The 57,671-nt window shown below is 38.9% G+C and carries 54 protein-coding genes and 1 pseudogene (2 of these 55 running past the window's edge); 44 read left to right on the plus strand and 11 right to left on the minus strand.

The genetic code is table 11. From position 1 onward, the window contains the following. Positions 1-946, minus strand: partial view of an ATP-binding cassette domain-containing protein gene (locus tag F885_RS16135; RefSeq protein WP_005313560.1) — the 5' portion only. 629 nt of this gene lie to the left of the window's left edge; 946 of the gene's 1,575 nt are visible here — the first part of the coding sequence; the start codon lies at positions 944-946; its stop codon lies beyond the left edge, outside the window. Positions 947-1,563: 617 nt separating this feature from the next. On the opposite strand from F885_RS16135, the gene F885_RS16130 reads away from it, so the two are divergent. Then, positions 1,564-2,601, plus strand: coding sequence for a 3-deoxy-7-phosphoheptulonate synthase (locus F885_RS16130; RefSeq protein WP_005313562.1), 1,038 nt, complete (start codon positions 1,564-1,566; stop codon positions 2,599-2,601). 219 nt (positions 2,602-2,820) lie between these two features. Continuing rightward, positions 2,821-3,636, plus strand: a complete 816-nt coding sequence (locus F885_RS16125) for a hypothetical protein (protein ID WP_005313564.1) — start codon at positions 2,821-2,823, stop codon at positions 3,634-3,636. A 198-nt stretch (positions 3,637-3,834) separates the two neighbouring features. On the opposite strand, the gene F885_RS16120 is transcribed toward F885_RS16125, so the two are convergent. Both F885_RS16120 and F885_RS16115 read right to left on the minus strand, forming a co-directional pair. Continuing rightward, positions 3,835-4,740 carry an alpha/beta fold hydrolase gene (locus F885_RS16120; RefSeq protein ID WP_005313566.1) on the minus strand — a complete coding sequence of 302 codons (906 nt, stop codon included), beginning with the start codon at positions 4,738-4,740 and terminating at the stop codon, positions 3,835-3,837. Next, complete coding sequence (locus F885_RS16115; protein ID WP_005313568.1) at positions 4,740-5,300, minus strand: PadR family transcriptional regulator; 561 nt, start codon at positions 5,298-5,300, stop codon at positions 4,740-4,742. Before F885_RS16115 ends, F885_RS16120 begins: the two co-directional genes overlap by 1 nt. Before the next feature lie 124 nt (positions 5,301-5,424). On the opposite strand from F885_RS16115, the gene F885_RS16110 reads away from it, so the two are divergent. From F885_RS16110 to F885_RS16095, 4 genes are all read left to right on the plus strand, one after another. Further along, complete coding sequence (locus F885_RS16110) at positions 5,425-7,449, plus strand: NADPH-dependent 2,4-dienoyl-CoA reductase (protein WP_005313571.1); 2,025 nt, start codon at positions 5,425-5,427, stop codon at positions 7,447-7,449. A gap of 71 nt (positions 7,450-7,520) precedes the next feature. After that, positions 7,521-7,928, plus strand: coding sequence for a nuclear transport factor 2 family protein (locus tag F885_RS16105; RefSeq protein ID WP_004653729.1), 408 nt, complete (start codon positions 7,521-7,523; stop codon positions 7,926-7,928). A 39-nt stretch (positions 7,929-7,967) separates the two neighbouring features. Continuing rightward, positions 7,968-8,687: an SGNH/GDSL hydrolase family protein gene (locus F885_RS16100; protein WP_005313572.1), complete on the plus strand. Its 720-nt coding sequence runs from the start codon at positions 7,968-7,970 to the stop codon at positions 8,685-8,687. A gap of 19 nt (positions 8,688-8,706) precedes the next feature. Next, complete coding sequence (locus F885_RS16095; protein ID WP_005313574.1) at positions 8,707-9,792, plus strand: YheT family hydrolase; 1,086 nt, start codon at positions 8,707-8,709, stop codon at positions 9,790-9,792. Between the two features lie 58 nt (positions 9,793-9,850). On the opposite strand, the gene F885_RS16090 is transcribed toward F885_RS16095, so the two are convergent. Further along, entirely contained in the window at positions 9,851-10,318 is a 468-nt protein-coding gene (locus F885_RS16090) for a hypothetical protein (protein ID WP_005313576.1), read from the minus strand. A gap of 370 nt (positions 10,319-10,688) precedes the next feature. On the opposite strand from F885_RS16090, the gene F885_RS16085 reads away from it, so the two are divergent. From F885_RS16085 to F885_RS16030, 12 genes are all read left to right on the plus strand, one after another. After that, positions 10,689-12,320 carry a CTP synthase gene (locus F885_RS16085; protein WP_005313578.1) on the plus strand — a complete coding sequence of 544 codons (1,632 nt, stop codon included), beginning with the start codon at positions 10,689-10,691 and terminating at the stop codon, positions 12,318-12,320. Between the two features lie 33 nt (positions 12,321-12,353). Next, positions 12,354-13,211: a 3-deoxy-8-phosphooctulonate synthase gene (gene kdsA, locus F885_RS16080; RefSeq protein WP_005153309.1), complete on the plus strand. Its 858-nt coding sequence runs from the start codon at positions 12,354-12,356 to the stop codon at positions 13,209-13,211. Positions 13,212-13,256: 45 nt separating this feature from the next. Continuing rightward, on the plus strand, positions 13,257-14,546 hold the full coding sequence (eno, locus tag F885_RS16075) for a phosphopyruvate hydratase (protein ID WP_004806818.1): 1,290 nt from the start codon (positions 13,257-13,259) through the stop codon (positions 14,544-14,546). 126 nt (positions 14,547-14,672) lie between these two features. After that, positions 14,673-15,044 carry a cell division protein FtsB gene (ftsB, locus tag F885_RS16070; RefSeq protein WP_005313581.1) on the plus strand — a complete coding sequence of 124 codons (372 nt, stop codon included), beginning with the start codon at positions 14,673-14,675 and terminating at the stop codon, positions 15,042-15,044. Then, complete coding sequence (ispD, locus tag F885_RS16065) at positions 15,028-15,732, plus strand: 2-C-methyl-D-erythritol 4-phosphate cytidylyltransferase (protein WP_005188215.1); 705 nt, start codon at positions 15,028-15,030, stop codon at positions 15,730-15,732. Before ftsB ends, ispD begins: the two co-directional genes overlap by 17 nt. Before the next feature lie 147 nt (positions 15,733-15,879). Continuing rightward, a complete protein-coding gene (locus F885_RS16060) occupies positions 15,880-16,356 on the plus strand; it encodes a DUF6438 domain-containing protein (RefSeq protein WP_005204016.1) in 477 nt (158 codons plus the stop codon). Positions 16,357-16,434: 78 nt separating this feature from the next. Continuing rightward, complete coding sequence (locus F885_RS16055; RefSeq protein WP_005204015.1) at positions 16,435-16,689, plus strand: hypothetical protein; 255 nt, start codon at positions 16,435-16,437, stop codon at positions 16,687-16,689. A 4-nt stretch (positions 16,690-16,693) separates the two neighbouring features. After that, entirely contained in the window at positions 16,694-17,446 is a 753-nt protein-coding gene (locus F885_RS16050) for an ATPase (RefSeq protein ID WP_005313584.1), read from the plus strand. Positions 17,447-17,652: 206 nt separating this feature from the next. Beyond that, the gene (locus F885_RS16045) at positions 17,653-18,069 is read left to right on the plus strand and encodes a YeeE/YedE family protein (RefSeq protein WP_005313585.1); all 417 of its coding nucleotides are present in this window, start codon (positions 17,653-17,655) and stop codon (positions 18,067-18,069) included. After that, positions 18,069-18,479 carry a DUF6691 family protein gene (locus F885_RS16040; RefSeq protein WP_005313588.1) on the plus strand — a complete coding sequence of 137 codons (411 nt, stop codon included), beginning with the start codon at positions 18,069-18,071 and terminating at the stop codon, positions 18,477-18,479. Before F885_RS16045 ends, F885_RS16040 begins: the two co-directional genes overlap by 1 nt. Before the next feature lie 10 nt (positions 18,480-18,489). Then, positions 18,490-19,365 (plus strand): MBL fold metallo-hydrolase, encoded by an 876-nt coding sequence (locus F885_RS16035; protein ID WP_005313591.1) that lies wholly within the window; start codon positions 18,490-18,492, stop codon positions 19,363-19,365. Positions 19,366-19,498: 133 nt separating this feature from the next. Beyond that, a complete protein-coding gene (locus F885_RS16030) occupies positions 19,499-21,829 on the plus strand; it encodes a TonB-dependent receptor (RefSeq protein ID WP_005313594.1) in 2,331 nt (776 codons plus the stop codon). A 77-nt stretch (positions 21,830-21,906) separates the two neighbouring features. Here F885_RS16030 and F885_RS16025 read toward each other — a convergent pair whose 3' ends face one another. Beyond that, the gene (locus F885_RS16025) at positions 21,907-22,395 is read right to left on the minus strand and encodes a DUF2867 domain-containing protein (protein WP_005313597.1); all 489 of its coding nucleotides are present in this window, start codon (positions 22,393-22,395) and stop codon (positions 21,907-21,909) included. 317 nt (positions 22,396-22,712) lie between these two features. On the opposite strand from F885_RS16025, the gene F885_RS16020 reads away from it, so the two are divergent. The 6 genes from F885_RS16020 to F885_RS15995 all read left to right on the plus strand — a co-directional run bounded on the left by F885_RS16020 (position 22,713) and on the right by F885_RS15995 (position 27,581). Continuing rightward, positions 22,713-23,810 carry an LLM class flavin-dependent oxidoreductase gene (locus F885_RS16020; protein ID WP_005313599.1) on the plus strand — a complete coding sequence of 366 codons (1,098 nt, stop codon included), beginning with the start codon at positions 22,713-22,715 and terminating at the stop codon, positions 23,808-23,810. Positions 23,811-23,983: 173 nt separating this feature from the next. Beyond that, positions 23,984-24,244 carry a hypothetical protein gene (locus tag F885_RS16015; RefSeq protein WP_005313602.1) on the plus strand — a complete coding sequence of 87 codons (261 nt, stop codon included), beginning with the start codon at positions 23,984-23,986 and terminating at the stop codon, positions 24,242-24,244. 78 nt (positions 24,245-24,322) lie between these two features. Beyond that, positions 24,323-25,114 (plus strand): class I SAM-dependent methyltransferase, encoded by a 792-nt coding sequence (locus F885_RS16010; protein WP_005313605.1) that lies wholly within the window; start codon positions 24,323-24,325, stop codon positions 25,112-25,114. 733 nt (positions 25,115-25,847) lie between these two features. Then, positions 25,848-26,297: a hypothetical protein gene (locus tag F885_RS16005; protein ID WP_005313607.1), complete on the plus strand. Its 450-nt coding sequence runs from the start codon at positions 25,848-25,850 to the stop codon at positions 26,295-26,297. Positions 26,298-26,346: 49 nt separating this feature from the next. Next, on the plus strand, positions 26,347-26,937 hold the full coding sequence (locus F885_RS16000) for a uracil-DNA glycosylase family protein (RefSeq protein ID WP_005313610.1): 591 nt from the start codon (positions 26,347-26,349) through the stop codon (positions 26,935-26,937). A gap of 20 nt (positions 26,938-26,957) precedes the next feature. Continuing rightward, positions 26,958-27,581, plus strand: a complete 624-nt coding sequence (locus F885_RS15995; protein ID WP_005313613.1) for a class I SAM-dependent methyltransferase — start codon at positions 26,958-26,960, stop codon at positions 27,579-27,581. On the opposite strand, the pseudogene F885_RS20530 reads toward F885_RS15995, so the two are convergent. Together F885_RS20530 and F885_RS15990 are read right to left on the minus strand one after the other, a co-directional pair. Beyond that, positions 27,578-28,067, minus strand: a pseudogene (locus tag F885_RS20530) (pyridoxamine 5'-phosphate oxidase family protein). The gene F885_RS15995 and the pseudogene F885_RS20530 sit on opposite strands and share 4 nt — an antisense overlap. 119 nt (positions 28,068-28,186) lie before the next feature. Beyond that, positions 28,187-29,695 (minus strand): phospholipase D family protein, encoded by a 1,509-nt coding sequence (locus F885_RS15990; RefSeq protein ID WP_005313616.1) that lies wholly within the window; start codon positions 29,693-29,695, stop codon positions 28,187-28,189. Between the two features lie 296 nt (positions 29,696-29,991). Here F885_RS15990 and F885_RS15985 point away from each other — a divergent pair, with 296 nt between their 5' ends. The 12 genes from F885_RS15985 to F885_RS15930 all read left to right on the plus strand — a co-directional run bounded on the left by F885_RS15985 (position 29,992) and on the right by F885_RS15930 (position 43,971). Next, positions 29,992-30,267, plus strand: coding sequence for a metal/formaldehyde-sensitive transcriptional repressor (locus F885_RS15985; protein WP_005313619.1), 276 nt, complete (start codon positions 29,992-29,994; stop codon positions 30,265-30,267). 20 nt (positions 30,268-30,287) lie between these two features. Next, on the plus strand, positions 30,288-31,397 hold the full coding sequence (locus tag F885_RS15980) for an S-(hydroxymethyl)glutathione dehydrogenase/class III alcohol dehydrogenase (RefSeq protein ID WP_032859012.1): 1,110 nt from the start codon (positions 30,288-30,290) through the stop codon (positions 31,395-31,397). Positions 31,398-31,456: 59 nt separating this feature from the next. Next, entirely contained in the window at positions 31,457-31,813 is a 357-nt protein-coding gene (locus F885_RS15975; protein WP_005313621.1) for a winged helix-turn-helix domain-containing protein, read from the plus strand. Between the two features lie 249 nt (positions 31,814-32,062). After that, positions 32,063-33,892, plus strand: a complete 1,830-nt coding sequence (gene atzF, locus F885_RS15970) for an allophanate hydrolase (protein ID WP_005313623.1) — start codon at positions 32,063-32,065, stop codon at positions 33,890-33,892. Positions 33,893-33,911: 19 nt separating this feature from the next. Further along, positions 33,912-37,517: an urea carboxylase gene (gene uca / locus F885_RS15965; RefSeq protein ID WP_005313627.1), complete on the plus strand. Its 3,606-nt coding sequence runs from the start codon at positions 33,912-33,914 to the stop codon at positions 37,515-37,517. Positions 37,518-37,523: 6 nt separating this feature from the next. After that, a complete protein-coding gene (locus F885_RS15960) occupies positions 37,524-38,228 on the plus strand; it encodes a GntR family transcriptional regulator (RefSeq protein WP_005313629.1) in 705 nt (234 codons plus the stop codon). A gap of 146 nt (positions 38,229-38,374) precedes the next feature. Further along, positions 38,375-38,836 carry an SMI1/KNR4 family protein gene (locus F885_RS15955; protein ID WP_005313631.1) on the plus strand — a complete coding sequence of 154 codons (462 nt, stop codon included), beginning with the start codon at positions 38,375-38,377 and terminating at the stop codon, positions 38,834-38,836. A gap of 185 nt (positions 38,837-39,021) precedes the next feature. Then, positions 39,022-39,900, plus strand: a complete 879-nt coding sequence (locus F885_RS15950; protein ID WP_005313633.1) for an AraC family transcriptional regulator — start codon at positions 39,022-39,024, stop codon at positions 39,898-39,900. Between the two features lie 4 nt (positions 39,901-39,904). Next, positions 39,905-40,918, plus strand: coding sequence for an NAD(P)H-quinone oxidoreductase (locus F885_RS15945; RefSeq protein ID WP_005313635.1), 1,014 nt, complete (start codon positions 39,905-39,907; stop codon positions 40,916-40,918). 99 nt (positions 40,919-41,017) lie between these two features. Further along, positions 41,018-41,893 carry a glyoxalase III HchA gene (gene hchA, locus F885_RS15940; RefSeq protein WP_005313637.1) on the plus strand — a complete coding sequence of 292 codons (876 nt, stop codon included), beginning with the start codon at positions 41,018-41,020 and terminating at the stop codon, positions 41,891-41,893. A gap of 243 nt (positions 41,894-42,136) precedes the next feature. Further along, complete coding sequence (locus F885_RS15935) at positions 42,137-42,832, plus strand: winged helix-turn-helix domain-containing protein (RefSeq protein WP_032859015.1); 696 nt, start codon at positions 42,137-42,139, stop codon at positions 42,830-42,832. Between the two features lie 119 nt (positions 42,833-42,951). Continuing rightward, positions 42,952-43,971: a 2-dehydropantoate 2-reductase gene (locus F885_RS15930; protein WP_005313643.1), complete on the plus strand. Its 1,020-nt coding sequence runs from the start codon at positions 42,952-42,954 to the stop codon at positions 43,969-43,971. A gap of 50 nt (positions 43,972-44,021) precedes the next feature. On the opposite strand, the gene F885_RS15925 is transcribed toward F885_RS15930, so the two are convergent. Further along, positions 44,022-44,894, minus strand: coding sequence for a bile acid:sodium symporter family protein (locus F885_RS15925; RefSeq protein WP_005313645.1), 873 nt, complete (start codon positions 44,892-44,894; stop codon positions 44,022-44,024). Between the two features lie 742 nt (positions 44,895-45,636). Between F885_RS15925 and F885_RS15920 the strand changes: the two genes are divergently transcribed. From F885_RS15920 to F885_RS15895, 6 genes are all read left to right on the plus strand, one after another. Further along, positions 45,637-46,698, plus strand: coding sequence for an HlyD family secretion protein (locus F885_RS15920; RefSeq protein ID WP_005313649.1), 1,062 nt, complete (start codon positions 45,637-45,639; stop codon positions 46,696-46,698). Positions 46,699-46,723: 25 nt separating this feature from the next. Next, positions 46,724-48,271 carry a DHA2 family efflux MFS transporter permease subunit gene (locus tag F885_RS15915; RefSeq protein WP_005313652.1) on the plus strand — a complete coding sequence of 516 codons (1,548 nt, stop codon included), beginning with the start codon at positions 46,724-46,726 and terminating at the stop codon, positions 48,269-48,271. Between the two features lie 156 nt (positions 48,272-48,427). Further along, positions 48,428-49,249 (plus strand): hypothetical protein, encoded by an 822-nt coding sequence (locus F885_RS15910; RefSeq protein ID WP_005313655.1) that lies wholly within the window; start codon positions 48,428-48,430, stop codon positions 49,247-49,249. Then, the gene (locus F885_RS15905; protein ID WP_005313658.1) at positions 49,246-50,832 is read left to right on the plus strand and encodes a GH3 family acyl-acid amido synthetase; all 1,587 of its coding nucleotides are present in this window, start codon (positions 49,246-49,248) and stop codon (positions 50,830-50,832) included. The genes F885_RS15910 and F885_RS15905 overlap by 4 nt, the downstream gene beginning before the upstream one ends. Then, positions 50,829-52,160 (plus strand): TolC family protein, encoded by a 1,332-nt coding sequence (locus F885_RS15900; RefSeq protein WP_005203796.1) that lies wholly within the window; start codon positions 50,829-50,831, stop codon positions 52,158-52,160. The genes F885_RS15905 and F885_RS15900 overlap by 4 nt, the downstream gene beginning before the upstream one ends. Next, positions 52,160-53,326, plus strand: coding sequence for a hypothetical protein (locus F885_RS15895; protein WP_005203790.1), 1,167 nt, complete (start codon positions 52,160-52,162; stop codon positions 53,324-53,326). The genes F885_RS15900 and F885_RS15895 overlap by 1 nt, the downstream gene beginning before the upstream one ends. Before the next feature lie 72 nt (positions 53,327-53,398). Here F885_RS15895 and F885_RS15890 read toward each other — a convergent pair whose 3' ends face one another. The 3 genes from F885_RS15890 to F885_RS15880 all read right to left on the minus strand — a co-directional run bounded on the left by F885_RS15890 (position 53,399) and on the right by F885_RS15880 (position 55,192). Then, positions 53,399-53,869, minus strand: a complete 471-nt coding sequence (locus F885_RS15890) for an SRPBCC family protein (RefSeq protein WP_005188300.1) — start codon at positions 53,867-53,869, stop codon at positions 53,399-53,401. Continuing rightward, the gene (locus F885_RS15885; protein ID WP_004653570.1) at positions 53,847-54,206 is read right to left on the minus strand and encodes an ArsR/SmtB family transcription factor; all 360 of its coding nucleotides are present in this window, start codon (positions 54,204-54,206) and stop codon (positions 53,847-53,849) included. Before F885_RS15885 ends, F885_RS15890 begins: the two co-directional genes overlap by 23 nt. Positions 54,207-54,292: 86 nt before the next feature. Further along, positions 54,293-55,192: a DMT family transporter gene (locus tag F885_RS15880; protein ID WP_005313671.1), complete on the minus strand. Its 900-nt coding sequence runs from the start codon at positions 55,190-55,192 to the stop codon at positions 54,293-54,295. A gap of 89 nt (positions 55,193-55,281) precedes the next feature. On the opposite strand from F885_RS15880, the gene F885_RS15875 reads away from it, so the two are divergent. Both F885_RS15875 and F885_RS15870 read left to right on the plus strand, forming a co-directional pair. Beyond that, positions 55,282-56,154, plus strand: a complete 873-nt coding sequence (locus F885_RS15875) for a LysR family transcriptional regulator (protein ID WP_032859019.1) — start codon at positions 55,282-55,284, stop codon at positions 56,152-56,154. 247 nt (positions 56,155-56,401) lie between these two features. Next, positions 56,402-57,671: the 5' portion of an OsmC domain/YcaO domain-containing protein gene (locus F885_RS15870; protein WP_005313677.1), read on the plus strand. The gene runs 935 nt beyond the window's last position; 1,270 of the gene's 2,205 nt are visible here — the first part of the coding sequence; its start codon is at positions 56,402-56,404; its stop codon lies off the right edge, out of view.

Raw genomic sequence — 57,671 nt, forward strand, 5'->3', positions numbered from 1 at the left:
TCTGTTGTAATTCATCTTTTGCATCTGCAAGCTGTTTGCTCTGTTGTTTACGAAGATGCGAGAGAGATTGTTCCGACTGTTCCTTCTTGGCATCGAGTAAAATGGGAGCTTGTGAAGCAGAAGCCCTTAACTTTTCACCTGCTTTTTGACGTTTCTGAGCTTTCATTTGACTTTGATGTTGCTGCTCTTTCAGCTGTTTTAACTCACGTTTTTCTTGCTGCACTGCTTGTATAAGTGATTCGACTTGTTGCTGATATTGCTGCTGATAAAGCGCATAATTGCCACCATAATAATGTAGTCCGAGTTGATTTAAGGAGAAAATCCCCTGTACGTGAGACAGTAGTTGCCGATCGTGGCTAATGATGAGCCCACCTGTAGGATGTTGAGATATTTGCTGGATCAACCATTCTCGTCCCCGTGTATCTAAGTGATTACTCGGTTCATCCAATAATAGATAATGATCTTTGAGTAGAAATAGACGACACAGTGCGAGTTTGGTTTTTTGGCCTTCACTCAAATATTGAATAGGTGTGTCAAGATCTATCGGTAAATCCGCACTTTGCAAAAGCTGTTGCCATTCTGTTGGTAAATGCCACAGATGTTCAACTTGGTCATAATCGGCAAAAGCTGCAGTACCGTGCTGGATGCGTTTGAAGCATTGGTATAAATCCTCAATATGCAAGGCTTGTGCGATTGTATCTGCTTGTACACGCTGAAGTTGAGCCAGATATTGATGCGGACACCGCCATGAGATTTGGCCTGAATAGGGGAGCTTGAATTTTGTCTGTTCATGCAGAAGAGACATCAATAGCGATTTCCCTTGGCCATTGCATCCAATCAATCCTGTGAATTGATGTAATGGAAGTTGAAAGCAAAGTGAGTCAAAGTGTATGAGCTGTGCGAATTCAAGGGATAAATTGGAAACAATACATGCCTGTTGAGTCATATGAAACCTCATAAACAGGATATGCAAAATAGAGAGATCGAGATAAGTTTTAGAATAAAGCAGCGCTAAACGATAGCTAAGTCTATTTTGCACATCAAAAAGAAAAATGAACTTTGATGATGGAAATAGAACTTACTTCATTGGCGTGATCTCAAATTGGTTTATTTTTACACTATTCTATGGAGGAAGTGGTGAAAGGTCAAATTCTAAGATTTTGAAGAGATGATTAAAAAAACATAAAAAGTGCTTGTCAAATGCTGAAATAGTGCGTAATTTAATAGTTAGACACCGTTTTTTAGATATTTGAAATAAATATGTTAAAGCATACTGTAAACACCAACGCATATTTTTACTTTTGGCAATATTGATCGTTGCCTGATGCGTTTCGGGCAGCAAAAAGGTTGCCCAACCAGTTAATACCTGATCGGCAACACCGATCAGGTTTTTTTATGCTTTAACAATCATGATTTTAGGAGAAATACCATGTATACATTTAATTATTCATATTTTAGCAAGATTTCTTGGTTTTACTTTGCAAAAAAATCAACATCGCTTAGATCACACTTGCTCAAATAAATGATAGGACTGCGAAGAAGGTCAGTCCAAAGGAATTGAAAATGAATGCTTTAAATACTGCTTTGACACAACCACAAACACATACAAAAGAATCAATGCTTAGCTTGCCATCACAACTCAAAGCGCAGTATCCCTTGTCTGCCACTTTAGCGCAGCAAGTTTCAAAACATCGTCAAACGATTCAGAATATTTTATCTGGACATGATCATCGCTTAATGGTGATTACTGGTCCTTGCTCGATTCATGATCCTATTGCAGTACTCGAATATGCTGATCGCCTACAACAACTACAAGAACAGGTTAAAGATCAAATATTCTTGGTGATGCGTGCATATATTGAAAAACCACGTACTACCGTGGGATGGAAAGGCTTCTTATATGATCCAAATTTAGATGGATCATCAGACTTACAACTCGGTTTAGAAAAATCTCGTCAGCTTTACTTGCAGCTAATCGAGAAAGGTTTGCCAATCGCAAGCGAAATTTTAAGCCCTATGGCGACAGGTTATTTTGATGACTTATTGGCTTGGGGCGCAATTGGTGCGCGTACTAGTGAGTCGCAAATTCATCGTGAAATTGCCAGCCATATGCCATACAGCATTGGTTTCAAAAACGGTACTGATGGTTCGATTCAAATTGCGTTGGATGCGATTCAATCAGCACTGCATGGTCATCAATTCTTGGGGATGACTCAGCAAGGTTTGCCTGCGATTTTACATAGTGAAGGTAATCCATTACCGCATTTAATTTTACGTGGTTCAAATCATGGGACTAATTATGACTTGGCTTCGATTCAAGCGATGCATTTCAAGCATAAGCAATTACCGGCATTGGTGATTGATTGTAGTCATGGTAATAGCGGTAAAGATCCATTATTACAACCTCAGGTTTTACAGCAAATTATTGCAGAGCGTGCTGAATCGAAAGTGCGTGGCGTAATGATTGAAAGCCATCTGGTTGATGGTAATCAAAAAATTTCTTGTGATATGACCTATGGTCAGTCAGTTACCGATGGCTGTCTAGGTTGGGATAAAACAGCGCAAGTCTTATTGGATGTTGCTGAACAGATGAGAAATTGATTACACGCTAAGACAATAAAAAACCCATGATTTACATGGGTTTTTTATTAGAGCTATTTGATTTTTCTCTGTATTAACATATAATTTTTGCCAAAAATAACCAATTATTAAAAGTCAATATGAAGAAATGAAGCCATATTGAAAATTTGTTGCTGTAATATGAGATATAGCATTAGTTCGCGTAATCATTGATAAAGTTTTTATAAAAATGGGGGAAAAATGAAAAAGGATGCAGTTGGTTTGGTTGGGGGTGCATTAGTTCATACTGAGCGAGGTTTGGTTCAGATACAGAACATTCAGATAGGAGATCTAGTACTCAGTGCTGACCCTGTGACAGGACAGCAGAGCTATCAAGCTGTAACGGAAGTAATAAAAAAAGAAAATCAGTCTGTGATTTTTATGGAGTTTGATTACTGGATTGATCCAGACCTTTCATTATTTGAAAAAATAAAGTTGGATAAAGAAGTCAGAAAAAAATTTAATATTAGTGGTATTGCATTGCCATCATTACAATTTATTGTTACTCCTAAACATCCATTTTGGGTAGAAGGGAAAGGATGGGTTGCTGCTCATCAGATTACTAATCAGGATGTGGTTGTAGATAAAAATGGAAATAAATATAGTCTAAATTTTGATGGTTATGATACAAAACCACATGCTGAAATTTATACAGCTTCTGATAAAAATATAGGCATGGTACCGAATTACGGTTCAGAATCTAGTTTTTATGGATTTGCTGTTGATTTATTTACGGGTAATATCATTTCTTGGAATGATGTGATTAAAGATAATCCGAATTTAAGGAAATTATATAATAAAAATACACACTGGAAAGAAGACTTACTTGAGCAGCTTCCAAAAGAAGACCGAGCCAATGCCCATTTTCATGGTTTTAGTCAGGGCGATTGGGTTAATCCGGAAACCATTCAGTGGGATGAGGGCGAGGGTTATGTAACTACGACGGTTTATAATCTGAAAATTGAGAATACCCATACTTATTTTGTCGGTGAATATGGTATCTGGGCACAAGGCTAAAGATTTTATCAGGTCTGCACTTAGCTTAAACAAGCTGAGTAAATCGCTACATTAAAAAGTTCAGCGTCTAAGTATAAAGAAATAGAAATTTATGGAAAAATTTAGAATAAGTATAGATTGAAATAATTTGGATGGAATAATCCAAATTGAATTATTATAAGGGCAAATATAATTTGCCCTAAAATAGCCTAAGAAACATTAAACTTCTTGTAAAAACTTACCAATTTCCTGACTAAACTTTCTTGGTTCAGTAATCAGTGGTGTATGTCCAGAACGTTCAAAATAAATCGCTGTAGCATTTCTTAGACTTTCAGCAATCAATGTTTGGCCAGTTTCTGGGTAAAGGGTAGATTCACGACCAATAAAGAAAGTGGTTGGGCAATTCAGTTGACTGATGGCTTCACGATAGTCTTCATTATGATTAAGATAATTTTCGACATACCACAGTAAATAGTCTAAACGCTGAATTGGCAGTAAGTATTTTTGCAGGAATGGGCGGTTTAGAGCGAGCTTGAAAATTTTAGGGCTATAGTTGTTGCTGCCTTGCAGTTCAATGAAATCACCCCACAAGCTGACCAGCTTGTAGCGGATATCATCGGGTAAGTCCTCTAGTTTCTGAGCATGTTTATAGTCGAGTAATAGCGTTTGAATCTCAAGCAATAAACTTTTAAATTGAGGATGCTTTGGACCAAACAATCCGTATTGCCAAGAATCATCAACTGCAATTTTAGGGGTTTGATCAATATGCAGATAGGCTTTGAGTTTCTCAGCTAAGCCACCATGCTTCATACCATGCATAGCTGTAGTTGCACCCATGGAATAACCCATCAGGATGAATTGATCGAGCTTTAATTGTTGGATCAGCGAGTCTACATCATTCCAATGACTTGAGATCGCATCGAGCTCTGGAATTGCACAATTTTTTGAACCGCCGAAACCACGCCAATCGGGAATGATAAATTCATATTGTTTACGATTGGCAAATAAGAAAGGGAGCCATTGCCAGCTTTGCATGCCCAGTCCGGATAAGACGAGCACAGGTTCGCCTTCGCCAACGCGTCGCACAAATAATTTTTCTTGATCGGGCATGCTATAGAACGGCATTATTTTTCTCCACTATTGTTGGCTTCTTCAAACTTTTTCAGTTGAGGAATCATTTGTTCCAACCATTTTATCCATTCATTTTCTTTAATGATACCGAGTTCTAGAATCATCTTATGGATAAACAAAACGCGATTGGTTGGTTGGTTATCTTTAAAATCTTTATCATGAATAGCTTGATAAAGGCTTAATTTTTCCTTATGCAATACTAAGTGACGCTCTAATTCGGGCAAAATATTATTGCCACCGAGTTGAGCTTCAGCTCTTAATCTAACCATGAGATCATCACGGAGTTGAGCAGGTTCACTTTGTTGTTCAATCCATGATGCCAGTTGTATCCTTCCAAGTTGTTCAACTTGATAAGTTTTTTTACGGCTGTTGGCAGCTTGTTCTTCTAATGTAGAAATCCATCCTTTTTTCAGCATCCCGTTGAGTTCACGATAAATCTGCTGATGAGTCGCATTCCAAAAGAAGCCCATTGAACGGTCAAAGCGACGAGCCAAGTCAAAACCTGTACTTGGTTTTTCCAATAAGCTGGTCAGTAAAACATGGGCGAGTGACATGATGTTCCATAATAAAAAATGACTCATCAGAATTATGCAATATGTTGCATAAAAATCAAATCTTGTTTATAACTTTATGCAACAAGTTGCATTAGCTAGCAGAGTGCGAGCCAAAGGAGAAACCATGTCAGCTTATCCACATTTATTAAAGCCACTTGATTTAGGCTTTACCACCTTAAAAAACCGTGTCTTGATGGGGTCTATGCATGTTGGCTTAGAAGAGGCGCATCAAGGTTATGAACGTATGGCTGCATTCTATGCAGAACGTGCCAAAGGTGATGTTGGATTAATCGTCACAGGTGGTATTGCTCCAAACGATGCAGGTCTTACCTTTGCACATGCATCTAAGCTAGATAGCATCGCAGAAGCAGAAAAACATAAAGTGATCACCCAAGCGGTACATGATGCGGGTGGTAAAATCGCGATGCAGATTTTGCATACAGGACGCTATTCTTATCAGCCTGAGATCGTTGCACCTTCTGCGATTCAGGCACCGATTAATCCAATTAAACCTAAAGCATTAAGTTCAGCTGAAGTACAGCAAACCATTGATGACTTTGCTAACTGCGCCAAGCTGGCACAATATGCGGGCTATGATGGTGTCGAAATCATGGGCTCGGAAGGTTATTTAATTAATGAGTTTATTGCGGCACGTACCAATCATCGTGATGATGAATGGGGTGGTAGCTATGAAAATCGTATCCGTTTCCCGATTGAAATTGTAAAGCGTACCCGTGATTTAGTCGGCGAAAACTTTATTATTATTTATCGCTTATCGATGCTGGATTTGGTTGAAGGTGGTTCAAGCTTAGAAGAAGTCATCCAACTGGCGAAAGCAATTGAAAAAGCTGGCGCAACCATTATCAATACAGGGATTGGTTGGCATGAAGCACGTATTCCAACCATTGCAACTAAAGTACCGCGCGCTGCATTTACATGGGTGACTGAAAAACTGAAAGGTCAAGTTTCAATCCCATTAATTACCTCGAACCGTATTAATACCCCTGAAATGGCAGAGCATGTATTGGCTTCTGGTCATTCAGATATGGTGTCTATGGCACGCCCAATGCTGGCCGATCCTGAGTTTGTATTAAAAGCCAGTGAAGGTCGTAGCGATGAAATCAATACTTGTATTGGTTGTAACCAAGCTTGTTTAGACCATATTTTTTCAATGAAAATTGCGACCTGTTTAGTCAATCCACGTGCTTGTTACGAAACTGAGCTTATCTTTAAAGAAGCCAATGCTGTTAAAAATATTGCGGTGATTGGTGCAGGTCCAGCAGGCTTGAGCTTTGCAGTATATGCAGCAAGTCGTGGTCATAAAGTTAAAGTCTTTGATGCGAGTAATCAAATCGGTGGTCAATTCAATATTGCCAAGACCATTCCAGGCAAAGAAGAATTCTACGAAACTTTGCGCTACTTCAAGCGTCAAATTGAACTACAGCCAAATATTGAGCTGGTACTGAACCACACAGCGACTTATGAAGAACTTAGCCAAGCAGACTATGATGATATCGTGGTTGCAACAGGCGTGACGCCGCGTCAATTGCAATTTGAAGGGATCGATCACCCAAAAGTATTGAGCTATATCCAAGTGTTGAAAGAGCGTGTACCTGTAGGCAAGCGTGTTGCCATTATTGGTGCGGGTGGTATTGGCTTTGATACGGCAGAGTATTTAACCCATGAAGGTGATAGTGGCAGCTTAAATCCTGAAAAATTCTATGCAGAATGGGGGATTGATACGGCTTATGAGCATGTAGGTGGCTTAAAACCAGCTGAGTTAGAAAAGTCTGAACGTGAGATTTACTTATTGCAACGTAAGAGCGCGTCAGTTGGTGCAGGTCTGGGTAAAACCACAGGCTGGATTCATCGTACAGGCTTAAAACATCGTGATGTAAAAATGATTGCTGGCGCAAGCTACGACAAGGTAGATGATCAAGGTTTGCATATTACCGTTGATGGTCAAAGTCGCGTACTTGAGGTTGATAACGTGGTGATTTGTGCAGGTCAAGAGTCGTATACCGCAATGTTTGATCAACTTAAAGCGGACGGTAAAAGTGTTCACTTGATTGGTGGCGCCAAAGAAGCAGGTGAGTTGGATGCTAAACGAGCAATTCGCCAAGGTGCTGAGTTAGCAGCAACATTGTAAACATGCTAGGGGGCATTTTCTATTGAGGGCGTGCTCCCAACTTATCCATTAAATCTCAAGGGAGAATAACAATGACATTGGAAACAACAAAACAAGCTTTAGAAAACTGGCATCAGATGATTAAAACAGGTGACCTATCCAACTTAAATGATTTGTTGGCAGACGATGTGGTGTTTCGTTCACCAGTTGCTTATAACCCTTATGAAGGAAAACACGTGGTTTTCTTTATTTTGACCAATGTGATTCAGGTGTTTGAAAACTTTACCTATCATCGTGAATTTTACACTGAAGATGGTGAAAATGTGGTGTTGGAATTTAGCGCCAATGTCAGCGGAAAATCACTTAAAGGCATTGATATGGTTCGCTTTAATGAACAAGGCAAAATCATTGATTTTGAAGTGATGATTCGCCCGATGAGTGGTTTGGCCGCATTGGCAGAAAAAATGGGTGCACGCTTTGCCAAGTATCAACCGAATTAATGTCTACAAAATAGCCTAAGTAATATTAAGAGAATTAAAATGTGGTTAAAGCTTTCAACTTTTGTATTACTGCCTGTATTTGTCATACAGGGTATGAAAGTTCGTAACAATACACCACGTCTTTCTGAAGCAAGTGGTGACCGCCACGGTATCGTGGGTCAGGGTCAGCCACTTTCTTTACTTATTCTTGGCGATTCGGCTGCGGCGGGTGTTGGTGTTGAAACCCAACAACAGGCTTTATCTGGGGCGATTATTGCTGAGTTACAGAGTGAATATCAGTTGCAATGGAAATTGCATGCTAAAACAGGTGATAACACTCAACAGGTTTTTCAAGCAGTACAACAGTTAGATCAGCAGTGCTATGATGTTGTTATCACTTCAATTGGTGTGAATGATGTGACTAAACTGATCTCTGCAAAATCTTGGCTTAAACAACAAAAACAGCTATTCACTTATATACAGCGTCAATTTCAACCTAAACTCATTATTGTATCGGGTGTGCCACCAATGCAGCATTTTCCAGCTTTGCCTAATCCTTTGGCTTGGCTGTTTGGAAAATATGCAGAACAAATGAATCAAGCATTACAACAATGGTTGGCACCACAATCTCAATTTCGATTTATTCAATATGATATTGAAGCTTTTCAAGCAATGGATTTGCCGATGGCAAGCGATGGTTTTCATCCAAGCAAAGAAATCTATGCCATCTGGGGACAACAGGTCGCAACTTTGGTGCGACAAACATTTACTCATGCTTAGATAGAGGCGGTTATTGAATATGGGTATATCTGCTTTAGATAAAATCAAAGTGTTAGGTGCAGAGCTTCTTGATTCAGTGCTCGGTGCTGAGCAACCCAAAATGTACTATGACCCGAAAGGGAAAATTAAAGATGTTTTGGAAAAATTACCGCAGTTAAAGCAAAAATATCGTCCTACGCCTTGGCTGAGTAATACACATCTACATTTATTGTATTTTGATGTGATTCGTAAGAAAACCATTAAACTTGAATATGACCGTGTTGATCGTTTGATCATGCAGGATGGCGGGATTACCGCCGTTGCGTGGTATGGATATGACTTGCCAGCAGAAACACCAACCGTTGTAATTATGCATACCATTACAGGGACACCTGAAAGTATGCGCGAACTGGTCAAAGATTTGCATGAATATAATGGTTGGCGAATTGCACTGTGTTTGCGCCGTGGCCATGCAGGGCTGCCAATGCCAGTGCCTCGTATTTCACTGTTTGGTTCAACCAGTGATCTGAAAGAACAGCTTACGCATATTCAAAACCTGTTTCCACAATCCGATCTGTATGCAGTTGGCTCTTCCGCAGGTACTGGACTCTTGGTCCGCTATTTAGGCGAGCAAGGGGTGGATACGCCATTCAAAGCTGCTTTTGCAATGTGTCCTGGTTATAACACTGAAATCGGTTTTAAAAATGTGCATCCTTTTTATAGCAAAATGATGACCAAAAAGTTATTTAAATACTTTATTTATCCTTATCAGAATACATGGAATCAAATTGCATCTGTAGAAAAAGTGCTAACGACCACAAGCTTGGAAGAGTTTGAAAAAGAATATTTTGAAATGGCAGGATTTCAGGATTATCAGAGCTATTGCCAAGCGATTAATCCAATCTATGTGTTCGAAAATGTCAAAATTCCATTGATGATTCTCAATGCAGAAGATGATCCAGTCTGTTCAATTAAAAACTTAGAACCTTATAAAGATGCCATTCAGCAAATGGACAATATTGCAGTTGTAACAACCAAAAAGGGAAGCCATTGTGGTTTCTATGAAAGTTTGACGGTGAAATCTTGGGCCTCCCGTTTGATGGCGGACTTTTTTAAAAATTACTAATCTATAGACACAAAAAAGCCAGTTGAAAGCAACTGGCTTTTTATTGCTCAAGAGTGAATTAGTTATTTAAAGCTGGTGTTGCGGCAGCGATTGCAGCAGCGACAGCATCATCTTCACTTTGAGCTGGTGCTGATGGTTTTGCAGCTTTCACGGGTTGTTCTGCTTTAGGCTGTTCAGTCTTTGCTGGTTTCTGTTCAGCTTTTACAGGTTTTTGCTCTTCCGCGCGTGGAGCTTCAGTTGCAGCAGGTGTTTCTGTTTGAGCTGGACGAGTCTCACGACGAATTTCGGTCGTTGTATTTGGTGTTTCTTCACGCGTTGTTTCTACAACAGGCGCTGGAGATTCATGCTTATCGACACTTTCTAAAGACTCGAACTCTTGGATTTTTTCAGGTTCAGGCTGAGTTTGAGTCTCAGTTGCAGTCTGCTCTTGCTGCTCTTCGCTTTTAGGTTCTTCTTTTTTCACACAAGCAGTTAATAAAAGACCAGTCGCAAGTGCTGCACAAATTAAAAGTTTTTTATTCGCCATTGCTAAAACAACATATCAAATTAGGACAGCAACAATTATAACAGTAAATCTATGTGAAGAAATCCCTGTGAATTGTTGAGTTTGTTTATATTTTATAAATGCTTGCAATTAAACAGACGAGCAGCAAAGAATTTAAAAGTGATGAATGCAATATTTTAGGTGTCGCTTTAACTGATTTTGACCTGTTAAACGTAATTTATGGATGAAAAATCCACAAAACCCGTAAATTTTTATCGAAAATGCTGATAGAATAGCCAGTTGTTTATAGTTCTTTGAATTGATGCGGTTTGACTTTGCTTTATAGGGGCAGAGTACAGTAAAATTGCCCAACATTGTAGGCCGATTTCGGCTCGATTGTACGAGAAACTCAATGACCCATTTTATTTTTGTCACTGGTGGTGTGGTTTCATCACTAGGTAAAGGTATTTCTGCTGCTTCTGTTGCTGCACTTTTGGAAGCTCGTGGCTTAAAAGTCACTATGGTAAAAATGGATCCATACATTAATGTCGATCCAGGTACCATGAGCCCATTTCAGCACGGTGAAGTTTTCGTCACAGAGGATGGTGCTGAAACTGACTTAGATTTGGGATATTACGAACGTTTCTTACGTCGTGCGAAAATGACCAAACTGAATAACTTTACCAGTGGGCGCGTATATCAAGACGTTTTAAATAAAGAACGTCGTGGTGACTACTTAGGTGGTACGGTTCAAGTTATTCCACATATTACAGACAACATTAAAGAACGTGTACTTCGCGCAGGTGAAGGTTACGACGTTGCAATCGTCGAGATTGGCGGTACAGTTGGTGATATTGAATCACTTCCATTTATGGAATCAGTACGTCAATTGATGGTAGAGCTTGGTCATAAACGTACCATGCTCATGCATTTAACTTTGTTGCCATATATCAAATCTGCGGCTGAGTTAAAAACCAAGCCAACTCAGCATTCTGTGAAAGAGCTTCTTTCAATTGGTATTCAGCCAGATATCTTAATCTGCCGTACTGAATATGATGTTGATGTTGATACTAAGCGTAAAATCGCATTGTTCACGAATGTGGAAGCGCGTGCCGTTGTGGTATGTAAAGATGCGAAAACGATTTATCAAATTCCGCGTACATTCTATGAGCAAAACGTTGATGACTTGATCTGTGAGCGTTTTGGCTTTAATGATCTTCCAGAAGCAAACCTTGAAGATTGGGATAACGTTGTAGAAGCATTACTGAATCCTGAATACACAGTTCGTGTTGCGATGGTCGGTAAATATGTTGAACTTCCAGATGCTTATAAATCTGTGAATGAGGCACTTTTACATGCTGGTATCCAAAACCGTGTCAAAGTTCAGATTGACTATGTCAATGCTGAAGAGCTTGAACAGCAAGACATTAGCATTTTAAGTACTGCTGATGCGATCTTGGTTCCAGGTGGTTTTGGTGAGCGCGGTACTGAAGGCAAAATGAAAGCCATTCAATATGCACGTGAAAACAAGATCCCATTCCTTGGTATTTGTTTAGGCATGCAATTGGCGGTAATTGAATATGCGCGTAATGTTGCTGCAATGCCTGAAGCGAGTTCAACTGAGTTTAACCGTTCAACAAAATATCCATTGATTGGTTTAATTACTGAATGGTTGGATGAACGTGGTGAGCTACAACAACGTAGTCTTGAGTCTGATTTGGGCGGTACAATGCGTTTAGGTGCGCAAAAGTCTGAGCTTGTTGACGGTACCAAGACTCGCGAAGTTTATGGTAAAGCTGAAATTACAGAACGCCATCGCCATCGTTACGAAATGAACGATCGTTTTATTCCTGCACTTGAAGAAGCTGGTATGAAAATTTCAGGCTATTCATCAGTACAACATTTAGTTGAAACTGTAGAAATCCCTGAACATCCTTGGTTTATTGCTGTACAATTCCACCCGGAATTTACAAGTTCACCACGTGATGGACACCCATTATTTGCTAGTTTTATCGGGGCTGCTAAAAATCAGCACCAAAAGTAAGTACTGAGTTTTAAATAAACTGGGAAAGTTTAAATGTCACAATTAAAACCACAAGAAGTTGTACGTTTAGGCGATATACAAATGGCAAATCATTTGCCATTTGTATTATTTGGCGGAATGAACGTATTAGAGTCAAAAGATTTAGCATTTGAAATTGCTGAAACTTATGTTGATATTTGCAAGCGCTTAGATATTCCTTATGTATTTAAGGCGAGCTTTGATAAAGCAAACCGTTCAAGTCTGAACTCTTACCGTGGACCAGGTTTAGAAAAAGGGATTGAATGGCTTGCAGACATTAAAAAGCATTTTAATGTGCCCATTATCACTGACGTTCATGAGCCTTACCAAGCAGCACCTGTTGCTGAAGTTGCTGATATCATCCAACTTCCTGCCTTTTTAAGTCGTCAGACTGATCTCGTTGAAGCAATGGCCAAAACTCAAGCCATTATCAATATCAAAAAAGCACAATTCTTAGCACCACATGAAATGCGTCATATCTTGCATAAGTGTTTAGAAGCTGGAAATGACAAACTCATTCTTTGTGAGCGTGGTTCAGCATTTGGTTATAACAACTTGGTTGTTGATATGCTTGGCTTCGATACCATGAAAGAAATGAATGTGCCAGTATTCTTTGATGTTACCCATGCATTGCAAACACCAGGCGGACGTGCTGATTCTGCTGGTGGTCGTCGTGCCCAAATCACGACTTTAGCGCGTGCAGGTATGGCAACAGGATTGGCAGGTTTATTCTTGGAAGCACATCCTGAGCCAGAAATCGCAAAATGTGATGGACCATGTGCATTGCGTTTATCTCAGCTTGAGCCATTCTTGGCGCAATTAAAAGAATTGGATACTTTGGTTAAAGGATTCAAAAAGTTAGACACCCACTGATGCAATAACTTGCATCTTGTTTTTCATTCAACAGAGGAATTGTTCATGAGCCAAATCGTTGACATCCGTGCACGCGAAATTTTGGACTCTCGTGGTAACCCAACCATCGAAGCAGACGTTATTTTAGAATCTGGGGTTGTTGGTCGTGCATGTGCACCATCTGGTGCTTCAACTGGTTCTCGTGAAGCTTTAGAACTTCGTGATGGCGACAAAGCACGTTATTTGGGCAAAGGTGTTAAAACTGCGGTTAATAACGTAAATACTATTATCCGTGACGCTTTAGTGGGCAAATCAGTATTTGAACAAAAAGACATCGATAATACGATGATCGCGCTTGATGGTACTGAAAACAAAGAAAAATTAGGTGCTAACGCAACTTTAGCTGTTTCATTGGCTGCTGCGCGTGCTGCTGCAGATGAAAAGAAAATTCCTCTTTTCCAATATATCGCTGATCTTCGTGGTCAAACGACTTTGACGATGCCAGTACCAATGATGAACATCATCAATGGTGGTTCGCATGCAGACAATAATGTTGATATTCAAGAGTTCATGATTGAGCCTGTAGGCTTCACTTCTTTTGCTGAAGCATTACGTGCAGGTGCTGAAATCTTCCATTCACTAAAATCAGTTTTAAACAAAAAAGGTTTAAACACTGCTGTGGGTGATGAAGGTGGTTTTGCGCCAAACTTGCGTTCAAACGAAGAAGCAATCACTGTTATCCTTGAAGCGATTGGTCAAACTGGTTACAAAGCTGGTTCTGATATTATGTTGGCACTTGACTGTGCTTCTTCAGAATTCTACAAAAATGGTCAGTACATCCTTGCTGGTGAAGGTAATAAAGCATTCACAAGCAACCAGTTCTCTGACTATTTAGCTGGTCTTGTAAACCAATACCCAATCATTTCGATTGAAGATGGTTTAGATGAATCTGACTGGGAAGGTTGGAGCTACTTAACATCAATCCTTGGTGACAAAATCCAATTGGTTGGCGACGATTTATTCGTAACCAATCCAAAGATTTTACAACGTGGTATTAATGAGAAAGTCGGTAACTCTATCCTGATCAAATATAACCAGATTGGTACATTGACTGAAACTTTAGATGCGATTTACCTTGCAAAAGCAAATGGCTATAGCACTGTAATTTCACACCGTTCTGGTGAAACTGAAGATTCAACAATTGCTGACTTGGCAGTGGGTACAGCAGCTGGCCAAATCAAGACGGGTTCACTTTGCCGTTCTGACCGCGTAGCGAAATATAACCAATTGCTTCGTATCGAAGAATTAACGAATGCAGCTTACCGCGGTAAAGCTGAATTCAAAGGTCTAAACTAAGGTCAATTTATCTATGTTGAATACTTCTGATCATCTTTCTTTACAAAAGACAGAAACTCTGCAAATTCATAATCATATAGAATTTGCAGATGATCTTCCTTGTAAGAAGGATGTAGGGATTTTTTCATGCTAGATATGTTTCGATCGACCTCGAGTAAATTGATCCTAGTGCTTGTCATCGCTCTGGTGGCAAGCCTGCAGTATCAATTTTGGCTAGGTGAGGGAGGGTATTTTCCTCACCAAGCTTTAACTCAACAAATTACGCAGCAAGCAGAAATTAATACTGAGCTTAAAGAGCGAAATCGTATTTTAGCTGCAGAGGTTTTTGATTTAAAAAGTGGCAGTGAAGCCATTGAAGAACATGCACGTTTAGATTTAGGTTTGGTCAAGCCGAATGAAACCTTCGTACAAATGAGTACCATTAGTACCCATTACAAACCAATTTATATCGATCCAAACGCAAAAGAAGATACAGCAACAAATGAAAACCCAGACTAAGCTGTGGGCGGTTGTACCAGCAGCAGGTTCGGGCAGTCGTTTTTCAAAAACTGAATTAAAACAATATCAGTATATTCAAGATCATACTGTACTTGAACATACGGTTAATCGACTGAATTCCTTAGATTTAGCAGGTTGTGTACTCGCCATTGGTGAGCAAGATAATTTCGCGAAAACCCTCTCTTTTCAGCACAAAGATAAGCTACATTTTTGCATTGGTGGCACTGAGCGTGTTCATTCAGTTTTAAATGCCTTGATCTATTTATCTGACATTGCTCATGAAGATGATTGGGTGTTGGTCCATGACGCTGCACGTCCATGTGTTACTTCGGATTGTTTAATCCGTTTGGTTGAATCTGCCCAACATTCAAATCAAAGTGCAATTTTAGCGATTCCTGTACGTGATACGCTTAAACATGTCGTAAGCCAAAATCAGATTGAAAAAACTGTCAGCCGTGAGTTTTTGTGGCAGGCACAGACACCACAAATGGCTCGATTACATGTTTTAAAAAGTGCAATTGAACAGGCCTTAGCAGACCATATTGTGATTACAGATGAAGCGAGTGCTTTAGAATATGTGAATGAACCTGTACAAGTGGTACAAGGGCGTTCAGACAATATCAAGATTACCTATGCAGATGATTTAGAGCTTGCTCGATTAATTCTGCAATCTCAAAGCCCTTCTTAATTTTCTTAAATTGATGCAATTTTTTTGGGTTATTGTAAAATAGCCTAAGTAAATTTAGATGAAATTTCTTATTTTTACACCATTCTAAATGACAAAATTTCTACGATTTGTTAAATTTGAATAACATACTTTATAACGGATCAACAAATGAAAAAATTATTAATTGCGGGCCTTTTTACTTTTTCTTTAGTTGGCTGCGCAACAACACCTCAACAGCCACAAGATACTGTACAGGAAACAATTCGCTATTCATCTAGCCCTTGTTTTGGTGCATGCCCAATTTATTCTGTTGAGATTACACCTGAAGGTGCTGTCCATTTCGATGGCAAACAATATACCAAGGTGACAGGTACTCAAGATTTAACAGTTGATCCTTCTGTTTATAAGAAACTGCAACAAGAGTTAAAAACTTATCGTCCTGCAACGGGTGCAAATGTAAAAACAACTGGTTGCCAAGAAACAGCAACAGACCAACCAAGTGCTTATTTCTCATGGAAAAAGCCTGATGGAACTGTAACAAAGCTTAGCCATTACACAGGTTGTATTTCACCAGCAAATACTGAGTTGAACAAAGTAATTGATAAATTACCAAAACTAATCGGTATTGAAGATTTAGTTCGTTAAACTCGCCGCTGCAAAAATAGACAAAACTAGCAGTTATGCTAGTATAGGTATAAGCGCAATCTAGCGGAGGAGTCTTTAATGACAGCTTTTACAATCATGAAAATGAGTACGCAAGAGGAAAGTCTTCTTCCTAAGCTTGCTGTAGAAGCATTTCGTAACGCGTTTGAAGAAGCAAGTGAATCCTCTACTGTGGTTTATGCTAAAGGTCATCAACTGTTAAAACAGCATCCAACTGGCGAGATTGAAGTGATCAAGGATATATCAGGCGCTTATACTACTATTGAAGCATCGCGTACTCTATTGAAGCGTAAAAAAAAGCAGGCTGTTGTATAGGTTAATGCGACAGTCTACGCCTAGAATTCGCATGTTTGCTGGTCCAAACGGTTCTGGTAAAAGTACGATTAAAGAATATTTATTGCCCCGACATATTGGGGCATATTTAAATGCAGATGAACTCGAAAAAACCTTAAATCAAACTCATCGCTTAGATTTAAAGATTTATCATGAGTCTCTAGATGCACTAAAATTGATTGCTTTTTTAAAAACCAAAAAGAAAAAATTGAATCAAAGAACCTGTAATTTATTAAGTCAAGAACCCGAATTGCTCGGTGAGCATCATATTCTTTTTGCTATTCAAGATATTGATTCATATCTTGCTGCCAGAATCATCGACTTTATCCGTTTGGAATTTCTAAGCTTGAAAATTAGTTTTACCTTTGAAACTGTCATGTCGCATATCAGCAAAGTTGAGTTTCTGAAAATGGCTCAGGAGCAAGGGTTTAAAACTTATCTGTACTATGTTTCAACGATTGACCCTGAAATCAATATTGCGCGGGTACAGTATCGGGTAAGTACAGGTGGACATGCTGTAGCAGAACCCAAAATTCGTGATCGTTATTACCGCAGCATGAACTTACTTATGCAAGCCATTGAGGCGAGTGATCGAGCTTTTATATTTGATAATTCTTCGAATGGTGAAAAAGCAGCTTTTTTGGCTGAAATTGAACAGGCTGATCGACTAAGAATCAATCCGATCGTGACAGTCTTTCCTGTTTGGTTTGCAGAAAGAGTACTTGCTGAATTCGAGTAGTCACTCAGTTCAAGAAATAAGATGCTTGTTCAAAGCATGTTTTTATGCTCAATAGTCAAATTAAATGACTTAATTTTAGGAAATGCTTACCAATTTATGCCATTTTTCGTAAAAATAAGCGATTAAGCGCTAGTATTGAATAGATTTATTTAATTATTATTTAAAATAATATATTATAAAAATATATATTGATTAGTGAGAGGATGATGGCAAGTATTATTCTAGCTTTAATTGGTGGCGCGTTAATTGGATTAGCGGCTGTTGGTTATTTATATGTCAATGGGCGTGTCGCGGGTGTGAGTGGTTTGATTGCCCAATTATTACAGCCCAAAACATTTTTGCGTAGTTCGGCTTTTTGGTTTTTATTAGGCCTGATTATTACACCCTTTATTTATCAAATTTTTGTAAAACCTGAAATTATCATGCAGTCATCTCCGCTCGCTTTGATCATTGCTGGACTGTTGGTGGGCTTTGGGACACGTTTAGGTTCAGGTTGTACCAGTGGACATGGAATCTGTGGGATTAGCCGTTTATCGCCACGTTCAATGGTTGCCACAATTACATTTATGTTCGCTGGTTTTGTGACAGTGTATGTGATGCGTCATATTCTGGGAGCAGCATAATGAAGAATTTGTTTGCATTGATCTTTGGTAGTCTATTTGCACTAGGGCTCTTGGTTTCTGGAATGTCAAATCCTGAGAAGGTATTAAGTTTTCTTGACATTTTTGGCACATGGGATATTAGTTTGATGTTTGTGATGATTGGTGCAATTGCAGTTGCATTTATCCCATTTCAGAAAGCCTTGCGCAATCCCAAAACATTATCAGGTGAGGCGATTGCTTTACCAAACAATAATCAAATTGATAAGAAGTTGATCACAGGTGCGATATTATTTGGTATGGGTTGGGGAATTGCAGGCATTTGCCCAGCACCCGCAATTACCCTAATCGGACTGGGTTATTTTGAAATTTGGTATTTTATTGGAGCAATGCTGCTCGGCATGTTGATCCATCGTCTTTGGGCCAAACAGTAGGAGAAATGCAGTGCAACATCCAACAGTCAAAGCCTTTTTTGATGAGCAAAGTAATACCTTTAGTTATGTTGTACATGATGCTGAAACAAAACATTGTGCAATTATTGATAGTGTTTTGGATTATGATGCTGCCTCGGCATCAACATCTACACAGCATGCAGATGAGATCATTGCTTATATTGAATCTCAAGCCCTTACCGTTGAATGGATATTGGAAACGCATGTTCATGCCGATCATTTAACGGCGTCACAATATCTGAAATCTAAGCTTGGCGGCAAGATTGCCATGAGTGAGAAAATTGCCATTGTTCAGGAAACATTTAGTGCGATTTATCATATTGATATGAAATATTTTAATACGCATCAAGTGTTCGATTATCTGTTTAAAGACCATGAACATTTCCGTATCGGAAACTTAGCGGCATATAACCTACCGACACCAGGACATACACCTGCGTGCTTAAGTTATGTGATCGGTGATGCTGTTTTTATTGGTGATACCTTATTTATGCCCGATTATGGAACGGCGCGTTGTGATTTCCCAAAAGGCAGTGCAAATATCTTATTTGATTCTGTGCAAAAACTGTATCAATTGCCAGAACTTACACGTGTCTTTTTATGTCACGACTATAAACCAGAAGGTCGTGATACATATAGTTATGAAACAGATATTCGAGCACAGAAGCATAGCAATATTCACTTAAATGCAAAAACACTGAAGCATGAGTTTGTACAAATGCGTCAAGCACGTGATGCGACTTTGTCGATGCCTAAGCTTATTCTACCGGCAATTCAAATCAATATGGATGCAGGCCGATTCCCAGAATCTGAGTCTAATGGAATCCGCTACTTAAAGTTGCCTCTGAATTACTTTAATCAATCATAGAATACTTAATTGCTCAAAAGGATTTGAGCGATGTCTTTTTCACGCACATTAAGAATAAAAAATGAAGCTTAGGTTTTGTTTGAATACCCAATTGTTATGTTATAACATAACAATTGAAAATAAGGAGTTCAATGTGCGTTATAAAGCCTTGGCAATAGCCATTCTATTCATTCATCAGCAAGCATCTGCAGATGAGCAGGACAGTTCTGTCATTTTGCCAAAAATCAGTTTAAAAGCAGAAACAGATCTTTCAATCGGGAACAATATTGTTGTAGAGAATCGAAATACACAAAATCAAACTTTAGGGGATGCACTCAAGCAGGTGTCAGGTGTACAGAGTAGTGCTTTTGGTCCCAATGCAGGAGCACCAGTTATCCGCAGCTTAAGTGGCAATCGTGTACAAATTCTTGAGGATGGACTATCGATTTATGGCATGAATGCTATCAGTGGTAATATTGCCATTCCATTTGATCCTTTATTTAATCAATCTATTCAGGTAAATAAGTCATCGGATAGTGTGCGATACGGCGGAAATGCCATCGGTGGTAGTGTAAATGTAGAGAATGGTCTGATTAGCAAAGAAATTCCCAAGAAAGATCATAATTTAGAGTTGGCTGTGCGAAAAGGTTGGAATAATACAGATGCACATGGTTTTAAGCTGAATTTAAATAATCAAAGCAACTTTTCAACCAATTTTTTATTTTCTAAACAAGACATTTCTTCTTATAAAATTCCAGGTGACAGCAAGGCTGAGCAATGTAATAGCGCAGTATTTCCTGCAACAGGTGGTGTGAATTCAGCGTTGGCAGATGCTTGTCAAAAAGATACGCGCATACAGCAGATCTATAACACCGCATCGCAAAAATATATTGACCAATTTATGACTGAAAATCCAGATTGGGCAGATGGGAAATTTTCATTCTATACCGATAAGCCGTCATCTGTTTGGAGTGGTAAGACATATATCAACCCAGCAAATCCTGAATATATTGCTGATACACCCAAGTTTAAAGAAAACAGAATTAATAACGATGTGACACCAAATTACAATCGAAAGCTAGGCAATAGCTATTTGGAAAATCAGCATTATGCGATCGGAAGTACTTACTTTCTGCAAAATGGCTATATTGGCTTGAGTGCAGATTCCCAGAAAAATGCATACGGTGTACCAGGCTTTTCTTTAGAAAATAAGTCGTTTCAATCTTCTTATGATGATGGTCTACCTGTAGGAATAAAGACGGATCAACGAAAATATACATTGGATAGTCAATATAATTTTGATACACCATTTTTGAAGGGAATCGACTTCAAAGCGAATCAAGTGATCAATCGTTCAGGTGAATATCTCGGGACACAGTTAGCAAATGATTACCGCTTTGATACCAAACAAGCTGAAATACTATTCAGACATCAACCTTTGCCGTATTTAAATGGTCTACTTGGGCTGAGTCAGAGTAATCGAACTGTTGAAGGACAGGGGAAACTACGCTATTTACCCAATGTAAATACCAAGACACACGCCATTTTTGTTCAAGAGAAAATTGATCTAGATTGGCTTTCTTTCGATGCAGGTTATCGCCAAGAACGTATTGATCACTCGATCAAAGACAGTGATTTTAAAGTCTCTCGCAACTCGCCGAATTCTAAGTTGCAAGATACTAATTTCGATTTAGAAAGCTATAGTTTTGGTTCATATCTCAGAATGAATGACTATCTAGGCATGAAGCTTAGATATTCAGTATCAGAGCGTGCGCCTGAGCTGAATGAACTTTATGCCAGTGGTAATCACTATTCGATCATGGTTAATGAGCAAGGAAATCAAAAGTTAGCGCCTGAAAAATCTAAAAATACAGAGCTGACCGCTTTATTCAATTATCAAGATTTTAATCTTGAGGCTACCGTGTATAAGATGAAATTTGAAAACTATCTCTATCTCACTCATTCTGGCATGCAAACGGCGAACCGCTTACCACTCAAATACTGGACTCAAACAGATACTGAAATCACAGGTTTTGAAGTTGATCTAAAACAAAAAATTAATACACAGCATTTGGGGCTTTTTACCCTAGGCGTGTTTGCTGATTTTGTGAAAAATAAAAATTTAAATCCGAATCGAACGAGCTTGTTTAATGATGGCAATTATTTACCAAACATGCCAACCAGTCGCTACGGTGCAAGCGTAGAGTGGAGTAAAGGGGATTGGGCGGCACGTCTCTCAAGTATTTATTATGATAAACCGAAATACCTAGGCAAGAATGTTTCGGAGGAAGAGCCATTGCCAGCCTTCAATATGGTCGATATGCAGATTAGCAAGCATCTAAAATTTAAGAACTCTGATATTGACGTGTTCCTGAACGGTTCAAATTTACTGAATGAGGAGGCGAGACCGCATAATTCGCCTTTGAAATATATTGCGCCATTACCTGGACGAGGTTTTCAGCTTGGAATTAATATGAAAATATAGTTTTAGGAATCTTCTGTTTGAAACTTAACCACTGGAGGGAATACTCAATAAAGACTTCCAGTGGTTGAACTTGAAAATTAGTAATTTAAATTTTTTAATGAATTTTTAACGATTAAATCATGTACCAAGGAGACAGGAAGCATATAAATCTTTCCAAAAAAATTATAAGTAATCACACTGGTTGTGACCGTTAATTCATTCTTAAACTCATCATGTTCCTGAAGCTGTAATGCAACTAATACACTGAGATGTTTATCTGTAGACTGTAAATATAATTCCTTGTCCGTAATTTTCACCACATCAAAAAAATCCAACTTTTCGTTGACCGCAATATTTTCAGGTTTAACCGAACTAAAGCCTTTAATTGGTTGAATACCTCCAAACTTTAAACTTAAAAAATCTCTGATCTTAAATGCGATACGTAGCCAAAAGGGTGGATGACCTGTCATTAAGTTATAAACTTGCATCACTGTTAGGTTTTTATCGATGTATTGATGTGCTTCATGTAGGTAGTTAAGCACTGCTAATGGAGCAACCAAAGGATGAAGATCATTCTGATGTTCCATTGTGCTTATTCCTAGATTTTATAGATATATGAAATTTATAATAATTTATAGATGAATTACTGAATGTTTGTCAATCACATTATCTGACGATTATTTTGAATTTAGTTTGATATTCTATTATAAAATGGCTTTTCTAATTGATATTTATTTTGCTAAGCTAAATTAAATTTCACATAATTTATAGAAAATTTAACTACAGCAAGACCGATTTTATAACATAGAGAAATAACTCCTTACTTTGATAAAGGTTGGTTTTTTTCGGGAAGTTGATTTTCCCATTCCACATTTTAACGATATATATTAAAAAGGAAAAAAACATGCATCAACACAACTTCAATTTATCTGATCATTTTAAATTGGGCATTTTTGCCTCTAATTGCTCTGGAGGCTTAACACCTTCAACTCTAGATGATGGCTGGGATGCGAGTTGGAGCCAAAATCTAGAATTAGCGCAAATGGCCGATGATGCAGGAATTGATTTCATGTTATCCGCGGCACGTTTTATTGGTCATGGTGGCAAAAAGGATTTTCATGGAACGGTGTTAGAGACCGTGACATGGACATCTGCATTATTAGCAAAAACTAAAAATATTCAGATTTTCGCTACTTTACATACAGTACTGAATCATCCAATTGTCATCGCAAAACAAATCGCAACCATGGCCCAAGTCAGTGATAATCGTGTCGGTCTAAACATCGTCGCAGGGTGGAATAAACCTGAATACGACGCTATGGGTTTACAATTACCTGATGATCATGAGACACGATATGGTTATGCACAAGAATGGTATGAATTAATTAAAAAGACTTGGCAAAGTACTGAGCCATTCAATTGGGATGGTAAATTTTTTCAAACTCAAGGGACTTACGGCAAACCTAATCCTCAAATATTTCCACCCATTTTTAATGCCGCTGGTTCAAAAGAAGGGCGTGAGTTCGCCATTAAAAATTCAGATTTTTTATTTACGCCTGCTGCCGATCTAGCACGTTCAATGACAGAAATTAAAGAACTTAAAGATGAAGCCGAAACATTAGGTCGGAAAATTAAAGTCCTGACTTTTGCCCATGTGATTTGCCGTACTACTGAAGAAGAAGCCAAAGCTGAGTGGGATCGACAATTAAATAATGCAGATCACGGTGCCATAGAGCAATTAATGGATACCTTATTTTCGTTTTGTAAATCTTTCCCAGCTGATTTACGTGAACAATTGCGCCAACGGATTGCCGTAGGTCATGGCGGTTTTCCATTGGTTGGTACTCCTGAACAAGTTGCTGAAGGGTTGATACTGTTATATGAAACAGGTTTTTCAGGCAGTACCTTATCTTTCCTCAATTATACGCAAGAATTTCCATATTTCAGGGACCACGTTTTGCCGATTTTAAAAGACAGAGGTCTACTAAAATCACAATTGTGATTGAAACAATTCTCTGATTATCCGTTGATCTTGTGACAATCCTTAGTCATTTAAAGATTGTCACAATGTGTTATGAGTCCTTTATTTATATGAAAAAAGTGATGAATTTTGAGTAAGCACCTTAACTTTTTATGCTATAAAAATAGCTCAATAATTAAACTTGAGAATAACAAATGTCTGAACAGAAATATCATTGGTACTTAATTGCTTATACATTTAATGATAAGAGTAATAATGGCAATACCAGAAATTTTAGTATTCAGCTACCGCTAGAAACATTCTTGCCACCAGTTTCTAAATCTAAATTGAATGAATTAAGCGTCATTGGCGCCGAGTGGATCCAAAAGAATGATCCTACGGCTCAGCCAGAGAATTTATTTGCGATCTCAATTTGCTATTTAGGTGAAATGACTCAATCACAATTTAATGCTTAGGTTAGATGTAAAAGAAGGCCCTTAAGGGCTTTCTTTTTATAATTAAAACAAATTTTTAAGTTCTTAAAAGGGTAAAAGATGAGTGACTATATCAGTATCAATAAGCATGCTTGGAATTTAAAAACAAATGCGCATATCAAGAGCGAGTTTTATGACAATATTTCCTTTCTAAGAGGAAGAAACACGCTAAACCCAATAGAACTGGGTATTTTAGGAGATATTTCAGGAAAATCCATACTACACCTACAGTGTCATTTCGGACAAGATTCTATGTCTTTGGCTCAACTTGGAGCTAATGTTACAGCTATAGATTTTTCAGAAGAAGCCATTAAAAAAGCAAAAGAGTTTAACGATGAATTGGGTTTAAATGTAGAGTTTATTTGCTCCAATATTTATGAACTACCCAGTATTTTAGACAAAAAATACGATTACGTATTTACGAGTTATGGCGTTATAGGATGGTTAGAAAATTTAGATTTATGGGCTAAGGTGATATCCAGTTTCTTAAAAATTGGAGGTAAATTTTTAATTGTTGAATTTCATCCAGTCATATGGATGTTTGATGATGAAATTAAAAATATAACATATAGCTACTTCAAAAATGACCCTATAAGTGAAACATCTACTGGCTCTTATGCAGATAAATCAGCAGAAATAAACTATCAATCAATCACTTGGAATCATAGCCTGAGTGAAATATTTACAAGTTTAATCAATCATAGAATAAATGTTCTGGAATTCAAAGAATATGATTATTCATCCTATAACTGTTTTGCCAATATGACGAAAGAGAATGAAAAATACAGGATTGAGCATTTTGGCAAAAAATTACCATTGATGTTTTCGATACTGGGTGAAAAGAACCAATAAATTTATTAAACATTAATAACTTATTTTTGAAACTCTTTAATTTTTTGGATGTTATATGAAAAAAGTGATGAATTTTGTGTAAGCCTCTTTACTTTTTATGCTGTAAAATTAACTTAATAATTAGACTTGATAATAACAAATTTCTGAACAGAAATATTGTTGGTATTTATTTGCTATTTAGGTGAAATGACTCAGTCACAATTTAATGCTTGAGAAAGCAGATGTTGTAAGTCCCTAATTTAATAAAATGCCAGTTTTAGAGATTGCTGTTTTATTCAGTATAAATAAAAACTATGAGGCAAGTTTGTTAGTAAAGAAAGTTTTTTTAGGTTAATTCACCTAATTTAAAAATACTTGAAAAGGTGCGATTAGCAATATTGGTTTGAACAATAGAGCCTAGATAGGTTTTTACATTAATAAATAAATTCAATAAGTTGGTATGAAATTCAATGGGTGTGACTTAGGTTGCATCGGTGTATATTTCAAAAAAACAACAGAAGAAAATTTTTAGTTGGCCTAGGAATAAAAAATACTCCATCCACTTTAAGGATTATAAGTAATCAATTTTATACGGAACTGGTCACTGACCGCTCTAAATTACAGAATATCTACCCAACAGGAGTAAAAGATATCTGTTGAAATATTATCTAGGTATAAACACTTACTCTATATCATCTAAACTTTAAAAATGTTACATTTTCTTAAAGTGATCGTATTTTTTAGGACAAATTAGATGAATGCAAAATTAAAAACTTTAATGATATTAATTCTATTTATGGCTCAGTCGAGTTATGGTAAAGAAGAATTGACTAAAGATGAGTTTTTTATGAAATCAGAATTAATAAAATTAGCTTTTAGTTGTTCAGAATTAAATAATATTGCAAAAAACGATGATAATGCAAAAAGGTTAGGTGTAATAGCTATGGCTCACGGATTTGAAATTTCTAAATTTACAATTAAAGAATTAAAAAAAGATGAAAAAGTTGATCGATTTTTAATGGATTTGAATAAACACTATAAGATCAACAATGATGTATATGCTGGTTTTTTGCTTGGTAAACAACAAAATGAGATAGAAAATAAAACCAATCAATTAGTGAATGACTTGAGCGAAAATAATTATGATAAAAGAGAAAGTGTGGCTAAGCAGTTGATTATTCATAAACAATGTAATTTACTATAATAAGTTCAAAAGTTTCTTCACTTAATTTAAAATTTGGCTCTTTAAATAAATGACTGATATAGAAATAGAAACACATCCATTGCAACCTTTTTTACCTGTGACTGCAAAGCTACTAATGTTGGGCAGTTTTCCGCCGCCGCAAACTCGCTGGAAGATGGATTTTTACTATCCGAACTATCAAAATGATATGTGGCGAATCTTTGGTCTGATCTTTTTTAATGATAAAGATCACTTTTTAGATTTGCCCAATAAAAACTTTAAAGAGCAACTGATTCGTGAGTTCTTAACTCAAATTGGTGTAGGAATTTTTGACACAGCCTATCAAGTGAAACGTTTGCAAGGTAATGCTTCTGATAAATTTTTAGAAATTGTCACGCCTACAGATTTATCCAAATTACTGGAACAAATTCCAATGTGCCATACCATCATGACTACAGGCGATAAAGCAACAGATACGCTGATGTTACACTTTCCAGAGCAAGCTAGTAAGCCTATGATTGGACAGTCGGTGCAGGTAAATTATGCTGATCGAGAATTGAATTTATACCGATTACCATCATCATCACGAGCCTATCCATTAGCACTGGAAAAGAAAGCTGAAGCCTATAAGCAATTTTTTGAACAAATTGGCTTGGTATAAATATAAAGAAGAGGAAATAAATGCAGGATGTCGCAAGCCCAATTGATTTAAGAAATTTCGCTGATGCTTTGGAGTGGCAAGAAACGGCGAATATAAAAAGGCCGTGGCGCAAGGACTTCTTTGAGTATTATGCCAATCTCATTAGACAGCATGTTTCTGAACAATATCAGGTACTAGAACTTGGTTCTGGGCCTGGTTTTTTAGCCCAACATTTGCTCTCACAGCTTACTAACATTGAATATACTGCTTTTGATTTTTCAGAAGCGATGCATCAACTAGCACAAGAAAAGCTCAATACTGTTGAAAGAGCACAGGCAACCTATATTATTGGAAGCTTTAAAGCTGCTGATTGGCAGAATACATTCTCTCAGAAGTATGATTTGATTATTATCCATCAAGCATTACATGAGCTTCGACATAAATGCTATGCAACCGATTTTCATAAAATCGTAAAAACCCTATTAAAACCTCAAGGCTATTATTTAGTGTGTGATCATTTGTGTGCAGCACATGCGATGCAAAATGATCAGCTTTATATGACCAAACAAGAGCATTTGGATGCACTTGAACAGGCATCTTTTACACAGATTAAGATGCCGTTAGAGATAGAAGGGCTGTGTTTGTTTGAAATGACTTTGGGTTAAGTTAAATGTGCCATCATCCGAGGATATTTAACCCATCTAAACGTATTGATTTTGAATTCTCTTACATGAGTAAATTCAGACCAAATCAATTGACTTCCTTTTGTCCATTGTAGCGGTTTAGTCCGCCGATCAAAGGCAAGCTTTTCCTGTTCCGTGGCTGGACGTAAATCACCAATTTCGACATATAAGCGTATGCCAAAATGATGATCAAAATGACCTTTGATGAAGGACTTTAACCAGAACCACCTATTGGTATTAATCGCTTGAATACAAGCTTGGGTGTTTTGAATAAGGTTCTCACTTAGCTTTTCAGTATATGTATCAAAGAAATAAGCGGTTTGGTTGTCATTTAAAAAGATTGTGCCTATAGGGGTGATGGTCGGCTGCCCTGAAGGATCTACTGTTGCAATAGACGCATGTAAAGATGACTTGTGTGCAACAGCAAATACTTGCTGAATATTTTTTCCAATCTTTTTCCGAAATCATATGGTTATCTTTTATGTTAATTATAATCGTAACTTAGCACAAAATAATTAAAAAAATATCGCTCTTTAGAATGAAAAAAGAGGTCAATTCAGCAAATTAAATCTTATTGAATGGATGATTTACATCATCCATTCAACGGGAAAATAAGACACAAAGTACATGGTAAAACGTTGGAATCTGGTACTTTCAGGATCGTGATGGTGCTCAATAACCTCACCATTTTCTTTATGTTCATACCACACAATATTGCCGTTTTGATCTAATTTGAGCTGATAAGCCACTTGTAATAAATGCTGATCCAGCATGGCGGTGATTTGGTCTTGTAAATGATCAGATTCCACTACTAAACCAACTTCAGTGTTTAAATGGGCAGAGCGTGGGTCAAAGTTAAACGAACCAATAAAAACTTTTCCATCAACATCAAAAAATTTGGCATGCAAACTTGAACGGTTCTTACCTTTTACAGGAATCACGCTCCCTGTCGCAATTTCATACCAAGTCCGTTTTTTACGTTCAATATTCGGTTTAAACTCATACAGTTGTACGCCATTTTGTAAAAGTGGTTTACGGTATTGGCTGTAAAAAGAATGCACCACGGCGACATCATTGGCCACCAAGCTATTGGTCAATACACGGACTTGGATACCATCTTTGGAGAGCTGATTGAGGTAGGTGGTTCCTTGTTTTGTAGGAACAAAATAAGCCGAGACTAATTCCATATGTTGTGCTGGTTTACCCATAATGTTCAGAACTTGAGCATATAAAAGCTCCTGATCTTTGGCTTGTCCTAAGGCCTTATTCGGATGATCTGCGACAAAATGTGCTTTTGCCCATTGGATTGGATAATTTTGTAGACGTAATTTTAAATAATCTTGAGCGGCTTCGAGTTTATCTTCGGTGGGTGTATCAACCTGATCTAAGGCTTTATAAGTATTTCTTAAACTTTCCAGTTGTTGAGGCTTGCCAGAACCCATTAATTGTTCTGTTGAATAGCTGAGTTTATCTGACCAGAATTCATCGAAAACCTCTTCTGCTCGATCAACCGCTTTACCATAGAACAAAATGTCCATGTCGCTAAATTGAAATTGGTCGCTGGCATCAAAATATTCGCTACTGATATTACGGCCACCTGTCACTGCAATTGAATGATCGGCAATGGTAAGCTTATTGTGCATACGATGATTAATCTGTTTTAGTCTAAAAACATAATCAATAAAGCGTAAGTGTCTAAATTTATAAGGATTGAAAATACGGATTTCAAAATTTGGATGTTGGGCAAGGGCTTTTAAGGTTTTATCTAGTTTTATGCCATTCTGATCATCAATCAATAAACGGACTTTTACCCCACGATCAGCAGCTTTGAGCAACTCATGCAGCATCATGTTGCCGATCGCATCGTCATTCCAAATATAATATTGTAAATCCAATTGATGCTTGGCATTTCGAATTAAATGAATACGGGAAGCAATACTTAAAAAGGCATCATCCAATGCTAAAAATGCAGTTAAACCTTTTTCAATATTAAGATCGGCTTGTGGATCATTCATCCACTTTGTTTTCGTATGCAAGGAGTTACTCCGATCAGGGTTCTGATTGGGTGGCAAAGAACAACCACCAATTCCTAACATGATAACAAGTGTCATTATCTTAAAATGGTATGAATTGTTTATCATTTTATTGATCAAGCGTGTGGATCCAACAGTAATGTATAGATGATTGATTTTCTTATATATCTAAATGTTTGTTTGTTCCAAGGGTGAAATGTAATTATAAATATAATCAACAAGTTATCATTTTAATAATTTAATTTTATATGTAAATAAGTTCCAATGAGTACAGCCTAATAGAATCTAGATCAATAAATATTGAGCTTAAGTACTATACTGGTGTATAGTATATTTTTAGATTTAATGTGGTCGACATTATGCCTAAACAATTAGAGGATAAAAAAAAGATTCTCACACGTGTAAGACGAATCCAAGGTCAAGTTCAGAGTGTGGAACGTGCTTTGGAAAGTGACACAGAATGTGCTGATATTTTGCAGCAAATCTGTGCAGTTCGTGGCGCATTAAATGGTTTGATGACGGAACTTCTCGAAATTCATCTCAAAGACACTTTAGTTGTCGGTGAGTCATCTGAGTTGCAACGCAGTCAAGAGCTCATTCAAGTCAGTAAAATTCTTAAATCTTATTTAAAGTAAAATTCAGGAGTGTCATTGTGATTAAATCTCGTGCAGCCGTTGCTTTTGCCGCAGGCGAACCATTACAAATCGTAGAGCTTGATGTTGAACCACCTAAAGCGGGTGAAGTCCTGATTAAAATTACCCATACTGGTGTGTGCCATACTGATGCCTTCACTTTGTCAGGTGATGATCCTGAAGGTGTTTTCCCGGCAGTGCTAGGCCATGAAGGTGCAGGGGTTGTGGTGCAGGTTGGTGAAGGCGTGACCAGTGTTGCAGTCGGTGACCATGTGATTCCGTTGTATACCGCTGAGTGTAAAGAATGCTTATTCTGTAAATCGGGCAAAACCAATTTATGCGTTGCTGTTCGTGCAACTCAAGGTAAAGGTGTGATGCCAGATGGCACAACACGTTTTTCTTATAATGGACAACCGATTTATCACTATATGGGTTGTTCAACCTTTAGTGAATACACCGTTGTTGCAGAAGTGTCTCTAGCAAAAATTAACCCTGAAGCCAATCACGAACAAGTGTGTTTACTCGGTTGTGGTGTAACCACAGGGATTGGTGCAGTACAGAACACTGCGAAAGTACAGGAAGGTGACAGTGTTGCTGTGTTTGGTTTAGGTGGTATTGGTCTTGCAGTTGTACAAGGCGCACGTCAAGCCAAAGCTGGGCGTATTATTGTCATTGATACCAATCCAGATAAATTTGAACTGGCAAAACAGTTTGGCGCAACAGATTTCCTTAATCCAAAAGATTATGAGCAACCTATTCAGCAAGTCATTGTTGAAATGACAGGTTGGGGCGTTGACCATTCTTTTGAATGTATTGGCAATACCAATGTGATGCGTTCGGCACTGGAATGTGCACATCGTGGCTGGGGACAATCGGTTATTATTGGGGTTGCAGGTGCAGGTCAAGAAATCTCAACACGTCCATTCCAGTTGGTGACAGGACGTAAATGGATGGGAACTGCTTTTGGTGGTGTAAAAGGCCGTAGCCAATTACCGAAAATGGTAGAAGATGCAATGAAAGGTGAAATTGAGTTGGCACCATTTGTAACGCATACTATGCCGTTGGACGATATTAATCATGCCTTTGACCTAATGCATGAAGGTAAGTCGATCCGTACCGTGATTCATTTCTAATTTAAAAATGATAGGATTTGATGATGTGAAATACATCATCAAATCTTGGATAATATGCAATGTCAAAAGCACAATTAAAGCTACATGTGCGAATCTTATCTGATGAGCAGATTGCTTTTGGTCCGGGTAAGGCTGATCTACTTGAAGCGATCTATCGTACAGGATCAATATCCCAAGCAGCAAAGTCTATGGACATGAGTTATCGCCGTGCATGGCAATTGGTGGATACCATGAACCAATGCTTTCATTCTAATCTGGTCGATACCCAAACGGGTGGAACGCATGGTGGTGGTGCAGTGCTAACCGAATTGGGGCAAGTGGTGCTCAAGAAGTTTAGAGCCATGGAGCAGCAAGCAATTCAGGCTGTCGCAACTGAGTTTGAAGATCTAGCTAACTATCTAAAAGTAAATAAATAATCTTATAAATATAAATAATTTAAATAGCATTTCATTGTCTTTGTTTTGATCCTTTCTCTCTCAATAAAAATTTGCTGAGTTATAGCGCATCAGTATTTCTGTCGAATCTTTTTAGCACCATCATTAAACCATTCAAACGAGCTAGTATTTTAGTTTTCTACTAAACTGTTAATTTATATATTAAAAATATTTTTGGCACGCTTTCTGCTTTTATCTATTCAAACTTGTATACAAGATAGGATTCATAAAGTGAGCGAAATAAAAACTTTAGGCTGGACAATTTCTGAATGGCAAACGGCGTATTTAAAGCAAGAAATTCAACTCGATATTTTGAAGGAGTTAGTTTCTGCACTTGATCCAAAGGATGTTGCTTGGATTTCTCTCGCGAGTACAGATTTAGTTGAGCAACAAATCCAATCTTTAAAGCAACTGACTCAAGATACAGAAAATCTGCAAAAACAATTTCCTCTCTATGGTGTGCCATTTGCAGTCAAAGACAATATTGATGTGGCTGGTTTTGTTACCACAGCAGCATGCAAGGCATTGAATACTGTTGCAACACAAGATGCTGAAACGGTTCGTTTACTTAAACAAGCCGGAGCGATTGTTGTTGGCAAAACCAACCTTGATCAATTTGCCACAGGTTTGGTTGGCACACGTTCACCCTTTGGGGCGGTACCGAATAGTTTTAAGCCTGAATATGTCAGTGGTGGCTCAAGTTCAGGTTCGGCCAGTGTGGTAGCAAGAGGTTTGGTCCCATTTTCTCTCGGGACTGATACCGCAGGATCAGGTCGTGTGCCTGCAGCGTTCAATAACATAGTCGGTTTAAAGCCAACCAAAGGCCGCTTTTCTAATCGTGGCCTATTACCCGCAGTAAAGAGTATTGATTGTATTTCAATCTTCGCTCTCACAGTGACTGATGCTGAGTTGGTTGCCAATCAAGTTGAAGCTTACGATGCGCTTGATAGCTATTCGCGTCAACATCCTAAAAACGTACCTGCACGTTTTTCCAGCAAATTGAAATTTGCCATTCCGAATAAATTGAACTTCTTTGGTGATGAATCGGCCGAAAAAGCCTTTCAACACACCATTCAACTACTGGAAAGCTTAAATGCGGAAATCACTCGCATTGACTTTTCTGCTTTTGAGCAACTTGCAGCACAACTTTATCAAGGCCCTTGGGTCGCAGAGCGTACTGCTGCGGCTGCTGATCTACTCAAAACCAATGCTGCTGATTTTGATCCGACAGTTTTAGAAATTATTCAACAAGGTGAAAAGTATTCAGCCGTGAATGCCTACAACGCTGAATATTTAAAACAGGATTTGACCCGTAAAATTCAAGACAGCTTGGCTGAGTTTGATGCCTTGATCGTGCCAACTTCACCAACGATTTATACCATTGAACAAATGCAACAGCATCCGATTGAATATAACGCGCATTTCGGCACGTATACCAATTTCACCAACCTCGCTGATTTAAGTGCCTTGGCATTACCCGCAGGCTTTAGAGCTGACAACCTACCTTTTGGCATCACTTTAATTGCACCTGCTTGGCATGATGCAGCCTTAGTACATTTTGGTAAAGCATGGCAGAACTATTTAGCACTGAAACTTGGTGCTTTAGATAAGACATTAGCTGTAGCAAGTGCACCAACTTTGTTATCTCCTCACCATATTCGTGTTGCGGTTGTAGGGGCACATCTAACGGGAATGCCACTGAATTTTCAACTCACCACACGTGGTGCCGTGCATGTCGAAACCACCAAAACCTCTCAGGATTATGCGCTGTATGCCTTGAATGGCACGGTTCCACCAAAACCAGGTTTAGCGCGTCAGCAAGATGGACAAAGCATCATTGTCGAGCTCTGGGATGTACCAACAGCACGCTTCGGTGAGTTTGTAGCAGAAATTCCAACCCCATTGGGTATGGGCAATGTCGAACTTGAAGATGGTCGTTGGGTTAAAGGCTTTATTTGTGAACCCTATGGCTTAGGCGATGCAGAGAATATCAGCCATTTTGGCGGTTGGAGAGCGTATATCCAACATCGCAATAACCAAGTAGCAAATGCAGCCAATTAATTTTTAGGGGGAAATCATCATGTTTAAGACCGTACTTATTGCAAACCGTGGTGAAATTGCTGTTAGAGCAATTCGAACGCTGAAAAAATTAGGCATTACCAGTGTCGCGGTTTATTCAGACAGCGACCGTTATGCACAGCATGTACAGGATGCAGATGTCGCAATTGCACTGGATGGTTTAAAACCAGCTGATACTTATTTGAGTATCGAAAAACTGATTCAAGCCGCTAAACAGACTGGGGCAGAAGCAATTTTTCCGGGCTATGGTTTCCTGTCTGAGAGTGCAGATTTCTCTCGTGCTTGTGAAGAAAATAACATTGCCTTTATGGGGCCAACTGCAGAACAGATTCTAGAATTTGGTCTAAAACACCGCGCACGTGAACTTGCCGCAGCGGCTCATGTACCAATGACTCCTGGTACCGGTTTGTTGGACAGTTTGGAGGAAGCATTGACTGCAGCTGAGCGGATTGGTTATCCAATCATGCTCAAAAGCACTGCGGGTGGTGGTGGTATTGGCCTCACTCGTTGCGATACCCCACAAGCACTAGCCGATGCTTATGAAAGCGTGAAACGCCTCGGTGAGCAGTTCTTTAAAGATGCGGGTGTCTTTATTGAATGTTTTATTGATAAAGCACGTCATGTCGAAGTACAGATTTTTGGTGATGGTAAAGGTCAAGTAGTGGCGTTTGGTGAGCGTGATTGCTCATTGCAACGCCGTAACCAAAAAGTGGTTGAAGAAACACCTGCGGCGAACTTACCTGAAGCAACTCGTAAAAAGCTACATCAAGCTGCAGTTGAACTGGGTCGCTCTGTGAATTACCGCAGTGCAGGAACGGTTGAATTTATTTATGATGCCAAGCGGGATGAATTTTATTTCCTTGAGGTGAATACCCGTTTACAGGTAGAGCATCCAGTCACGGAAATGGTGACAGGTCTTGACTTGATCGAGTGTATGCTCAAAGTCGCGGCTGGCGATGCATTGGATTGGGACTATCTCAGCAATATCCAACCGCAAGGGGCTGCGATTGAAGTCCGAGTTTATGCCGAAGATCCTGTGAAAAATTTCCAGCCAAGTCCAGGTGTGCTCACCGAAGTGTCATTTCCCGAAGGTATTCGTGTTGATACTTGGGTGAAAACAGGGACTGAAATTTCTCAGTATTTTGATCCAATGATTGCCAAGATTATTGTGCATGCGGAAGATCGAGCTACTGCGATTGAAAAATTAAAAGTAGTGTTAGCGGAAACGCGTTTAAATGGCATCAGCACCAACTTGGATTATGCCCGTGCCATAGTATCAGACCAGCGATTTGAATCGATGCAAATCTGGACACGCATGCTTGACGATTTCAGCTATTCGCCAAAAGTCATTGAGGTGATCCAAGCAGGTACATTGAGTTCAATTCAAGACTATCCTGGGCGTACAGGCTATTGGGATATCGGTGTACCACCATCAGGTCCTATGGATGATTATGCCTTCCAACTGGCCAATCGTATTGTGGGTAATGATGCAAAGGCAGCGGGTTTTGAGTTTACTTTAGTAGGTCCAAGCTTAAAGTTCCATGCCGATACCACCATTGCACTCACAGGCGCAAGCTGTACTGCTATGTTGGATGATCAACGCATTGCTTTTTGGCAACCGATTAAGGTCAAAGCTGGTCAAATTTTAAAAGTTGGTCAAGTGGCTTCAGGCTGCCGTACTTATTTAGCCGTACGTGATGGTCTGGATGTACCCCTATATTTGGGTAGCCGATCAACATTTGCATTAGGTAATTTTGGTGGTCATGCAGGACGGACTTTACGTGTTGGCGACATGATCAAAATGGTCGATGCACAATTTGCCAGTGCGGAATTACCGCTTGCGATTGATGAGCCTCAAGCCTTATCCAAAGATCTCATCCCTGAATATAGCAATGAATGGGAAATCGCCGTGTTGTATGGACCGCACGGTGCGCCTGATTTCTTTAAACCTGAATATGTGGAAGAGTTCTTTGCCTCTGAGTGGACGGTTCACTTTAACTCAAACCGTTTAGGCGTCAGACTTTCAGGTCCGACACCAAGCTGGGCTAGAGAAAATGGCGGTGAAGCAGGCTTGCACCCATCCAATGTACATGACTGTGAATATGCAATTGGTGCGATCAACTTTACTGGTGATTTCCCTGTGATTTTAGCAAAAGATGGCCCAAGTTTAGGTGGCTTCGTTTGTCCAGTAACCATTGCCAAAGCTGAGCTATGGAAAGTAGGTCAACTGAAAGCCGATGACAAAATCCGTTTTTACCCAATCACGGCAGAGCAAGCCAATGCATTAGAACGGAAACAAATCGACAATATTCAGAACTTTGCAGATGCCATCAAGGTCGTTGAAACCATTGAACCTGCTCAAGACGTGTTTACCACCATTTTGGCTCAACGTGAACCAACTGATTTATCACCAAAAACCGTTTATCGCCAAGCGGGTGATAGTTATATTTTATTAGAATATGGCGAAAACGTTTTAGATTTGGCACTTCGTTTACGTGTACATCAACTGATTCAAATGATTCGCGATGCTAATCTTGCAGGTGTTTTGGAACTGTCACCGGGTGTACGTTCACTACAAATTAAATATGATGGTCTGGTGATTCCTCAAGCTGAGCTCATTCATCAATTGCTTAAACTTGAAGAGCAAATGGGTGATTTAAGCCAGCTTAAGATTCCATCGCGTATTGTGCATTTACCAATGGCGTTTGAAGATAGTGCGACTTTAGGTGCAGTGGAACGTTATCAGGAAAGTGTTTGCGCCAAAGCGCCGTGGTTACCGAATAACGTTGATTTTATTCAACGTATTAACGGGCTAGCACATCGTGATGAAGTCAAAGATATTATTTTCGATGCTAACTACTTAGTCCTTGGTTTGGGCGATGTCTATCTAACAGCGCCATGTGCGGTACCGATTGATCCACGTCACCGTTTACTCAGCTCTAAGTACAATCCTGCACGTACTTTTACTGCGGAAGGTACTGTCGGTATTGGTGGGATGTACATGTGTATTTATGGCATGGATTCACCCGGTGGTTATCAGTTGATTGGACGGACGCTGCCGATCTGGAACAAGTTTAAAAAGAACAAGCAATTTGGTGATAAGCAATGGTTCTTGCAATTCTTTGACCAGATTAAATATTTCCCTGTGACTGAAGCTGAATTGAATGAATGGCGTGCAGATTTTGAAAATGGTCGTGCTCAGATTCAGATTGAAGAAACCGAGTTTGACTATGCAGACTATGTACAATTCTTGGATAATGAAGCGGAAAGTATCGCGGCATTTAAAGACAAGCAACAACAAGCCTTTAGCACTGAGGTGAGCCGTTGGAAAGAAGAGTTTGCTGCGCAACCTGAACAACATATTGAGCAAGCCAATCATGTTGATTACAGCCATCTTTCTTCTTTAAATGCATCAATGACAGGAAATATCTGGAAGATCTTTGTGGAACATGGTCAAGAGATCAAAAAAGGTGAAACTGTTGCGATTATTGAAGCCATGAAAATGGAGTTACCTGTCTATGCGGAAGAAGATGGTATTGTTAAAGCCATTATTTGTAGAGCAGGGCAAACCGTACACAGTGGTGAACCATTGGTCTATATGGAATAAGCTTGAATGAAAGAAGCGAACATCAACATAAAGAACACAAGCAAAGGCTCCGACAATCTGTCTGAGCTGGTTTACCAACGTATCAAGAATGATATTTTTGATTTCAAATTGATGCCAGGTGAACGCTTTACTGAGTCTGAAGTTGCCAAAGCCTATGATGTGAGTCGTACCCCAATCCGACAAGCTTTGTATCGTTTGCAACAAGAGGGCTATGTTGATGTGAGCTTTCGGAGCGGTTGGCAGATTCGGCCGCTCAATTTTCGTTACTATGAAGAGCTTTATGATGTACGTATTGTTTTGGAAAAAGATTCGATTCGTAAACTCTGTCAGATTGACCACCACAATTCGGTTGAGCTGTCGGTGTTAAAAGATCTGTGGTTAGTACAACCTTCTGAATATTTAAAAGACATTAAACAACTTTCACAGCAAGATGAAGATTTTCATTGTGCTTTGGTTCGAGCTTCAGGCAATAATGAAATGGCGCGGATTCATCGAGACTTAAGTGAGCGGATTCGGATTATTCGCCGTTTGGATTTTTCCAAAGATTATCGGATTGAAGCAACTTATCAAGAACATCAAAAAATCTTGGGCTTTATTTTTGATCGACACACTGAACAAGCGATCAATGCGATTGAAGCGCATATTATGCAAAGTCGTGATGAAGTGAAAAAAATTACCTTACAGATGTTGGATTCGAGTCAGTTTTATTAAATCTTAAACTCTTCGGATTAATAAATTTAAAAAGATTAAATCTTTATTTGAATTGTTTTTTAACTACTATATAGCTTATAAAAATCATTAAAGGGATACAGTACTGGGAAAAAGAGCTAAAGATTTTAGGTGGAAGGTAAATATGTATGAGTGTTGATGATATTAATAAGGCGATTGCTCTAATAAATTTACATCTTGATGAGGCTGATTTTGATGGGGTTAAAGAAGAAAGCTTAGTAAAATTAGCTGAGAATCATTTAGGGATAATGTTTCCTGATAGTTATAGATTTTTTCTCAAAAAATTAGGATGTGGAGATATTGCAGGACAAGAATTCTATGGGGTAATTAGTGAGGAAAAAATTAATTCAGGAATTCCTGATGTTATATGGATTACACTAAAGCATAGAAGGCAATCTAATTTACCATCTAAATATATTGTTTTTTACGACTTCGATGATGGTGATTATGCGGTCTTAGATTGTGAGAAAAACAATCAAGGTAAGAATGTAGTTGAAATTTGGTCTCCTGATGAGAACACATTCCAATTCTTCTCAGATGATTTCGGTAAATTTTTTTATAACCAAATTAAAAAAAAATTGATTAATTAGGACGTTGGTTTCTTTATGCAATTAAAAGATTAGATCTATGGGGGCTAAGAAGATATATTCAACATCTTGTCAAAACGAAGCTTCGCAAAACTCTCTTTTCCATGCCTAATTCTGCATAAAACTAACAGCTTTTATCTGTTTGCTATTTAATAATAAAAATCATATTTCAAATCATCAGATGACACATGATGAATGACCAAACACTGATCAATTTATTTCTAAAACTGGTGCATAAAGAAGGCTTTTTTGCCACTTCGATTGATGGCATCACCCTAATGCGTGTCGATCACAACACACCACCGATTGCGGTGTTGCAGGAACCAACCCTCGTGTTTGTATTGCAAGGGCAAAAACGTGGCTATATTGGCACGGAAACTTATTCATTCAAGCAAAACGAATGCCTAATTGTCTCTGTTTCAATGCCATTTGATTGTGACACCATAGCCAGTCCTGAAACACCGATGATTGCGATCAGCATGAAATTGGAAGCCGATATGGTGAATGAACTACTGGCTAAAACCTATTTTGAAAATTACCAGTTTAAGCCACTCACCACAGGAATGAGTGTGATCCAGTATGATCAAACGATATCGAATGTCCTTATCCGTTTATTAAATACACTGACGTCTGAACAGGATGTATTGATCTTGGGGGATCAAATTAAAAGGGAATTGCTTTATCGCGTTATTCAACATTCAGGTGCGGATGCCTTAACAGGCTTGGTCGCTCAGGGCAATCTCAGACCGATTTATAAAATTTGTGAATATATTCAACATCATTTTACAGAAAAATTAACGGTTGAGATGCTCGCAGAACAGGCCAATATGAGTACTTCAGCATTTCATAAAGCCTTTAAACAAGTCACACAATATTCACCATTGCAATATTTGAAAGTGGTTCGGTTGCATAAGGCAAAACAATTGTTGCAAAACGCAGACCAAAGTGTGGCTCAAGCGGCTTATGCTGTTGGATATCAGAGCTCTTCTCAATTTAGCCGAGAATTCAAAAAGCAATTTGGTTTTCCTCCAAAACATGCCGATACTAATACTCAAATGGAGTCATGATTAAATGAATCAAAATAGCGTAGAACAAATGAAATATATCGAAATTACACAAGCTGGCGGTCCTGAGGTTTTACAAGTGACTCAAGGACCTCGACCAGAGCTTAAAGCAGATGAAGTGCTCATTGAAGTCTACGCAACGGGTATTAACCGACCTGATATATTACAGCGTCAAGGATTATACCCAATGCCTAAAGGGGTCACACCCATCCCTGGGCTAGAAGTTTCAGGGGTAATTAGTCAAATAGGTGAACACGTCACACAGTTTAAAGTCGGTGATAAGGTCTGTGCACTGACCAATGGTGGTGGCTATGCAGAATATTGTGCGGTACCAGCGAATCAAACCTTAAAAATTCCAAAGAATCTGAGTTTTGTCGAAGCAGCGGCTATCCCTGAAACCTATTTTACCGTTTGGGCAAATTTATTTCAGATTGGACAGTTGAAAAAGAATGAAACCGTACTGATTCATGGGGGAGCCAGTGGTATCGGTTCCACAGCAATCAGCTTATGCCATGCAATGGGCATCAAAAACTTCTCCACGGTTGGAAGTGATGACAAAGTTGAAAAGTTAGCTTCGGTGTCACAGGTAATTAACTACAAGACACAGGATTTTGAAAAAGAAGTTTTGGCTCAAACGGATGGCCAAGGTGTAGATGTGATTTTGGATATTATTGGCGCCGCTTACTTTAATCAAAATCTGAGATTATTAAAGCGTGATGGTCGATTGGTGATTATCGGTTTTATGGGTGGTCGAAAAGTTGATGGCTTTGATATACAAGAATTGATGTTAAAACGGGCTGTTGTCACAGGTTCGACCATGCGTGCTAGAACCAATGCTGAAAAAGCTCAAATTACTCAAGAACTTGAGCAATTTGTCTGGCCTTTAATTGAAGCGGATCAATGCAAGCCAATGATCTATAAAACTTTTGCATTTGATGAAGTGGCTCAGGCACATCAATGTCTGGAAAGCAGCCAACATACGGGCAAAGTGGTACTCGAAATTAAGTCTGAATTTGCCTAATTGTGTTCAATCTATGCCTGTTCATACTCAAAACTTGAGTGTGGCAGGTGACTCAAGCAGTATGCATATAAACATAACGACCTGATGAGGAATCTCAAAATGACAACAAATCCTGATGATCGCAACCCAAGTCCAGACCATGCAGAAGATAATGCTTTTTTCCCATCGCCATATTCGCTGAGCCAATATACCTCGGCAAAAACAGATTACGATGGCACGACTTATCCAAACCCTTACAAAGGCGACAAACGGATTTTAATGATTGCAACCGATGAACGTTATATCTTGATGCAAAACGAAAAATTCTTTTCTACGGGAAATCATCCTGTTGAAATGTTATTGCCAATGTTCCACTTGGATAATGCGGGCTTTGCCTTTGATGTGGCAACTCTTTCGGGCAATCCAGTTAAGTTGGAAATGTGGGCGATGCCGAATGAAGAACAAGTGGTCTTAGATACGTATAAAAAATATGAAAAGCAACTCAAAGCGCCGCTCAAGTTAGCAGATATTCTGGAACAAGCTTTAAGTGCAGATTCACCTTATGCAGGTATCTTTATTCCGGGTGGACATGGTGTTCTTGCTAAGATTCCTGAAAGCAAAGAAGTCAAACAGCTATTAAAGTGGGCCATTAAAAATGATAAATATGTGATCACGCTATGTCATGGGCCAGCTTCATTGCTTGCAGCAGCTGTAGATGAATATCCGCAAGATTATATTTTTAAGGACTACAAGATTTGTGTGTTTCCTGATTCCCTAGATAAAGGTGCAAATATTGATATCGGCTATATGCCAGGACAATTGCCTTGGTTGGTGGGTGAGAATCTCGAAAAACTAGGTGTCGAAATCTTAAATAAAGGCATCACAGGGCAGGTTCATCAAGATCGTAAACTATTAACAGGTGATAGCCCATTGGCTTCGAATAATCTTGGAAAACTTGCCGCGACAACTTTATTGGCTGATCCTAATCTTCAATAAACCTTGTTATTGGAATATCTAAAAGCCTAGCTTAATTGCTGGGCTTTTATTTTTTATGAACTCGGCGAAACGTCTTAAAGCATCTTTTTGCAGACCTATCTTGCTCCAAAAGCTGAATTTTTATATTGATCTATTGTAGAAATGAACATTGAAATGACACCAAAATTACATTTATGTCATTCAAAACTATTTAAAGTTGTACAACGTTATTATCTTCTTAAGCAGGGCTTTAACAGGTTTAAGATGAAAATATTACTAGTCGAAGATGAGCAAAAAATAGGGAGTTATCTTAACCAAGCATTATCAGAAGCAGGTTATATGATCGACTGGGTCACAGATGAAATAACAGGTAAGCACCTCGCGCTATTGTTTAATGAATATGATTTAGTGGTATTGGATGTCATGTTTGCTGGTTTAAATGGCTGGAACATTCTGCATGATGTGGGCAAGAATGGAAAAACCATGCCTATTTTATTTTTGATTGCGCGAGATCAAATTGAAGAGCGAATGAAAGGGCTTGGCCTTTCATTTACTTTGGTAGAGCTTCTCACACGGATCAAAGGTCTATTGAGTAGAGAGCAGTGGAATCATGAAATCAACCGAATTTGTGTTGCCGACCTTGAACTTGATTTATGGAAACGCAGTGTCAGCCGAGCGGGAAAACGGATTAATCTTACAGCTCAAGAATATGCATTGATTGAGTTATTCATGAGTAGACGTGGAGAGGTCTTACCTAGAGCATTAATCGCTTCACAGATATGGGATATAACCCACGATGCAGACACTAAAATGATTGAAGTGGCCATTAGTCGTTTAAGAAATAAGATTGACCGTAATTTTCTTCCTAAACTCATCCATAACATTTATGGAATGGGTTATGTATTGGCAGAATGGCATGGGGCACTAAAAAGTAAAGAAAAAGAAGATGTTCCTGAGTGAACATTACTCAATATTAAATTCTGTGCTTAGAAATAAATTTGTCAGCCAAGTGACAACTTAACTCCATGTTTTGGGTTAAAGTGATGTTGTTAAGAAATAGAATCCAGCAAGGAAAATCAATGAAAATATGTATTTATGGGGCTGGAAATATTGGATGTTATCTTGGTGGACGATTAGCAGCAACAGGGTATGATGTTGACTTTATTGTGCGTCCCCAAATACAACAACAATTGCAATGTTATGGACTGACTGTTTCGGACTATCTAGGTGAAAAGAATAGTGTTCCAGCGAGTAAGCTGCAACTGAGTACTGATCAAAACATTGCTGCTCAGGCTAATATCATTTTTGTCTGTGTAAAGTCTGCCGCAACAGAACAGGTTGCACATGAGTTAAAAGAAATTCTAAAGAAAAACACCATCATTATTAGTTTTCAGAATGGTTTAAGTAATGTTGCTATCCTAAAACAAGTGTTGTTTGGCCATACAATTCTTGAAGGTATGGTGCCTTTTAATGTCGCTGCTTTAGGAAATGGTGTTTTCCATCAAGGTACAGAAGGGGCTTTGTATGTGAAAAAACATGCTGGCTTGAATGAGCTTGTCATCGCATTTAATAGCGCTCAGCTTGAACTGAAACTTGAAGATGATATGCAGGCAATTCAATGGGCAAAGCTATTACTAAATCTGAATAATTCAGTGAATGCGTTATCTCAGCTACCACTCAAACAGCAACTTTCAATTCGAGCCTATCGTCAATGCTTGGCAATGGCGCAGATTGAAGCTTTAGAGCTACTTAAAATCGCAAAAATTAAGCCTGCACAATTGACCGCTTTACCAGCACAGTTCGTGCCATTTGTATTAAAACTGCCCAATTCTATTTTCAATATCGTGAACAAGAAAATGCTGGCGATTGATCCGTTGGCACGCTCATCAATGGCAGATGATCTTATGGCGGGGCGAGCCACCGAAATTGACTGGATTAATGGTGAAGTTGTTCGTTTAGCAACGCAATTAAATTTAAAAGCACCAATCAATCAAAAGCTGATTGAGTTAATTAAACAAGCTGAAATCACACCCAGAGCATGGTCAGCCAAAGCACTTAGAAATCAGTTGGAAGCGGTGAGTAAAACTGGATTTAAATAAAAGCCATAGCATATTTCTTTATATGCTATGGCGGTGATGATTTAAAAAAGTTAAGCTTTAATCGTTTCCTGAGTGCCAAATCGTGTAATCAAAGTCCCAAAGATAGTCGCGAAAATATACATAAAAATTGAGTAGACCGCAGCAGGCATGGCAATGGTCGTACTTGCCATAATGGTGAGTGCGATGGTCATGGCCAGCGTACTATTATGAATACCAATCTCAAACGCGCATGCGCGAGCTTGATAAGAGCTGATTCCAAACAGTCGTGGTACAAAATAACCGACACATAGACTAATTGCACAAAATAAGGCAGTTGCAAAGCCAATTTGCCCGATATATTCGATCAGGTTATTTCGTTCTTTTATAATTGCACCCAAAATAATAATCAGAAGAAACACCACAGCGAAAATGCGCACAGGGCGATTCAGTTTTTCTGCTGTATTTGGCGCATAATGACGGATCAACATCCCAATACAAACAGGAACCAGAATGATGGCAAAGACTTGCAGGACTTTTGCAAATTGTAGTCCGACTTGTTGGCCTTCATTCATAAAATGCAAAATTGAGAAATTGACAATAAATGGTAAAAAAATGGCGGCAATAATGGCATTAATTGCGGTTAATGTGATATTTAGTGCGATATCACCTTTATATAAGTAGCTGAATAGATTTGCGGTTGATCCACCAGGTGAAGCGGCAAGTAACATCAAACCGACTGCCAGAAGCGGCGGTAAATGCAATATTTTACAAATTAAAAATGCAATGCCGACCAATAAAATAAGCTGACAAAACAAAGCAATGATCACCGCTTTGGGATGTTTGCTTACTCGTGCAAAGTCTTTGAGTGTGAGCTCCAAACCCAGCCCGGCCATGACAATCGCCAAGGCGATCGGTAGAAAAAGTGTGATTAGTCCAGAATCCATAAGCAGTCCTTTTTTTAGATCAATATTATTTTTCCAATTTTCTGGTTGTTTTGTCTGATCAGATTACAACTTACCGGTATCTAAGTTGATATAGTTCACATCTGAGCAAGACCTATAAATAGCAGTATTTAGCAATACTTTAAATTTTTACTATGCAAAGTAATGAATTAGCACATTTAGGTTATTAATTCTAATGATTTGTTTAGCTTAAATACTTTATTCACTTTTGCAAAAACTATTTGTGCAATAGCGCACAATTTGATTGAATTAAAATATTAAAATTAATAGGAGAAAAATCACTTTTTTTGCAAAAATTACATTTCTATAACGCTTCGGCTTTTTGGCATTTTACTATTTTTATGCTCATAAATAGATTAGAAAAGTAAGATGATTAAACTAAATGGTAAAAATATTGGTGAAGCTGAATTTAATAATTTATTTAAATTAAACAATAATATAGGTTTAATTTTTTACAAATGAAAACACGAATCATTTATGCTTGTGCTAGAATTTCACAAATCTTTAATAAAAGCTTTATACCATTCGAACAATTGGCAGAAATAGAAAAATGATATGCACAAATGGTCAATGACATATTATTCCATTAAGAATGATAATTTGCGCCAATTATTACATTGTAACTATTTATTTATACACAATTAAGTGAAAAGTTACGTGAAAAGATGACCATTTAACCGTGGCTCAAAATAAAAACTGTATATTACAAAATAGCGGAATAAATATGGATAACGTAGCTCAGCTCGAAACTGATACTAATTTCCAAAGTCGAAAAAAAATAACTTGGGTTGTGTTTAGTGTACTCATCTTATTTCTGATCTTAGGCATCGCGTATTATTTTTTGGTCTATCGATTCTATCAATCTACCGATAATGCCTATGTTCAAGCTGATGTCACTTGGGTGATGCCAAAAATCTCAGGTGAAGTCGTTGAATTGATTATTAATGACAATCAGTTTGTGAAAAAAGGAGAGGCTTTGGCGATTTTAGATCATCGTGATTATCAGGCACGTTATGATCAGGCGAAATCAGTTGTCACCTTAAAACAAGCTGCGCTTGCTGTTCAGCAACAGAATGAAAAGTCTGCAAAATCATCGATTAGTGAAGCGAATAGTGGTGTGGTTGCTGCCCAAGCAGATTTATCTCGTTTGAAAAAAGATTTCAATCGTTATCAAGATTTACTCAAAGACGGGGTGATTACCCGACAAAATTTTGAAGGCATACAATCCCAATATTTAACGGCTCAGGCACAACTCAGTAAAGCACAAGCTGCAGTTAATGCTGCAGAGGCACAGCTCGGCAGTTTACAAGCCAGTCGTGCACAGTTACTGGCAGATATTCAGAATGCCAATGCGACTTTGGATCTTTACCAGATTGATCTTTTATCCTCAAAGGTGATTAGCCCAGTAACAGGAAAAGTCGGCAGTCTTTCGATTCAGAAAGGTTCTCGTGTTTCACCACAAACACGTTTAATGGCAATTATTCCTGAGAAAAGTTTGTATGTGCAAGCAAACTTCAAAGAAACCCAAATCGAGAAAATGCATATTGGGCAGGAAGTTAAATTAAAAATAGATGCTTATCCAAGTCTGACCTATACAGGGAAAATCGAAAGCTTTTCCCCAGCATCTGGCGCGACCTTTTCACTCATGCCACCAGACAACGCCACAGGAAATTTCAATAAAGTGGTGCAACGTATTCCTGTGCGGATAGCAATTGATTCGAGTCCACATATTGACCTTATAAAACCTGGAATGTCCGTCAGCGCGACTGTTGATTTAAGAACTTAATCAGAAAAGTTTTGGGTATAAGAAAATGAATAAACCGAACCAAGATGAGTGGAAGTTTGCGCCAAAAACAGCTTGGCTGATTTTTGCTGCCATGATTTTTGGTAATTTCATGGCAATTCTGGATATTCAAATTGTTGCAAGTTCTTTGAATGAAGTGCAGGCAGGCATGAGTGCTAGCCGTTACGAAGTGACATGGGTGCAAACGGTTTATTTGATTGCTGAAATTATTGCAATTCCAATGTCCAGTATCGTCTCTCGGGTGCTCTCGACTCGAATTTATTACACCATTTGTGCGATCGGATTCACCATTAGCTCTTTGCTGTGTGCTTTGGCATGGAATCTGGAAAGTCTGTTGGTTTTCCGTGCCATTCAGGGTTTTATGGGCGGCGGTATGATCCCTACCTCAATGACGGCGTTATATCTGCTGTTTCCTGAAGCAAAACGTGCCTTGCCGTTGGTGATGTTTGGCATGATCAGTACTTTAGGTCCAGCCATTGGCCCAACCATTGGTGGTTGGTTGACCAATAATTTCTCATGGCACTGGATGTTCCTGATTAACATCATCCCTGGTATTTTGATTGCGACAATTATTTACTCTGGACCAAATATAGACCGCGCCAATTATTCACTGATCAAAAGTATGGACTGGTTCAGTTTGATTGGTATGGCCATGTTCTTAGGTGGTTTGGAGTATTTCTTGGATGAAGGGGCGCGACATGATTGGCTCGCCGATACAGGTGTGCGTGTTGCATTTATCATTTGCCTGATTGGTGGCATGATCTTCTTCTCACGCAGTTTTACCCAGCCTAAACCTTTGCTGGATCTGAGTGTATTTAAGAACAAAAACTTTACTTTAAGCTGCATCATTACTTTTGTGATTGGTATGGCCTTATATGGCTTGGGCTATATGATTCCTGTATTTCTTGGGCAAGTCCGAGAAATGAATAGCAGTCAAATCGGACATATTATGATGGTGACAGGGATTGTGATGTTCTGTTTTGCGCCTTTTCTTGCATGGTTGATTCCAAACTTTGATACCCGAAAAACCGTGTTTGTTGGGATGATCTTGGCTGGTTTTGGCGTTTGGCTTAATTCACATCTCAGTATCCACAGCGATTATGACTTTATGTTCTGGCCACAAATCTATCGTGGCATTGGTCTGATGATTTGTTTGATCGTGGTCTCACATTTGGCAATGAGTACGCTGCCACTAACCAAAGTTGCCGATGCCAGTGGTATTTATAACCTGATGCGTAATATTGGTGGAGCAGTTGGTCTGGCATTGATCAACTCATCGCTCGATTGGCTGACCGCCGTGCATGTGACGCAATTGAATCAGTATATGAACCCACAGAACTGGATTTTCATTGAAAGATTAGACCAGTTGACAGCGCAATACCAAGAAGTGGGCAGTAATGCTCAACAAATCGCGCTCAGTGTGATCTACCGAGATATTCATTACCAAGCACTGACATCAAGTTTCAATGATTTATTACGTATGCTGGCCATCATCATGTTTGTGGCGGCTTTCTTAACCATCTTTATGGATAGGGGGAAGAAAATGGACATGTAGATATTCAATGCTAGAGGGTTGTTTCATATAACGAAAAAATAATCGGGGCATCGTATACAACAACATACCCCGTCATAAAAAGAACAGTGATATGAGTTTTTATATTTCTTTATGAGATAGGGGAACGTGCATATCCAAATTTAGAGGTTGAAGCAGATGATTAATACAACATATAAACTGATTTCAAGATTCAATAATAAAGAATCTACCTATGGTCAATATGTCGAGAAAGAACAAATCGATATTGATCGGCTAAAAGTCATGTATTCGATTTACGAGCAATATTATGAAAATACCAAGTTTTCCATCTTTGCGGATGATTTCAAAAAGAAAAGTGGTGCCATCTTAATCTTTAACTCGGAAACCGATGAAATCGTTGGTTTTTCTACTGTGGTTGTTCAGCATTTTTATCTGAATGGTAAGGACTACACGGTTCTATTTAGTGGTGACACCGTTATCCTTAGAGCATATTGGGGCACACGTACATTGCAAAGTACCATGCTCAAACTCATGATTAAATTACGTGTCAAATATCCCTTTAACGAGCTGTATTGGTTATTGATTTCCAAAGGCTACAAAACCTATTTACTGCTTGCCAATAACTATTATGTGTATTACCCAAATATCAATGACGAGAACCAGCACCTTTCCAGTGTGATTGAACATTACTGTGAAAACTTCTTTGGTGAATATTATGACAAAGAAGCTGGTTTATTAAATTTTGGAAACGACTATCAACCACTCAAAGGCGAAGTGGCGCCGATTACTGAGGAAATGAGAGAGAAAAACCCGAATATTCATTTCTTTGAACAAAAAAACCCAACGTGGACAGTCGGCACAGAGCTACCATGTATTGGCCGTTTAGGTTGGAAAGATCTTGCACGATTCCCAGTCAAATTAATGACTAAGCCTGCCAGCAAAGGCCGATGTGAAGCTTTGTTAAAAAGTCCTGCTATTCGCCGGGGAGTTTTACAATGAAGCATACAGAGTGGTTAACCTTAGGTTCACATCTAATTTTAAAACAATGGTGTGATGTGTCTGACCGAGATTTTAAAAAGCAGTTTAATCGTCTAGAAGAAACTCAACGTCAAATCCTGAGTTCAATTTTGCAAAGCTCTCATTTTGCAAAAGAACAAAGGGTTCATGATTATGCACAATTTGTGAATGCGTTTCCTGCTTCACGTTATGCTGCATGGCGTGAGAATATTCAGCGTTATCGAGACCAAGAATTACAACTCTCAAGCAGTAAACTGGTACGTTTCCAGCCAACTAGTGGTTCAAGTGAACAAATCAAATTTATCCCTTACACCAAACTGTTTTTAGATGAACTAGATCACGCAATTGCACCATGGATGGCGAGCCTCTATCGCAAATGTCCACAGTTACGTTCAGGCACTCATTATTGGTCTGTTTCATGGTTGCCAGAAAGCCAACGTGAAGTGCTAAAAGATAAAAATCTGAATGATGACAGTGCATTACTGGGTATAGGTAAGCGCATTTTATCTAAATTTACCCAAGCCGTGCCAAGCAATGTCGCCTTTGCAGCCAATGCCGATGATGCTTTGTTTGCCACCATTTGTTATCTGGTTGCCAACCGCAATCTGGCCATGATTTCAGTATGGAGTCCGACCTTTGCTTTGCAACTTTTAGATCGTTTAGAGTCTATGCAGCAAGAGGTGATTGAAGTTTTAGAAACAGGTCGATGGGGAGCGCGCCAAGCTTCATTAAAAGAAGTCAAAGCGCCATTCAGTCCAGAAAGTGCAAAATGTCTGATGGACAGTTCAAATGGTGAACACATTGATTTTAAAAAGCTATGGCCAATACTGAGTTTAGTATCGAGTTGGGATACCGCAGGATCTAAAGCTTGGGCGGAAAAACTAAAGCAACGCCTTCCATCTGTACAATTTGAAGGTAAAGGCTTATGGGCCACCGAAGGTGTAGTCACCATTCCATATAACGATCATTATCCACTGGCTTATCAAAGTCATTTCTATGAATTTGAATATTTAGAAGGTGAAAAAACGGGACAAATCATTCCATCTTGGGAGCTGAAGATGGGGGATGTGGTCAGTCCAATTATCACATCAGGCAATGGTTTACTACGTTATTGCCTTGATGATTGCTTACGGGTGACCAGTTTTCTGGAACAAGTACCGTGTTTTGAGTTTCAAGGTCGCCGTTTTGGAGTGGATTTAGTGGGAGAGAAGCTTGCCCCAGAAACGGCACAACAGTTGCTTTCACAACTAAATGAAACCGACTCTAAAGCAATCTCGTTGTTGGCAATTGATACAGAACAGCAGGTCAAACCATTTTACTGCGTTCTGTTCGAGGGTGAGATTCATCACAGTATTGATGATGATTATATTGATCAGATTTTGCGTCAAAACTTTCATTATGAGCTGGCACGTAATCTCGGCCAGTTAGATCAGCCTCAGATTCGTCAAGCCAATAATGGTTGGAACGCCTACAAAAAGCTGGTGATGTTTGATGGCATCATCGAAGGTAATATTAAGCCTGAACCACTTAAGAAAGTTACCTTGAATAGTTTGGAACAACTATGAAGAAAGGGATGACGAAATTTAACCATCGATTTTTAAAGTCTCAATACGCGCTTTGTATGGGACTATTGTTGGCATCCAGTCTGGTGGATGCCATGACTTTAGATGATGCATTATCCGCCAGTTTAAGACATGAGAGCCAATTGGAGGTGAGTCGTTTAAGTGTCAATCAATCCACAGCAATGCTTGAACAGGCCAAACAACGTGATGGACTCAAAGTGAATTTGGTTGGACAACTTGATTATGAGCGGGTTGAAACGCCGACTAACGTCATGTTTCCAACTGAAGGAAACCGAAAAGGTCGTAGTTTGCAATTACAAATGGATTACCCTATCTACACATCAGGACGACATCGCTTGGGAATTGATGTTGCTAAAAATCAACTTTCTGCGCAGTCGCAAGGACTTTCGGATCAACGATCTGAAACGATTTTGAATACAGTCATGGTCTATACCGATGTACTGAAAAAGAAAGCGATTCTGGAGCTGAGAAAAAAAACCATGTCTAACTTACAGCGTTCGCTGTATGAGTCACAGCGACGTTTTGATGTGGGTATGATTACCCGTGCAGACTTGGCACAAGTGCTGGCTCAGGTGGCACAAGGTCAGGCCGATATTACGCAAGCCCAATCCAATCTCACGGTGAGTGAAGCACAGTTTTCACAAATTACGGGTCTAAGTGCAGATAATCTAAGCCCGGTTAAGCGTCTCCCTGAAATTTCTAACAGTCTGGATGAGATTTTGGCGCAAACCAAAAGTCATCCAGCTTTATTACGGGCCAAATATGAAAAGCAGGCAGCTGAAAAGCAATATGCCCTAACCAAGCGAGAACTATGGCCGACGGTTATGCTCACCAGTCGTGCGGGTGCGCAGCACGAAGCCAGTTATATTGGTTCCGAAAGTAATAATTACATGGTCGGAGTGCAGCTTAATGTGCCACTTTATGACGATGGCTTGAATCGCGCCAATACGCGTAAAGCACAAGCGGATGTTGATCTGGCCAACCAAAAAATTCGTAGTCTTGAACTGGATTTGAATCAACGTACACGGACCACCTATGCGCAGTTGCAGACCATCCGTCAGAACAAAGACGCACTACAAAATGCCATTGATGCCGCTTCAATTGCCTTTGTTTATACCCGTAAAGAATTTGAATTGGGCACCAAAACCACTTTTGATTTATTAAATACTGAACAAAAGTTATTGGATGTTCAAACTCAGAAAACGGTCAACGAGCAGGATGAAATTGTTTTTGTGTATCAGCTCTTAGACCAAATGGGACATCTCAATGATTTGGTGTCTACACAAAATACACAACAGGTGAATAATTAATGAAAACAAATCCACCAAATACTCAAAATAATTCGTTGCTTACCCGTGAAGCAACCTTGGCTGATGATCAAGCCTTACGTGAGCTGATTGCGGTGCCGATGACCACCAAAGGGGTGCAAATCAGTTTTCAGCGTGAACCCAGTTATTTTAAGGCTTCGGATATTCTGTATCGACATAAGCTGCATGTGGTGATTGAAGATACGCAAAGTCAGAAAAATGTCGCCTGTTATAGCAATGGTCATCGTCCATGCTATGTCGATAAAACAGTACAAAATGTACGCTATGCCAGTGATTTGCGTGTTGATCCAAACTATCGTGGTAAATCATTGGTCAAGGCTTTGGGTGTACATGTCAAACAAACCATGCATCAACCTGATTTTAGCCAGATGATCATCTTTAATGATAATTATGCTGCACGAGCGGCAATACAAACTGGAAAAACAGGAATTCCTGATTATTATGATGAAGGACTGATAGAAACACTAACGCTGACCCATCTTGGGACAAAGGCAAAAATTAAAGCCTTCTTAGATCAGAAGGCTCAAGCTGATACAGCGAACTGTGAAATTCAGTCACGTGCAGCGCAGCCAGAAGATATTACTGCTATGAATCGATTTATTGCAGAGATGTCGCAGCATTATAATTTTATCCCAGCATATAATTTTGAAGAATTACACGCAGGGCATCAGTATTTTACTGGCTTGAAGCTTTCGGATTTTCAGCTGTATTTTCAAGATGAGAAACTCGTCGGAATGTTTGGGTTATGGGATCAACATGGCCTTAAACAAACCAAAATCTTGCATTACAGTTCAGCGATTGGTGTACTACGTCCGATCTATAATTTACTGACCAAAGTCACTAAAGGCATGCCATTACCTAAACTTGGTGATTCCTTAAAATATCATGTGTTACACAGTTTATTGTGCCATCCACAGCAGTTAGCACTGCATCATTTAATGCTTGGAGATGCGCAAAAACTCTCTAAGCAACGCGGTGTAGGAATTGTCAGCTTTACCTTATCGCATCAAGATCCTCGTTTTCAGCTGAATCAGTTTTATAAAGGTGAACGATTAACAGGCATGCATGGCTTTATTAGTTTTCTGGGTGATCCACGTCCAAACTTTGATAAGAACTTGATCCCGTATTTAGAAGTTGGGCGAATTTGATTGGAGCAATAAAAAAACGCCTCAAAGTGCGTAAATGATTGGGCTTTGAGGCGTTTTTTATCTGTAAATAGATTAGGCTTTTAGTCCTTGAGCATACTCAACCAATTGATCAATCACTGTTCCCCAACCTTCAAAGAAGCCCATGTCTTCGTGTTGCTGGCGAGTTTCAGCAGTACGGTGTCTGGCAATTGCAGTATATTTGGTTGCTCCGTTACCTGCATCTTCAAGCAACAGAATCGCAGTCATAAATGGATTCTCAGCAGGTTTCCAGTCCTCAGTATAAGTATCGGTAAAGACCAGTTTTTTGCCATCAATCACTTCTAGGTAAACACCTTCATTCTTGATTTCATTGCCATCCACATCAAAGATGGTGTTGAATTTCCCACCCACTCGTAAATCAATTTCACAGGCTTTAATCGAGTGCGGGCGAGGAATAAAGAAGTGTTGGATGTGTTCAGGTGTGGTCCAGCATTCCCAGACCAGTTCACGCGGCACATCAATCACTCTTTCTAGTTTTAAATCAGTTTTTGGATCCAGTTTCATTTTCTCTTTTCCTTTTTAATTCGAGTGCATAACGATCAAATTGATTAAGTCGTTGTTCCCAGATTGCCCGTTGCTCACTTAACCAATTTTGCATGGGGGTGAATGCATCGGGTGTCAGAGCACAAGTTCTGATTCGTCCATTTTTTTCTGAATGAATAAGTCCTGCTTCTTCTAATTTATTTAAATGTTTTAGAAAAGATGGCAGGGCCATGTCATGTTGTTCAGCCAGTTCAGTGATCGATGCTGTCCCAAAAGACAGTCGCGTTAAGATATCTCTGCGCGTTGGATCACTGAGAGCACTGAATAACAAATCGAGTTTAGAATCATACTTAGCCATAAAGCTAAGTATTGCACAAAAAATATTCATCTTGCAATAAAAAACTTAGCTTTTTAGCTAAGTTTTTTATTGCTGTTTGTATAGCTCTATTCTTCCTGTTTGTTGGTTAAAATAACACCAATAAAGCTTAGGCTGCCACCCACCAGCATTGACCAGGTGATGGGTTCATTCAGAATAAGAAATGCCAGTAAGACTGCAAATACAGGTACTAAATTATTAAATACGATGGTTCGAGATGCACCAATGCTGTGAATCGCCTCGGCATACCAGACAAAAGTTAGTACAGTACCAAAGGCACCTAGAAATACAATTGATAACCCGCTACGAAGAGAAATATGCGGCAGAGAAAACTGCATAAATTCAGGCATAAGACTGATGAATAGAAATAATGTTCCCCAAAGTACTGAATACGTGGTCATGGTTAAAGCGGGTGCACGGGTCTGCTTAAAGCAGATTGTGTAAATGACCCAACTGAAGACCGCGCCACACATCATCATTTCACCCGCGCCAAAAGATTGAGTGAATGCAGCAAAAAATTCACCTTTACTCACGACGATGAGTGTGCCGATTAAAGCGAGACATACACCTAAATAATTTATTCTCCGAAGCCTTTCCTGAAAGAAAATCCGCATTGCCAAGATGGTTAAAATAGGGGATAAACTCACAAACAGTGCAGTTCTGCCTGCTTCAATTCTGGATAGAGCAGCAAAGAAAAATAAATTATAAGCAAGTACACCGGTCAATCCCATCAAGATGGCATAGACATGTTGTTGTGCAGAAAGATTTGGAAAACTTCCTGTGCTTTTCAATAAGATTAAGACCAGTAAGACTGCAGCAAAACCAAAGCGTAATAATGCAGATAAGTTCGGAGAGAGTTCCGCAGCAACAATTCGTCCTGCGATGAAGGTACCACCCCACATCATGGCAACACAGATCAGCTTAAAATAAACAGTGGAGCTCGAAAGAGAAATGGCTAAATGATGCATGCAATTTTTAATCAATATAGAATTGAATCAAATCCTAAAACTAATTTATTTTTATAGTAAAATGAGCTTTTACTCATGAATGCATCATGATGACCCTGACCCAACTCGAAATATTTTCAAAACTCGCGGAACTAAAAAATTTTACACATACTGCACAACTACTGAATATTTCACAGTCAGCGATTTCGCATGCACTTAAATCGTTGGAAAAGAAATGGGAAACCCAACTGTTTTATCGAAATAACAATGAAGTAGAACTGACAGCTGCAGGACAACGCTTACTGCCTTATGTAAATGAAATCTTGAATGTTTCTAACATTATTCACCAAGAAGTAATGGATCTAAAGGGTCTAAAAGCGGGAACTTTAAGGATTGGGTCCTTTGGCGCATCATCTTCCAATGTGCTGATTCCAATGATTTTAAAACAATTTACGCAGCAATATCCTGATGTTGAGGTGTTGATGCTAGAAGGAACTGATAAAGAAGTATTGCAATGGATAGATGAACGCAAAGTCGATCTTGGCTTTGTGGTGTTGCCTGAAACCCACTTTGATAACTTTGCTTTGTTGGAGGATATCTTTGTTGCTTTATTGCCTAAGGATTTAGAGATTGCACAAAAGCCAGCAGTGCAATTGCAAGAGCTGATTGATCATCCTTTTATTCTGACCAGTGCGGGCAGTCAAAACCATGTCATGGAACTTTTTAAGGCTGCACAACTTACGCCGCAGATTAAGTATAACTTGTCGCAAATCCTGTCGATTTTAAATATGGTCAATCATGGTGCAGGGGTTTCAATTGTGGCGGATTTAGCCCTAGACAAAAATATTCTTCAGCTATATCCCAATGTGGTAAAACGGCCATTATCTCCCAATACCAAACGTTCAATAGGACTCGCGGTCAAAAACAAGCAACAGATGACACCGATTGCAAAAGCCTTTGTTGAGATTGCCATGCAGCTCTAAGTTTGGGTCAATATGGTAAAACCTGCTTAATTGTTCATAAAAAGGCTAGAAAAACAGACAAAAGTTATCAATTACACAAAATACTTCTATAATAGCGCCCATCAATACTAAGGTCAGTGTTTAGATAGAGTCATAAGACGACCTTAGCAACAGTTTTTTAAGTCCATTTGTGATCCACGATTCGGCTTATAGATTAATATTTTCAATCTTATGTACTTGCAACACATAAGAATATTTAGGTGCTCGCATGGAAATCAAGGTTAATTATCTCGACAATCTTCGCCAAGAAGCGAAGTTTGATGACTTTACGGTAATCGCCGATCAGCCGATTCGTTATAAAGGCGATGGTTCTGCACCCGGTCCATTTGATTATTTCCTTGCGTCATCTGCGTTATGTGCAGCTTACTTTGTCAAAGTGTATTGTGCTGCGCGTGATATTCCAACCGACAACATTCGTTTATCACAGAACAATATTGTTGATCCTGAAAATCGCTACAAACAGATTTTTAAAATTCAGGTTGAATTACCAGCTGATATTTCTGAAAAAGACCGTCAAGGCATCTTGCGTTCAATCGATCGCTGTACGGTTAAGAAAGTGATTCAAACTGGTCCAGAATTTATCATTGAAGAGGTTGAAAGCATTGATGCAGATGCACAAGCCTTATTGATGCCAAGCCTTGCCTCTGAAAGCAGCACCTACATTGCGGGTAAAGATCTGCCATTAGAAGAGACCATTGCCAATATGTCAGGGATTCTGGCAGGTCTAGGCATGAAGATTGAAATCGCATCTTGGCGCAATATCGTACCGAATGTCTGGTCGTTGCATATCCGAGATGCACAATCACCAATGTGCTTTACCAATGGTAAAGGCTCAACCAAAGAAAGTGCTTTGGCATCGGCTTTAGGTGAATTCATTGAACGTTTAAACTGTAACTTCTTCTATAACGATCAATTCTGGGGTGAGGACATTGCCAATGCAGAATTTGTGCATTATCCAGATGAGAAGTGGTTTAAACCGGGTCCAAATGGCGAATTACCAAAAGAAATTTTGGATGAATATTGTCTCGAAATTTATAACCCAGATGATGAGTTACTCGGTACGCATTTATACGACACCAACTCAGGGAATACGGAACGAGGTATTTGTTCATTGCCATTCGTACGTCAATCAGATGATGAGATTGTCTATTTCCCATCGAATCTGATTGAGAACTTATACCTCAGTAATGGTATGAGTGCGGGCAATACCTTGGCAGAAGCTCAAGTTCAATGTCTCTCTGAAATTTTTGAACGTGCGGTTAAACGTGAAATTCTGGAAGGTGAAATTGCACTACCCGATGTGCCGCAAGAGGTATTGGCCAAATACCCAAGTATTGTGGCAGGTATCCAAGGCTTGGAAGAGCAAGGCTTCCCAGTCCTTGTCAAAGATGCATCATTGGGCGGTCAATTCCCTGTGATGTGTGTGACTTTAATGAATCCACGTACAGGCGGTGTATTTGCCTCATTTGGTGCACACC

It is taken from the genome of Acinetobacter higginsii (assembly GCF_000369845.1).
In the GTDB taxonomy this organism is placed as follows: domain Bacteria; phylum Pseudomonadota; class Gammaproteobacteria; order Pseudomonadales; family Moraxellaceae; genus Acinetobacter; species Acinetobacter higginsii.

Excerpts from the sequence above, each read along its gene's own strand:
- F885_RS16130 (WP_005313562.1), top strand. The coding sequence starts at position 1,564 with ATGAATGCTTTAAATACTGCTTTGACACAACCACAAACACATACAAAA.
- F885_RS16125 (WP_005313564.1), top strand. The coding sequence starts at position 2,821 with ATGAAAAAGGATGCAGTTGGTTTGGTTGGGGGTGCATTAGTTCATACT.
- F885_RS16120 (WP_005313566.1), bottom strand. The coding sequence starts at position 4,740 with ATGCCGTTCTATAGCATGCCCGATCAAGAAAAATTATTTGTGCGACGC.
- F885_RS16115 (WP_005313568.1), bottom strand. The coding sequence starts at position 5,300 with ATGTCACTCGCCCATGTTTTACTGACCAGCTTATTGGAAAAACCAAGT.
- F885_RS16110 (WP_005313571.1), top strand. The coding sequence starts at position 5,425 with ATGTCAGCTTATCCACATTTATTAAAGCCACTTGATTTAGGCTTTACC.
- F885_RS16105 (WP_004653729.1), top strand. The coding sequence starts at position 7,521 with ATGACATTGGAAACAACAAAACAAGCTTTAGAAAACTGGCATCAGATG.
- F885_RS16100 (WP_005313572.1), top strand. The coding sequence starts at position 7,968 with ATGTGGTTAAAGCTTTCAACTTTTGTATTACTGCCTGTATTTGTCATA.
- F885_RS16095 (WP_005313574.1), top strand. The coding sequence starts at position 8,707 with ATGGGTATATCTGCTTTAGATAAAATCAAAGTGTTAGGTGCAGAGCTT.
- F885_RS16090 (WP_005313576.1), bottom strand. The coding sequence starts at position 10,318 with ATGGCGAATAAAAAACTTTTAATTTGTGCAGCACTTGCGACTGGTCTT.
- F885_RS16085 (WP_005313578.1), top strand. The coding sequence starts at position 10,689 with ATGACCCATTTTATTTTTGTCACTGGTGGTGTGGTTTCATCACTAGGT.
- kdsA (WP_005153309.1), top strand. The coding sequence starts at position 12,354 with ATGTCACAATTAAAACCACAAGAAGTTGTACGTTTAGGCGATATACAA.
- eno (WP_004806818.1), top strand. The coding sequence starts at position 13,257 with ATGAGCCAAATCGTTGACATCCGTGCACGCGAAATTTTGGACTCTCGT.
- ftsB (WP_005313581.1), top strand. The coding sequence starts at position 14,673 with ATGCTAGATATGTTTCGATCGACCTCGAGTAAATTGATCCTAGTGCTT.
- ispD (WP_005188215.1), top strand. The coding sequence starts at position 15,028 with ATGAAAACCCAGACTAAGCTGTGGGCGGTTGTACCAGCAGCAGGTTCG.
- F885_RS16060 (WP_005204016.1), top strand. The coding sequence starts at position 15,880 with ATGAAAAAATTATTAATTGCGGGCCTTTTTACTTTTTCTTTAGTTGGC.
- F885_RS16055 (WP_005204015.1), top strand. The coding sequence starts at position 16,435 with ATGACAGCTTTTACAATCATGAAAATGAGTACGCAAGAGGAAAGTCTT.
- F885_RS16050 (WP_005313584.1), top strand. The coding sequence starts at position 16,694 with ATGCGACAGTCTACGCCTAGAATTCGCATGTTTGCTGGTCCAAACGGT.
- F885_RS16045 (WP_005313585.1), top strand. The coding sequence starts at position 17,653 with ATGGCAAGTATTATTCTAGCTTTAATTGGTGGCGCGTTAATTGGATTA.
- F885_RS16040 (WP_005313588.1), top strand. The coding sequence starts at position 18,069 with ATGAAGAATTTGTTTGCATTGATCTTTGGTAGTCTATTTGCACTAGGG.
- F885_RS16025 (WP_005313597.1), bottom strand. The coding sequence starts at position 22,395 with ATGGAACATCAGAATGATCTTCATCCTTTGGTTGCTCCATTAGCAGTG.
- F885_RS16020 (WP_005313599.1), top strand. The coding sequence starts at position 22,713 with ATGCATCAACACAACTTCAATTTATCTGATCATTTTAAATTGGGCATT.
- F885_RS16015 (WP_005313602.1), top strand. The coding sequence starts at position 23,984 with ATGTCTGAACAGAAATATCATTGGTACTTAATTGCTTATACATTTAAT.
- F885_RS16010 (WP_005313605.1), top strand. The coding sequence starts at position 24,323 with ATGAGTGACTATATCAGTATCAATAAGCATGCTTGGAATTTAAAAACA.
- F885_RS16005 (WP_005313607.1), top strand. The coding sequence starts at position 25,848 with ATGAATGCAAAATTAAAAACTTTAATGATATTAATTCTATTTATGGCT.
- F885_RS16000 (WP_005313610.1), top strand. The coding sequence starts at position 26,347 with ATGACTGATATAGAAATAGAAACACATCCATTGCAACCTTTTTTACCT.
- F885_RS15995 (WP_005313613.1), top strand. The coding sequence starts at position 26,958 with ATGCAGGATGTCGCAAGCCCAATTGATTTAAGAAATTTCGCTGATGCT.
- F885_RS15990 (WP_005313616.1), bottom strand. The coding sequence starts at position 29,695 with ATGTTAGGAATTGGTGGTTGTTCTTTGCCACCCAATCAGAACCCTGAT.
- F885_RS15985 (WP_005313619.1), top strand. The coding sequence starts at position 29,992 with ATGCCTAAACAATTAGAGGATAAAAAAAAGATTCTCACACGTGTAAGA.
- F885_RS15975 (WP_005313621.1), top strand. The coding sequence starts at position 31,457 with ATGTCAAAAGCACAATTAAAGCTACATGTGCGAATCTTATCTGATGAG.
- uca (WP_005313627.1), top strand. The coding sequence starts at position 33,912 with ATGTTTAAGACCGTACTTATTGCAAACCGTGGTGAAATTGCTGTTAGA.
- F885_RS15960 (WP_005313629.1), top strand. The coding sequence starts at position 37,524 with ATGAAAGAAGCGAACATCAACATAAAGAACACAAGCAAAGGCTCCGAC.
- F885_RS15955 (WP_005313631.1), top strand. The coding sequence starts at position 38,375 with ATGAGTGTTGATGATATTAATAAGGCGATTGCTCTAATAAATTTACAT.
- F885_RS15950 (WP_005313633.1), top strand. The coding sequence starts at position 39,022 with ATGATGAATGACCAAACACTGATCAATTTATTTCTAAAACTGGTGCAT.
- F885_RS15945 (WP_005313635.1), top strand. The coding sequence starts at position 39,905 with ATGAATCAAAATAGCGTAGAACAAATGAAATATATCGAAATTACACAA.
- hchA (WP_005313637.1), top strand. The coding sequence starts at position 41,018 with ATGACAACAAATCCTGATGATCGCAACCCAAGTCCAGACCATGCAGAA.
- F885_RS15935 (WP_032859015.1), top strand. The coding sequence starts at position 42,137 with ATGAAAATATTACTAGTCGAAGATGAGCAAAAAATAGGGAGTTATCTT.
- F885_RS15930 (WP_005313643.1), top strand. The coding sequence starts at position 42,952 with ATGAAAATATGTATTTATGGGGCTGGAAATATTGGATGTTATCTTGGT.
- F885_RS15925 (WP_005313645.1), bottom strand. The coding sequence starts at position 44,894 with ATGGATTCTGGACTAATCACACTTTTTCTACCGATCGCCTTGGCGATT.
- F885_RS15920 (WP_005313649.1), top strand. The coding sequence starts at position 45,637 with ATGGATAACGTAGCTCAGCTCGAAACTGATACTAATTTCCAAAGTCGA.
- F885_RS15915 (WP_005313652.1), top strand. The coding sequence starts at position 46,724 with ATGAATAAACCGAACCAAGATGAGTGGAAGTTTGCGCCAAAAACAGCT.
- F885_RS15910 (WP_005313655.1), top strand. The coding sequence starts at position 48,428 with ATGATTAATACAACATATAAACTGATTTCAAGATTCAATAATAAAGAA.
- F885_RS15905 (WP_005313658.1), top strand. The coding sequence starts at position 49,246 with ATGAAGCATACAGAGTGGTTAACCTTAGGTTCACATCTAATTTTAAAA.
- F885_RS15900 (WP_005203796.1), top strand. The coding sequence starts at position 50,829 with ATGAAGAAAGGGATGACGAAATTTAACCATCGATTTTTAAAGTCTCAA.
- F885_RS15895 (WP_005203790.1), top strand. The coding sequence starts at position 52,160 with ATGAAAACAAATCCACCAAATACTCAAAATAATTCGTTGCTTACCCGT.
- F885_RS15890 (WP_005188300.1), bottom strand. The coding sequence starts at position 53,869 with ATGAAACTGGATCCAAAAACTGATTTAAAACTAGAAAGAGTGATTGAT.
- F885_RS15885 (WP_004653570.1), bottom strand. The coding sequence starts at position 54,206 with ATGGCTAAGTATGATTCTAAACTCGATTTGTTATTCAGTGCTCTCAGT.
- F885_RS15880 (WP_005313671.1), bottom strand. The coding sequence starts at position 55,192 with ATGCATCATTTAGCCATTTCTCTTTCGAGCTCCACTGTTTATTTTAAG.
- F885_RS15875 (WP_032859019.1), top strand. The coding sequence starts at position 55,282 with ATGACCCTGACCCAACTCGAAATATTTTCAAAACTCGCGGAACTAAAA.